The organism is Prosthecobacter sp., from assembly GCF_044232965.1.
Lineage (GTDB): Bacteria > Verrucomicrobiota > Verrucomicrobiia > Verrucomicrobiales > Verrucomicrobiaceae > Prosthecobacter.
Window position 1 is genome coordinate 1 of sequence record NZ_JBIIKX010000048.1, and the last position, 48,003, is coordinate 48,003.

43 protein-coding genes are annotated in these 48,003 nt (G+C 60.3%); 29 read left to right on the forward strand and 14 right to left on the reverse strand.

What is annotated here, in order from left to right:
• Positions 1–28 precede the first annotated feature (28 nt).
• Positions 29–613, forward strand: a complete 585-nt coding sequence (locus ACILSI_RS17960) for a formylglycine-generating enzyme family protein (RefSeq protein ID WP_395723284.1) — start codon at positions 29–31, stop codon at positions 611–613.
• Positions 614–732: 119 nt separating this feature from the next.
• Positions 733–1,128: a hypothetical protein gene (locus tag ACILSI_RS17965; RefSeq protein WP_395723285.1), complete on the forward strand. Its 396-nt coding sequence runs from the start codon at positions 733–735 to the stop codon at positions 1,126–1,128.
• A gap of 287 nt (positions 1,129–1,415) precedes the next feature.
• Here ACILSI_RS17965 and ACILSI_RS17970 read toward each other — a convergent pair whose 3' ends face one another.
• A complete protein-coding gene (locus tag ACILSI_RS17970) occupies positions 1,416–2,129 on the reverse strand; it encodes a hypothetical protein (protein WP_395723286.1) in 714 nt (237 codons plus the stop codon).
• A 103-nt stretch (positions 2,130–2,232) separates the two neighbouring features.
• Here ACILSI_RS17970 and ACILSI_RS17975 point away from each other — a divergent pair, with 103 nt between their 5' ends.
• From ACILSI_RS17975 to ACILSI_RS18000, 6 genes are all read left to right on the forward strand, one after another.
• A complete protein-coding gene (locus ACILSI_RS17975; RefSeq protein WP_395723287.1) occupies positions 2,233–3,009 on the forward strand; it encodes an SDR family oxidoreductase in 777 nt (258 codons plus the stop codon).
• Between the two features lie 68 nt (positions 3,010–3,077).
• A complete protein-coding gene (locus ACILSI_RS17980) occupies positions 3,078–3,782 on the forward strand; it encodes a FadR/GntR family transcriptional regulator (RefSeq protein ID WP_395723288.1) in 705 nt (234 codons plus the stop codon).
• Positions 3,783–3,784: 2 nt separating this feature from the next.
• On the forward strand, positions 3,785–7,120 hold the full coding sequence (locus tag ACILSI_RS17985) for a DUF1553 domain-containing protein (RefSeq protein ID WP_395723289.1): 3,336 nt from the start codon (positions 3,785–3,787) through the stop codon (positions 7,118–7,120).
• A gap of 9 nt (positions 7,121–7,129) precedes the next feature.
• Positions 7,130–8,581 carry a DUF1501 domain-containing protein gene (locus ACILSI_RS17990; protein WP_395723290.1) on the forward strand — a complete coding sequence of 484 codons (1,452 nt, stop codon included), beginning with the start codon at positions 7,130–7,132 and terminating at the stop codon, positions 8,579–8,581.
• A gap of 110 nt (positions 8,582–8,691) precedes the next feature.
• On the forward strand, positions 8,692–8,937 hold the full coding sequence (gene rpsP, locus ACILSI_RS17995) for a 30S ribosomal protein S16 (protein WP_395723291.1): 246 nt from the start codon (positions 8,692–8,694) through the stop codon (positions 8,935–8,937).
• Positions 8,938–8,943: 6 nt separating this feature from the next.
• A complete protein-coding gene (locus ACILSI_RS18000; RefSeq protein ID WP_395723292.1) occupies positions 8,944–9,246 on the forward strand; it encodes a KH domain-containing protein in 303 nt (100 codons plus the stop codon).
• 6 nt (positions 9,247–9,252) lie between these two features.
• Here ACILSI_RS18000 and crcB read toward each other — a convergent pair whose 3' ends face one another.
• From crcB to ACILSI_RS18015, 3 genes are read right to left on the reverse strand one after another with little or no spacing between them, the layout of a single operon-like run.
• Entirely contained in the window at positions 9,253–9,630 is a 378-nt protein-coding gene (gene crcB, locus ACILSI_RS18005) for a fluoride efflux transporter CrcB (protein WP_395723293.1), read from the reverse strand.
• Positions 9,631–9,634: 4 nt separating this feature from the next.
• Positions 9,635–10,210: a hypothetical protein gene (locus tag ACILSI_RS18010; protein ID WP_395723294.1), complete on the reverse strand. Its 576-nt coding sequence runs from the start codon at positions 10,208–10,210 to the stop codon at positions 9,635–9,637.
• A complete protein-coding gene (locus tag ACILSI_RS18015) occupies positions 10,204–11,475 on the reverse strand; it encodes an AI-2E family transporter (RefSeq protein ID WP_395723295.1) in 1,272 nt (423 codons plus the stop codon). Before ACILSI_RS18015 ends, ACILSI_RS18010 begins: the two co-directional genes overlap by 7 nt.
• 100 nt (positions 11,476–11,575) lie before the next feature.
• On the opposite strand from ACILSI_RS18015, the gene ACILSI_RS18020 reads away from it, so the two are divergent.
• The 3 genes from ACILSI_RS18020 to ACILSI_RS18030 all read left to right on the forward strand — a co-directional run bounded on the left by ACILSI_RS18020 (position 11,576) and on the right by ACILSI_RS18030 (position 14,304).
• On the forward strand, positions 11,576–12,025 hold the full coding sequence (locus tag ACILSI_RS18020) for a pyridoxamine 5'-phosphate oxidase family protein (RefSeq protein WP_395723296.1): 450 nt from the start codon (positions 11,576–11,578) through the stop codon (positions 12,023–12,025).
• A 357-nt stretch (positions 12,026–12,382) separates the two neighbouring features.
• Positions 12,383–13,849 (forward strand): PhoH family protein, encoded by a 1,467-nt coding sequence (locus ACILSI_RS18025; RefSeq protein WP_395723297.1) that lies wholly within the window; start codon positions 12,383–12,385, stop codon positions 13,847–13,849.
• A gap of 152 nt (positions 13,850–14,001) precedes the next feature.
• On the forward strand, positions 14,002–14,304 hold the full coding sequence (locus tag ACILSI_RS18030; RefSeq protein ID WP_395723298.1) for a hypothetical protein: 303 nt from the start codon (positions 14,002–14,004) through the stop codon (positions 14,302–14,304).
• Positions 14,305–14,388: 84 nt separating this feature from the next.
• Here ACILSI_RS18030 and ACILSI_RS18035 read toward each other — a convergent pair whose 3' ends face one another.
• Positions 14,389–15,186 carry a thymidylate synthase gene (locus tag ACILSI_RS18035; RefSeq protein WP_395723325.1) on the reverse strand — a complete coding sequence of 266 codons (798 nt, stop codon included), beginning with the start codon at positions 15,184–15,186 and terminating at the stop codon, positions 14,389–14,391.
• Positions 15,187–15,264: 78 nt separating this feature from the next.
• On the opposite strand from ACILSI_RS18035, the gene ACILSI_RS18040 reads away from it, so the two are divergent.
• From ACILSI_RS18040 to ACILSI_RS18065, 6 genes are all read left to right on the forward strand, one after another.
• Entirely contained in the window at positions 15,265–15,669 is a 405-nt protein-coding gene (locus tag ACILSI_RS18040) for a peptide chain release factor family protein (RefSeq protein ID WP_395723299.1), read from the forward strand.
• Between the two features lie 60 nt (positions 15,670–15,729).
• On the forward strand, positions 15,730–16,839 hold the full coding sequence (locus tag ACILSI_RS18045; RefSeq protein WP_395723300.1) for a galactitol-1-phosphate 5-dehydrogenase: 1,110 nt from the start codon (positions 15,730–15,732) through the stop codon (positions 16,837–16,839).
• 121 nt (positions 16,840–16,960) lie between these two features.
• The gene (gene lspA / locus ACILSI_RS18050) at positions 16,961–17,491 is read left to right on the forward strand and encodes a signal peptidase II (protein ID WP_395723301.1); all 531 of its coding nucleotides are present in this window, start codon (positions 16,961–16,963) and stop codon (positions 17,489–17,491) included.
• A 540-nt stretch (positions 17,492–18,031) separates the two neighbouring features.
• Positions 18,032–18,721, forward strand: coding sequence for a peptidoglycan endopeptidase (locus ACILSI_RS18055; protein ID WP_395723302.1), 690 nt, complete (start codon positions 18,032–18,034; stop codon positions 18,719–18,721).
• Between the two features lie 103 nt (positions 18,722–18,824).
• The gene (locus ACILSI_RS18060; protein WP_395723303.1) at positions 18,825–19,016 is read left to right on the forward strand and encodes a hypothetical protein; all 192 of its coding nucleotides are present in this window, start codon (positions 18,825–18,827) and stop codon (positions 19,014–19,016) included.
• A 69-nt stretch (positions 19,017–19,085) separates the two neighbouring features.
• Positions 19,086–20,039, forward strand: coding sequence for a bifunctional riboflavin kinase/FAD synthetase (locus ACILSI_RS18065; protein WP_395723304.1), 954 nt, complete (start codon positions 19,086–19,088; stop codon positions 20,037–20,039).
• Here the strand turns inward: ACILSI_RS18065 and ACILSI_RS18070 are convergent.
• Complete coding sequence (locus ACILSI_RS18070) at positions 19,993–21,426, reverse strand: Gfo/Idh/MocA family protein (RefSeq protein WP_395723305.1); 1,434 nt, start codon at positions 21,424–21,426, stop codon at positions 19,993–19,995. The two genes, ACILSI_RS18065 and ACILSI_RS18070, sit on opposite strands and share 47 nt — an antisense overlap.
• 187 nt (positions 21,427–21,613) lie before the next feature.
• On the opposite strand from ACILSI_RS18070, the gene ACILSI_RS18075 reads away from it, so the two are divergent.
• The gene (locus ACILSI_RS18075; protein ID WP_395723306.1) at positions 21,614–24,013 is read left to right on the forward strand and encodes a VWA domain-containing protein; all 2,400 of its coding nucleotides are present in this window, start codon (positions 21,614–21,616) and stop codon (positions 24,011–24,013) included.
• A 25-nt stretch (positions 24,014–24,038) separates the two neighbouring features.
• On the forward strand, positions 24,039–25,442 hold the full coding sequence (locus tag ACILSI_RS18080) for a hypothetical protein (RefSeq protein WP_395723307.1): 1,404 nt from the start codon (positions 24,039–24,041) through the stop codon (positions 25,440–25,442).
• Between the two features lie 80 nt (positions 25,443–25,522).
• Here the strand turns inward: ACILSI_RS18080 and ACILSI_RS18085 are convergent, their stop codons facing one another.
• Together ACILSI_RS18085 and rpsO are read right to left on the reverse strand one after the other, a co-directional pair.
• Positions 25,523–27,676 carry a polyribonucleotide nucleotidyltransferase gene (locus ACILSI_RS18085; protein WP_395723308.1) on the reverse strand — a complete coding sequence of 718 codons (2,154 nt, stop codon included), beginning with the start codon at positions 27,674–27,676 and terminating at the stop codon, positions 25,523–25,525.
• 234 nt (positions 27,677–27,910) lie between these two features.
• Complete coding sequence (gene rpsO, locus ACILSI_RS18090; RefSeq protein WP_395723309.1) at positions 27,911–28,171, reverse strand: 30S ribosomal protein S15; 261 nt, start codon at positions 28,169–28,171, stop codon at positions 27,911–27,913.
• A 189-nt stretch (positions 28,172–28,360) separates the two neighbouring features.
• On the opposite strand from rpsO, the gene leuB reads away from it, so the two are divergent.
• Positions 28,361–29,467: a 3-isopropylmalate dehydrogenase gene (gene leuB / locus ACILSI_RS18095; protein WP_395723310.1), complete on the forward strand. Its 1,107-nt coding sequence runs from the start codon at positions 28,361–28,363 to the stop codon at positions 29,465–29,467.
• 8 nt (positions 29,468–29,475) lie between these two features.
• Here the strand turns inward: leuB and ACILSI_RS18100 are convergent, their stop codons facing one another.
• Positions 29,476–30,432, reverse strand: coding sequence for a D-2-hydroxyacid dehydrogenase (locus ACILSI_RS18100; protein WP_395723311.1), 957 nt, complete (start codon positions 30,430–30,432; stop codon positions 29,476–29,478).
• Between the two features lie 75 nt (positions 30,433–30,507).
• On the opposite strand from ACILSI_RS18100, the gene ACILSI_RS18105 reads away from it, so the two are divergent.
• From ACILSI_RS18105 to ACILSI_RS18135, 7 genes are all read left to right on the forward strand, one after another.
• Positions 30,508–31,305, forward strand: coding sequence for a ThuA domain-containing protein (locus ACILSI_RS18105; protein WP_395723312.1), 798 nt, complete (start codon positions 30,508–30,510; stop codon positions 31,303–31,305).
• 127 nt (positions 31,306–31,432) lie between these two features.
• Positions 31,433–32,233, forward strand: a complete 801-nt coding sequence (locus ACILSI_RS18110) for an FkbM family methyltransferase (RefSeq protein WP_395723313.1) — start codon at positions 31,433–31,435, stop codon at positions 32,231–32,233.
• A 26-nt stretch (positions 32,234–32,259) separates the two neighbouring features.
• Positions 32,260–33,198 (forward strand): tRNA (adenosine(37)-N6)-dimethylallyltransferase MiaA, encoded by a 939-nt coding sequence (gene miaA / locus ACILSI_RS18115; protein ID WP_395723314.1) that lies wholly within the window; start codon positions 32,260–32,262, stop codon positions 33,196–33,198.
• On the forward strand, positions 33,153–34,253 hold the full coding sequence (gene aroB / locus ACILSI_RS18120; RefSeq protein ID WP_395723315.1) for a 3-dehydroquinate synthase: 1,101 nt from the start codon (positions 33,153–33,155) through the stop codon (positions 34,251–34,253). Before miaA ends, aroB begins: the two co-directional genes overlap by 46 nt.
• Positions 34,254–34,286: 33 nt before the next feature.
• Positions 34,287–36,116 carry a VWA domain-containing protein gene (locus ACILSI_RS18125; protein WP_395723316.1) on the forward strand — a complete coding sequence of 610 codons (1,830 nt, stop codon included), beginning with the start codon at positions 34,287–34,289 and terminating at the stop codon, positions 36,114–36,116.
• Between the two features lie 186 nt (positions 36,117–36,302).
• Positions 36,303–40,268 carry a chromosome segregation protein SMC gene (gene smc, locus ACILSI_RS18130; protein WP_395723317.1) on the forward strand — a complete coding sequence of 1,322 codons (3,966 nt, stop codon included), beginning with the start codon at positions 36,303–36,305 and terminating at the stop codon, positions 40,266–40,268.
• A gap of 89 nt (positions 40,269–40,357) precedes the next feature.
• On the forward strand, positions 40,358–41,782 hold the full coding sequence (locus tag ACILSI_RS18135; protein ID WP_395723318.1) for a hypothetical protein: 1,425 nt from the start codon (positions 40,358–40,360) through the stop codon (positions 41,780–41,782).
• A 332-nt stretch (positions 41,783–42,114) separates the two neighbouring features.
• Here the strand turns inward: ACILSI_RS18135 and prmC are convergent, their stop codons facing one another.
• The 5 genes from prmC to ACILSI_RS18160 all read right to left on the reverse strand — a co-directional run bounded on the left by prmC (position 42,115) and on the right by ACILSI_RS18160 (position 46,990).
• Entirely contained in the window at positions 42,115–43,014 is a 900-nt protein-coding gene (gene prmC, locus ACILSI_RS18140) for a peptide chain release factor N(5)-glutamine methyltransferase (RefSeq protein ID WP_395723319.1), read from the reverse strand.
• A 61-nt stretch (positions 43,015–43,075) separates the two neighbouring features.
• The gene (locus ACILSI_RS18145; protein ID WP_395723320.1) at positions 43,076–43,666 is read right to left on the reverse strand and encodes a 5-formyltetrahydrofolate cyclo-ligase; all 591 of its coding nucleotides are present in this window, start codon (positions 43,664–43,666) and stop codon (positions 43,076–43,078) included.
• A gap of 41 nt (positions 43,667–43,707) precedes the next feature.
• Positions 43,708–44,946: a dihydrolipoamide acetyltransferase family protein gene (locus tag ACILSI_RS18150; RefSeq protein ID WP_395723321.1), complete on the reverse strand. Its 1,239-nt coding sequence runs from the start codon at positions 44,944–44,946 to the stop codon at positions 43,708–43,710.
• A gap of 35 nt (positions 44,947–44,981) precedes the next feature.
• Positions 44,982–45,947, reverse strand: a complete 966-nt coding sequence (locus ACILSI_RS18155) for an alpha-ketoacid dehydrogenase subunit beta (protein WP_395723322.1) — start codon at positions 45,945–45,947, stop codon at positions 44,982–44,984.
• A complete protein-coding gene (locus ACILSI_RS18160) occupies positions 45,944–46,990 on the reverse strand; it encodes a thiamine pyrophosphate-dependent dehydrogenase E1 component subunit alpha (RefSeq protein ID WP_395723323.1) in 1,047 nt (348 codons plus the stop codon). Before ACILSI_RS18160 ends, ACILSI_RS18155 begins: the two co-directional genes overlap by 4 nt.
• Positions 46,991–47,216: 226 nt before the next feature.
• On the opposite strand from ACILSI_RS18160, the gene ACILSI_RS18165 reads away from it, so the two are divergent.
• Entirely contained in the window at positions 47,217–47,783 is a 567-nt protein-coding gene (locus ACILSI_RS18165) for a hypothetical protein (protein ID WP_395723324.1), read from the forward strand.
• 49 nt (positions 47,784–47,832) lie between these two features.
• Positions 47,833–48,003: NAD-dependent epimerase/dehydratase family protein (locus tag ACILSI_RS18170; protein WP_395723326.1), on the forward strand; the 171-nt coding region annotated here is incomplete at its 3' end.

Here is a 48,003-nt window from a genome sequence, read left to right on the forward strand (position 1 = left end):
ATGAAGGCACACAAACGCCTCGCTTTGCGTGCCGACAAAACCGCCTCATCCTTTGCGGGGTTCATCACTTTCGCCGCCCTCCTGGATAGAACTCACCTCGCTTGATTTGCAAAGACACCGCCTAGTCAAAGGTGCAAGTTTGCCCGTGGAAACTGTGAGCTGGGAAGATGCGCAGGCTTTCTTGGCCAAGCTCAACGAGAAGCAAATCTTGCCGAAGGGTTGGAAGTTTGCCCTGCCAACTGAAGCTCAGTGGGAATATGGTTGCAGATCCGGGGAGCGAGGATCGTATTGCGGCGGTAGATTGGATGACGTGGGCTGGTATTTTGACAATAGCGGCCACAGTATCCATGAGGTGCGCCAGAAAAAGCCTAATGCCAGTGGCTTGTTTGACATGCACGGCAATGTCGAAGAATGGTGCGCTGACTGGTATGACATAGAGCTGAAAGGGGGAGCAGACCCCGCAGGCCCGTCATCAGGCGAGTATCGCGTGTCTCGCGGCGGTTCGTATGGCAGCCTTCCCGATTTTTGCCGCGCAGCCAGTCGAGACGACGATCTTCCTGACACCCAAAACCACTACCGAGGCTTTCGCATCGCCCTTATACCATCAAGTTGAACGCGCTAATATAGTCGTGAAACGGGGCGCAACTTGGCACAAGTCATGACGACGCCGACATCCCGGAGGCGTTTCCCGCACTCACCACGCGTCTCTCGCGTCGCAGGCTGAATGCCTGTTTGCACCTCGGCATCGCCGAACCGCCCATCCAGGCCAAGGAAGGCAGCCAGGTCGGGCCCAACTTGAAGACCATCGGCAGTCAAAAGGACCGGAAATACCTCCTCGAATCCTTGCTCAATCCCATCGCCCAGATCGCCCCCGGCTATGGACTCGTCTCCATCGCCTTGAAGGACGGCAAAAGCATCTCCGGCGCTCTCGACAAAGAGGATGCCAAACAAATCACCGTGCGGCTGCCGGACGGCAAAACCCAAAGCATCCCCCGCGCTCAAATCGCCACCGCCACCCCGCCCATCAGCGTCATGCCACCCATGCTCGGCATCCTCACCAAACCGCAGATTCGCGATGTCGTGGCCTACCTCGCCAGTTTGAAGGCGAAGACGAGCACGAAGAAGTAGTCGTCTTCCCGAATGATCCCGAAGGGATCAAAGAAGGTAGCCGGGGGCAAGTTCGCGCAGCGAACGCCGCCCCCGGACCACACGCCCAACGTCTCCCGCTCAAGGCCGCATCCCGGCAGGGATGCAAGAGGCACGCATCCGTTCTTCGCTCCCTTCTCGCATACCTCCGGCATGCGAGCTTGAACTCGGCATCGCCTCGATTTCAATCCAGGGGTCGTTGACCCCTGGCTACCTTCTTTGATCCATTCGGGATCGAATCACCATGCTCAAAATGTGATGAAAAGTGCTCACATCGCCCCTGGCGGTGCTTCCTGATCCGGCACGATGATGGTCGCCGTTGGAACCGTTCCTTTGCCCAAACGTCCGCTGTAGAGATCAATCGTGCGTTTGGCGATGATGTCGATCACCGCCGGTTGCAGCGTGCGGGCGGCGACGTTGGAGACGGCCACTCCGGCCCACATGATGGGGGATTTGAAGCGCAGCACCTGCCAGTAGGGCAGCAGGCGTTTGTACCATTTGTTCGCGGTCTGCATCTTCTCATGCGTGGCGATCTTGTGCGTCATCTCCCACGTCTTGATCGCCGTGCTAGCGCTCACATCGACGAGACGGCCGATGGAGCGCGTTTGCAGAAAGTCCGCCACATCCATCGCCGCGAGATGCACGGCGCGTGAGAACTGGCTGAGGCCCGGTGCGAGCAGCGCCTCCTGCTTGCCGGGATGGTAGATCGCCGCGATCTCGCGCACGAGTTTCGGCACCTCGTCCACCAGCGGCGGCAGCCACTCGGGATTGAGACTTTTTTGCCAGCGCAGCCGGTTTTTGCACTCCTCCACGGCCTTCCGCGCTTGTTCATCGGCCACGCCGCAGTCAGGAAACACATAGCTGGACACCGCATGGCGCGCGGCACGCAGATCTGCGGCAAAACGCAGCGCCTTCCACAGCACAAGCGTCGCCGCGCCGACGAGGACACCGGCGAGGAAGACCATGATGTGGCTCCAGGGCATACGAACACGGGAGAGCACTGCGCGTGCAGTGTCAAGATGCCGAAAGTGTCGGGAGAGGCGGCTTGCAGCGCGGGAATGACACGCCATAGATGCGACTCTAACCATGTCCTCCATCTTCGAACTCTTCTCCCTCCAAGGCAAAACGGCTGTCGTGATCGGCGGCACCGGTGAACTCTGCGGTGCCATCGCCGAAGGCTATGCCTCCGCCGGCGCGGAAGTCGTGCTCGTTGGTCGGGATCAGACGAAGGCTGACAAGCGCCTCGAAACCATCCAGGCCGCCGGCGGCCAGGCCTACTTCGTCTCTGCCGACGCCAGCCGCAAAGCCGACCTGCAAATCCTGCTCGACCAGGTGCTGGAGCGCTCCGGCGGCTGCCATATCCTCGTCAATGGCGCCGGAGTGAACTCCGCCACGCCGTTCCTCGACATCGCCGAGGATGAATACGACCGGATCATGAACATCAACACCAAGGGCGTGTTTCTGGCCTGCCAGGTGTTTGGAAAACACTTCGTGGAGGAGAAAATCCCCGCCTCCATCATCAATCTCGGCTCCATGTCCGGCCTGCTGCCGCTAAGCCGCGTGTTCACCTACTCGATGAGCAAGGGTGCCGTTCACAATCTCAGCAAGAACCTCGCCCGCGAGTGGGCGCCGCTCGGCATCCGCGTGAACACACTCGTCCCCGGCTTCTTCCCGGCCGAGCAGAACAAGAAGGTGCTCACGCCCGACCGCGTCGCGAAAATCATGGGCCACACGCCGATGAACCGCTTTGGCGAGGCCAAGGAACTCATCGCCGCTGCGCTGCTGCTTGCTGGAGCCGGCGGTTCGTTCGTCACTGGCCATGAGATGGTCGTGGACGGCGGGTATTCGTCGATGACGATCTGAGGTTTGAGCCCGAGCGATAGAATCGCGAAAACGCCCGCGTTTAATCCAGTGGTAAGACCTCTAACCACATGGCCTTTTCATCCATCAAACCCCAGCGCGGCCTCGTCGAGGAGGTGTGCGCGCGTATCGCTTCGGAAATCCGCGATGAGATCAGCGGCAGCGATGGCTGGCTGCCGCCGGAGCGCGATCTGGCGCTCAAGCTCGGCGTGAGCCGCCCCGTGGTGCGTGAGGCGACGAAGCGGCTGGAACTGCAAGGCCTGCTCGAAGTGAAGCACGGCGTCGGCACCAAGGTGGTGGACAAGCTGCACAAGCCACTCAACGGCTCGCTGGCACTGCTGATTCCTGATGACAAGGAGCGGCTGCGGCAGCTCATCCAGGTGCGCTTCATGCTGGAGCCGGAGAACGCACGGCTCGCGGCGGAGAACGCCAGCGCGGCGCAGATTCGCAAACTGCGCACCGCATTGAAGCAGCTTGAGGACGCGGTTGATTTTGAAACGGCCGTGGTGGCTGACATGACCTTTCACCGCGAGCTGGCGGCGGCCTCGGGCAATCAAATCGTCACGCTGCTGCTGCATTCGCTTTCTGAATTGATCCAAACGAGCCTCAGTCGTGGCTACAGCCGAACTTCGACCACAAACGCCGTGCGCCAGCATGCCGCCGTGCTTGACGCCATTGAGAAACGTGATCCCACCGCCGCCGCGAAAGCCATGCGCGAGCACTTGATCACCGCCGAAGCCGACCTGGCACTGCCAAAGCCGAAAAAATCCCACTGAGCATGAAATCCCTTCTCCCCTTCTCCTTGCTGATCGCGAGCACCAGCTTGCTGGCGGCTAAATCTGATGCAGCAAAGCTGTTTCATGAGCAGGTGGCGCCGATCCTGGTGAAAAACTGCGTCGAGTGCCACAACGACGTGACAACGAAAGGCGGGCTGAACATGGAGACACTCGAAACAACGCTGAAAGGCGGTGATGAAGGTCCGGCCATCGTTCCGGGCAAGGCGTCGGAGTCGCTGCTCTACATGATGATCGTGCCGGAGTCGCCCGGCGACAAAGCCGAGATGCCGAAGAAGAAGCCTGCGCTCTCGTCTGCGGAGGCTGATTTGATCAAGCGCTGGATCGACATGGGAGCGGCATGGCCGCAAGAAATCGTGCTGAAGGAGAAACCAAAAGGCGATGTGACGCACTGGTCTTTTCTGCCGTTGAAACCCACCAAGCACGCCTCCATGGATGCTTTCATCACCGAGAAGCTGAAGGAGAAAGGACTGGCAATGAATCCGCCAGCCGATGCGCGGACGTTCATCCGCCGTGCGAGCTTTGATTTGATCGGACTGCCACCGACGCCCGAAGAAGTCGCGGCTTTCGAGAAAGAGTTCATCCAGGATCAAGCATCCAGCATCAAGCATCTGATCGACCGCCTGCTCGCTTCACCGAGATATGGCGAACGCTGGGCTCGGCACTGGCTGGATGTGGTGCGCTTTGCGGAGAGCCACGGGTTTGAAATGAACCGCTTGCGGCCCAATGCGTGGCCGTATCGCGATTACGTCATCCGTTCGCTCAATGCGGACAAGCCGTATGACCAGTTCGTGCGGGAGCAGATCGCCGGAGATCAACTCGGCGCGGATGAGGGCACGGGATTCCTCGTGGCGGGTGCCTGGGATCAGGTGAAGGGCCAGGACCCGGCGCTGCGGGCCAATCAACGGGCGGATGAGATGCATGACCTCGTGAGCACGACGGGCAGCACCTTCCTGGGGCTCACGGTGGGCTGTGCGCGCTGCCATGATCACAAGTTCGATCCAGTGAGCCAGGTCGATTACTACCGCATGCGTGGCATTTTCGAAGGAGTGCAGCATGCGGAGCGCGAACTGCGCCCAGCGGATACGGAAAAGAACCAAAAGAAGGCCGAAAACATGCGACAAGAAATCGCGGCGATTGATGCGACGCTGTCACGCTTCCAACCTAAGGCGCAGCTCACGAAGCGTGTGCTGGTGGATGATGATCTGCCGCCACCGACGAAGCCGGAGGCGATTGGCTGTGTGCAGATCGAGCAACCAGCGAATGGAAAGCCTATTGATTACTCGCCAGGCACGGAAGCCGGCCAGTTATCTGATCTGGGCGACTCAACTCGGCTGCCAAACCTCGGTGAGAGCTACCGCTACTGGAGCGCAAAGACCGACGAGGCGGGCAAAGACTTCTTCTCGTGGAATCCGCGTGTGAGTGGCAAGCAGCGCCTCTGGTTGTCCTGGGGCGCATGGACGACGCATGCGAAGGATGCGCGCTACATTCTCGATATCGACGGCGATGCGAACACGAAGAACGACCAGAAGGAGATCGCCTCGGTGGATCAGAGCAAGTTTGCAGACGGCAGCGGAGCGATTCCAGAGCAGAGACGCTGGAGCGGCTTCAAATACGCCGGCACGCACGCGCTGACGCAGGATTCCATTCTCATCCTGCGCAGCGGCAAGCTTGGCGGTCCGACGGTGGCAGACGCGGTGCTGTTTGAAGAAGCGGCGGATGCTCAACCTGCTTCCCAGCCGCATCTGCGTGCGCCGGTGACGCATCTGGCGAATCATGAGAGCTTTGATGCCGTGAAGGCGAAGTTTGTGCGCTTCACGATCAACTCGACGAACGGCGGCCAGCCCTGCATTGATGAGCTGGAGGTCTTTGCAGGCGGCAAGAATGTCGCGCTGGCGAAGAACGGAGCCAAGGTGACGGCCTCGGATGTTTTTGCTGATGGTGCGAATTCGATTCACCAGATCGCGCATGCGAATGACGGCCTGTATGGCAACGCGAAGAGCTGGATCGCGAAGGGGGCCAAGGGCTGGCTGCAAATCGAGCTGCCGCGTGAGGAGACTCTCAGCAGCGTGGTTTGGAGCCGGGATCGGACCGAAAAGGGCAAGGCGTATCAAGATCGCATTCCCACGAATTATCTGGTCGAGGTCTCGCTGGATGGAAAAGCCTGGAAGGCCGTGGCGTCATCAGCAGATCGACTGGCGTCGGATTATCGGGAGCGGATTCGCGATGTTCCAACGCTGAGCGGCGTCACAGGCGAAAATGCCGACGAAGTGAAGAAGCAAAGCGAGCGACGAGCGGTGCTGCAACGCGAGTTGAAGGAACTGACGAGCTTCCCGATGGCCTATCTCGGCAAGTTTGAGCGACCGGGACCAACCTTCCGCCTGCATCGCGGTGATCCGATGTCGCCGAAGGAAGAGATCGCGCCGGGTGGGTTGTCGCAGTTCGGCGCGAAGCTAGATCTGGCCAAAGACACGCCGGAATCGGAGCGACGCATGGCTTTGGCGAAGTGGCTAACCGATTCGAAGAATCCGCTCACGGCTCGTGTGATGATGAACCGCCTGTGGCATTACCATTTCGGCACGGGCATCGTCGATACGCCCAGTGATCTAGGCTTCAACGGCGGCAAGCCGTCGCATCCTGAGCTACTGGACTGGCTGGCGGCGGAATTCATGAAGCGAGGCTGGAGTTTGAAGGGAATGCATCGCCTGATCATGAACTCGGCGGCGTATCGACAGTCGAGCACCGCGAATGACGCAGGTTTGAAGGCGGATTCCGGCTCGCGGCTGCTGTGGCGATTCCCAACGCGCCGCATTGAGGCGGAGCCGCTGCGGGACACGATCCTCGCTGTGAGCGGTGTGCTCGATCTGACGATGGGAGGGCCGGGATTCGATCTGTTCGAGCCAAATGACAACTACGTGAAGGTGTACCAGTCGAAGCAGGAGTTCGGGGCCGACACGTTCCGACGCATGATTTATCAGAGCAAGCCGCGGGTGCAGCTCGATGACACGTTTGGCGCCTTCGACGTTCCAGATGCGGGTCAGATCGCCCCACGGCGCACGTCGAGCACGACGCCGCTGCAGGCGCTGAATTTCCTGAACAGCACCTTTGCGATGCAGCAGGCCGGTTTGTTTGCCGCACGGCTTGAAAAGGAAGCTGGCAAGGCGGCGGAGGCACAGGTGAAGCGTGCGTTTCAACTGGCCTACCAGCGTGATCCGCGTGCGGATGAGCTGAGCGCGTCCACGCAGCTGATTTCCGAGCACGGGCTGGCGATGTTTTGCCGAGCGCTGCTCAACACGAGCGAGTTCATGACCCTTTACTGATTTCCAGCCATGAAAAATCATCTTCTCTCACGTCGCACCTTCCTGAATCAAAGTGTCAGCGGGCTGGGCAGCATCGCATTGACGTCGCTGCTGGCTCAGAAGGGCCTGCTAGCGAATGACCCGATCCGACCGCTGATCGATCCGTCACGCCCGTATGCGCCGAGGCCGCCACATTTTGAGCCGAGAGCGAAGAACGTGCTCATGATCTTCTGCTCGGGCGCGATCAGCCATGTGGACACGTTTGATTACAAGCCGGAGCTGGTGAAACGCCACGGCATGCCGCTGCCAGGCGCGGCGGACTTGATCACCTTCCAAGGAGCGCAGGGGAATCTGGTAAAGCCGCTGTGGGAGTTCAAGCCGCGCGGACAAAGCGGGAAGATGATCAGCGATCTGGTGCCAAAGATCGCGGAGTTCGCGGACGACATGTGCTTCATCCACTCGATGACGGCGAAGTCGAACACGCACGGCCCGGCGGAGAACCAGATGAGTACGGGCTACATCCTCGACGGCTTCCCCGGCATCGGCTCGTGGGTGACGTATGCGCTGGGCTCGGAGTGCGATGACATGCCGGCCTTTGTGGCGATTCCTGATCCGCGTGGCGTGCCGCAGATCGGCTCCCGGCACTGGAACTCGGCCTTTTTGCCGGCGGTGTTTCAAGGCACAGCCTTCAACGCGAGCAAGCCGATCCCGAATCTGCTGAGACCAACCAGCGTGAGTGAATCGGCGGATCGTGGCACGCGTGATTTGGTGAACCTGCTCAATCGCCGACAAGCGGAGGAGCATCCAGCGGACAGCGACCTGGCGGCGCGGATTTCGTCGTATGAACTGGCGGCGCGGATGCAGATCGCGGCCTCCGAGGTCGGCAATATGGCGGGCGAGAGCAAAGCGACGCTGGATCTCTATGGCGTGAACGACAGCAACGAGAACAAGGCCGGTTTTGCGAAAAACTGCCTGCTGGCGCGGCGCTTGATCGAGCGCGGCGTGCGCTTTGTGCAGCTTTTCAACGGCTCGTACGCGATGGGCGAGGGCGTGGGCAACTGGGACGGGCACAAGACGATCGAGAAGCAGTATTCCGTGCATGGGCCGATCCTCGACCAGCCGGTGGCGGGCTTGCTGAAGGATCTGAAGGCCCGTGGGCTGCTCCAGGACACGCTGGTGGCCTTTGTGACCGAGTTTGGCCGCATGCCGACCTTTCAGAAGGGCGCGAACGGCCGGGATCACAATCCGAAGGGCTTCACGGTCTGGCTGGCCGGTGCCGGGGTGAAAAAGGCCTTCAGCTACGGTGCCACCGACGAATTTGGCTACCAGGCGGCGGAGCGGGTGAGCACGATCTACGACCTGCATGCCACGATCCTGCATCTGCTTGGCATCGACCACGAGCGGCTGAGCTACTACAACAACGGCATCGAACGGCGGCTCACGGACGTGCATGGGCATGTGATCAAAGATGTGCTGGCGTGATCCCCGGAGCATGCAGCTCGGAGAAAGAGGGGGAAAAAGCGGTTGATTTCCCTTTCGGAGTCTCCACTATGCGCCTCCCCAAAACCTGACCCTATCCCCGTACCCGCATCATGGCCGTAGTTATCCGTCTCCGTAAAGAAGGTGCCAAGCACCGCCCCATTTTCCGTATCGTCGCGGCTGACAAGCGCTTCCCCAAGGAAGGCCGTTTCCTTGAGATTCTCGGCACCTACGATCCTCAAAAGGGACTCAAAGGAGCGACCGTGAAGCTCGATCGCGTGAATGCCTGGATCTCCCAAGGTGCCAAGCCCTCCGAAACGGTGGCCAGCATCATCAAGAGCGCCGCACTCTCGGCCTAAACCGACATGGACGCGTCGGAAGCCCTCCGCGAGTTCCTTTCGTATGTGGTGGCGAATCTGATCGACCACCCGCAGCAGGCGACCATCGCCATCGGCACCAATGTGAATGGCGCGGTCACTTACCGCGTGCAACTGGCGCAGGAAGACGTGCGCCATGTGATCGGCAAGAATGGCATGACCATCAGCGCGATCCGCTCCCTGCTGAACACAGCGGCGGCAAAGCATGGGATCAAGATTTCCCTCAAAGTGGGATCGGCCCGCGAAGAAGACGCGGAAGCCGCCGCTAGCGCCCCGGAAATCGAGGCGTGAATTGGATCACACACATTTGCTGCCCGCCCACCAGCCCAGAGCGGCGGCGGTTACACCTACGACGATGCTGCCAAAGGCATTGAGCAGCGCGAGCCAGGAATGCTGGTTCACCAGCAGCAGCCAGGAATCGTTCGAGAGCGTGGAAAAGGTGGTGTAGCCACCGAGGAAGCCGGTGGCGGCAAACAACCACGGGCCGCTGCTTTTCTCCTTCATGGCTGGCAGGGCAAAAAGGAAGCCGAGCACAAAGCTGCCGAGGATGTTCGCAGCCAAGACTCCCCACGGAAGCACTGCCTTGGGCAGCAAACGCGACACGCCGATGACCGTGAGGTAGCGCAGCACTGAGCCGAGGCCGCCACCGAGGAAAACTAGAAGCACATTGCGCATGAAATCAAGAAGCCGGTGCGGCATCCTGGGACGGATGACGATGTTCTTCCACTTCAGTCCTGGTGATTCCAAGGGAGGCGGGGACAACTTCCATCCCTGGAAACCTAGGCTGAATTTCTCTTTTCAAAGCCTGGATGAACTCTTCGCTCATTTCCCCGGTCATGCCGTCATCTGTGACCAGCCGACGACGGACGTGCCAGCCACTTTTCAGCACCAATTCAACCTGGTAGCAGCCTCGTTTCAAGCGCACTCCGATCCGTGCCACCTGAGGCCAGGAGAAATAGGACGGGCCAAAACGGATGCCGTTCTCGCCGATAATGAGCTTGCGTGAATAGCCGGTAATGAAAGAGAAAAACCAGGTGGTGCCCCAGTAAAACAACAGACAGCCGAGCAGCGAAAGAACTGCGGCCAGCCGCATGCTGCTCTCTGATACCACATCCTCTTGAAACAGCCGGAGCAGCACCCGCACCAATAGCACGCCGGCAGCGCAGGACATCATGAAGCCAAGGGCGCCGTGAAACGGCTTGTAGGTGAAGTGACCGACGTGAATGACACCCGGATGACGGCTGCTCGTCAGCATGACACACGCTCCTCCTTTCTAGCACCACCGATCGTCTGCGGCGCGATGCGGGCGCGCCAGATGTAACGCTGAAACAGCACCTTCACCGAGGCGGTGAGCGGCACGGCGAGGATGGCACCGAGCAAACCGCCCAGCAGCAGCGCCCAGACCAGCACGGAGGCGATCACGGTCAGCGGATGCAGGCCCACAGCTTCGCCGACGATGCGCGGGGTGATGAAAAGGGCGTCAATCTGCTGCACGAGGGCAAACACCCCCGTCACCACGAGCGGCATGACCCACCAGGGATCTCCCGGGATCAAGGCGCTGCCTCCCTGCACCGCCGCGATGACCACCGCCGGGATCCAGCACAGAGCGATGCCTAGATATGGGATGATGCCTGCCACGCAGAGCGCCAGGCCAATGAGCAGGCCAAAATCCAGCCCGACCACGACCAGACCGATGCCGGTGGCGATGCCATTGATGACGCTGACGAAAAGCTGGCCGCGGAAGAAGGCCACGAGGTAGGTGTTGATCTCGTTCAGGCAGCTCACCACCTCGTCTTTAAAAGCAGAAGCACGCAGCGGCAGGTAATCCGACCACTGCTCCTGGATCTTGGCGCTCTCGATCAGGAAATAGTAGAGATAGAGCGGCACAATGATGAAGGAGAGCAGGAAGCCGAAGACGCCGAGGAAGCCACCCACGCTCGAGCGAACGAAGGCCCACGCCATGCCTGGCAGCTTGGGCAGCGTCGTCTTCACCCAGTCGCCACTCAAAAATGCCTGCAAATCAAAGTCGAAATCGTCAGCGCCTGTCTTGGCATTGGCAGCGGGTGCCACAGGCGTGACGACGGATTCGGCAGCCGCCGCGTGGACCGGAAGCGTGATGCCGTAGTCTTTTTCGATCTTGGCCGAGAAGTCGAGCACCGCCTGCCGCGCCTTCGTGTAGTAAACCGGCACACGCTCGGCGAGGTGCCGTGTGGGATCATCCAGCTTCACCACCACCCACCAGCCTAGGCCACCTATTGCCAGGGTGAACACGGCAAAAGCCAGCAGCACGGAACGCTGGCGGTTCAGGCCACGTCGCTCCAGCCATTCCACGCCGGGTTCCAGCAGGTAGGCCAGCACTCCAGCCACAGCGAAGGGCACGAGGATCGGCTGCAAAAAGGCGATCACCTGGGTTAGCAGATAGATCAAACCGATTGCCAGTGCGCCGATAGCGGTGATCGACAGGGCGGTCACAGCAGTCCACAGCGCGTTGCGCTGAAAGGCGGTGGGCAGATTTTTCATCGGGAGGGGAAAGCCGCGCATCGTAGCGGCTTGCGTCGGTTTGTGAACTCCAAAGATGCAGGCAAATTAGACTCACTCATCTCACCGCGTATGATTCACCATGCCACCGCCTCCTCAGCCCCAGCCTGTTGATCCCGCCGAACTCCCGCAGCTCGCTCAGGCCACGATGAAAGCCGCGAAGTTCCCCATGCTCGCCACCGTGGATGGCGACCAGCCGCGCCTGCGACCCGTTTCGCCGGTGCGCACCGATGGCTTCACCGTCTATGTCGCCAATCTGCGCCGCTACGGCAAGACCCGCGAACTGGAGGCCAATCCCAAGGCCGAGCTCTGCTACACCGACGACGATCATCATCAGGTGCGCATCACCGCGAAGGCCGAGATCGTCACGGAGCGGACGCTGCTGGAGGAGATCTGGGATACCAGCCCGCTGCTGCGCGCCTACCTTCGCAGTCTCGACAATCCCGAGCTGATCATCTACCGCTTCGTCCCGAACCGCGTGCGCTACATGCGTGAGTGGGCGCTGGAGTATTTTGAGGTGCCGTTGGGGTAGGCAGGGAGACCAAGGGATCACAGAAAACTCAAACCGCAGGCACAGACCCGCTGCCCAGGAGCCTGACCCAACCCTCGAATGTCCGGCCATTGTGAATAAACTCACGCATTGTGAATAATTTCTTGCCAGCTTCTCGACGGTCTGACACTCTCCGGCACTTACCGTGATTCATACAAAAAATCACATTCAGGGATCGGCAGGCTTGGCACTCCCCTTGCGCCAAAGAAAAACCGTCCCTCCTGATCAAACGCCAGGACCAACCCCCAACACAGAACCACCATGGACCGCGACGACCATCCTGCATCCCTAACCCCTTCGCTCATTTCCACCCGTCCTTCTGATCCTGGTCCCTCTTCTGTGAATCCTTCCTCCCCCGCCCCCTCCCGCCGCCGCCGCCAAGCCACTCCCGTGGGCACCAAGACCTTTGTGCTGGACACCAATGTGCTGCTGCACGACCCGGCCTGCATCCACCGCTTTGCCGAGCACCACATCTGCATCCCGGTGGACGTGCTCAGCGAGCTGGACCGCTTTAAAAACGAGATGACGGAGCGCGGTGCGAACGCCCGCGAGGTGCACCGGGCGCTGATGAAGATCTTCTCCACCAAGGGTGCCTCGGTAACCAGCGGCGTGCCCACCGATGGCGGCGGCAGCATCCGTGTGGCGGTCTATGATCCTGTGGAGGCGCGCAAGCACGCCAGCGTGCAGGGGTTTGAACGCATTTTCCACGACCTGGACAAGGCGGATCACCGCATCCTCGCCTGCACGCTCTGGCTGAGCGAGCAGGTGTCTCCGCCGGTCATCCTCGTGAGCAAGGACCTCAACATGCAGCTCAAGGCGCGCGCCGTGGGCATCGAGTGCGAGGATTACCTGCACGACAAGGTGGAGCCGCGCGAGGTGGCGAACTTTGACATCGCCCGTGTCGAGATCAGCCCGCATGAGCTGCAGCGTTTCGCCAGCAGCGGCCGGCTCTCCGTGCCAGAGAACCGCACCGCCGGGATGGTGGTGAATGATTACGCGCTGCTTTCCGCCGGTGAAAAAGCCACCATGCCCGCGAAGCTGAGCACGCAGGGGGAGTTTGTGCGCCTGCACCACACGCCGGAATCCATCAAGGTCGGCCAGGGCCGGGCCATCAAGCCGATGAACCTCGGCCAGGCCTGCCTGCTCGACGCGCTGCTCGATCCTGAAATCAGCCTCGTCACCTGCTACGGCCAGGCGGGCACAGGCAAGACGCTGCTCGCGGTCGCCGCTGGATTGCAGCAAGTCTTTGGCCGCACCTACCACGGCCTCACCGTCAGCCGTCCCATCGTGGCGATGGGGCAGACGGTCGGCTTCCTGCCAGGATCACTTCAGGAAAAAATGCGCCCTTGGTTGCAGCCGGTGTATGACGCGCTGGATCTCCTCATGCGCCCCATCGAAGGCGTGCAGCAGGGCCCGGCACGGAAAAAGAACCGCTTCATGCCCGAACCGCAGCAGATCACCGCGCCCGCCGCGCCATACGACCCGCTCATCCAGCAGGGCGTCATCGAGATCGAGGCGCTGTGCTACATCCGCGGCCGCAGCATCCCGGACCGCTTCTTCGTGCTGGATGAAGCCCAGCAGCTCACGCCGCTGGAGGCCAAGACCATCGTCACCCGCATGTCGCGTGGCTCCAAGCTCGTGCTCGTCGGCGATCCGGCGCAGATCGACAATCCGTATGTGGACAGCCGCAGCAACGGCCTTGTTTACACCCGCCAGCGCATGCGCGGCCAGCCCTTTGCCGCCCATGTGCCGCTCGTCAAAGGCGAGCGCAGCGCCCTGGCCGAGGCCGCCGCAAGGCTGCTGTGAGCGGGCTTTTGGCCGTCAGAATCCTCCCGTTTAAAATTTGCCCGATCTTTTTTGAAACTGCGTGGGAACATTCGCGTTAAAGCACGCACACGCAGGCTTGGAACCCCAACCCCCCGCGTTCCGCAAACACAAACCAGTATCAACCACAGACTATGAAATCGATCACCTCGATCCTCGCCATCCTCGCCCTCGCCGCCACCATCAACGCCGCCGAAGGCGACGCCAAGAAGCCGGAAGCCGGCAAGAAGAAGGCTCCGCCAAGCCCAGAGCAGATGATGAAGACGCTCGACAAGGACGCCAACGGCTCCATCTCCAAAGAAGAGTTTCTCGCCTCCCCTGGCGCCAAGAAAGACGCCGCCAAGGCTGAAGAGCGCTTCGGCAAGATGGACAAGAACAAGGACGGCTCCCTTTCCAAGGAAGAAATCACCCCGAAGCCCAAGAAAGACGCGAAGTAATCTCGCCGCTTTGACTTGAAGTCACCCACGCCGCACCCGCCTTTGGCGAGTGCGGCTTTTTTGTGCCCGCGGCCGGCGGGGCCATCACACGGCGATCTCAGCCTTGATGGCCGGATGCGGATCGTAGCCTTCCAAGGTAAAATCCTCGAAGCGGAAGGCGTCGATCTCTTTAACGGCGGGGTTAAGCTTCATCACGGGCAAGGCACGCGGCTCACGCGTGAGCTGAAGTTTCGCCTGATCGAGGTGATTCGAGTAGAGATGCAGATCACCGAAGGTGTGGACAAATTCGCCAGGCTGGAGATCGCAAACCTGCGCAGCCATCAGCACCAGCAGCGCGTAGCTGGCGATGTTGAACGGCACGCCAAGAAAAAGATCAGCGCTGCGCTGGTAGAGCTGACAGCTCAATTTGCCGCGATCGACAAAGAACTGAAAAAGGCAGTGGCAGGGGGGCAACGCCATCTTGTCGATGTGCGGCACGTTCCAGGCGCTGACGATGTGCCTACGGCTGTAGGGGTTTGTTTTGAGGCCATGAATGAGCTTGGCAATCTGATCCACAGGCTCCGCGCCCGGCGCTCCCTGCCAGCGACGCCATTGCGCGCCATAGACCGGGCCGAGATCACCGTTTTCATCGGCCCATTCGTCCCAGATGGTCACTTTGTTCTCGCGCAGATAACCGACATTCGTGTCGCCCTTCAAAAACCACAGCAACTCATGGATGATCGAGCGCAGGTGCAGTTTTTTCGTGGTGACGAGGGGAAAGGTGGTGCTGAGGTCGTAGCGGCTCTGCTCGCCGAAAATCGAGTAAGCTCCTGTGCCGGTGCGGTCCTCACGGTAGCTCCCGTGTTCGAGCACTTTGCGCAGCAGTCGGTGGTATTCTTCCATCGCCCAGTCATAGCGGGGCATGCGGCGGATGCAAACGCGGTGGTTGCAGCCACGCTCCCCTGCCCCGATGCTCCGCCCATGGCCGATCTGCCTGAAGACAACGCCCTGCGCACCCGCATGCAGAAACTCCGCCTTCGTGAGGAGGATCTGGAGGAGTCGTTCATTCGCGGTTCGGGCGCGGGCGGGCAGAAGATCAACAAAACCAGTTCCACTGTCGTGCTGCGGCACATTCCCAGCGGCATTGAGGTGCGCTGCCAGCGCGAGCGCTCCCAATCGCAGAACCGTCTGATCGCCCGCCAGGAGCTCTGCGAGCGCCTGGAGACTGCCTTTCAAACCGCCCAGCTCGAGATCCAAAACGAGCGCGAAAAAGTCCGCCGTCAGACCCGTGCGCGCCCACGCGGCCTGAAGCGCCGCTTCGTCGCCGGGAAGCGTCACCGCGCCGGAATCAAAGAAGGACGCGGCAAGGTGGGTGGCGACGAGTAGGCCGAACGCGCGTGATCATTCCTTGCCTCCGGGCGCACTCGCGGCATGATCCGCGCTCCCATGAAAGCGCTCGTCCTCACCGCACCCTCCGAGTTTAATTACGACCTCAACTTCCCCGAGCCCACAGCGGGCAAGAACGAAGTCCTGGTCAAAGTGCAGGCCTGCGGCATCTGCGGTAGTGACATTCACGGCATGGACGGCCGCAGCGGCCGCCGCCAGATGCCCATCGTGATGGGGCACGAGGCTGCGGGCGAAATCATCGGCCTAGGCGAAGGTGTGACCGGCTGGAACCTCGGCGATCGCGTGACCTTTGACTCCACCGAATACTGCGGCGAGTGCGACGAGTGCAAGGAGGGCTTCGTGAACCTCTGCCCGAACCGCCGAGTGCTGGGCGTTTCCCCTGGCGAATACCGCCGCCACGGCTGCTTTGCCGAAAAGATCGCGCTACCGACCCGCATCCTGTATCGCATCCCGGAAGCGCTCTCATATGAGAAGGCGGCCTTCGCGGAGCCTGTGTCGATCGCGCTGCATGCGGTCAATCTGGCCGACGGCATCGAAGTCGGCGAGGCGTTTGCCCCCGCCGAAGATCACTGCCATGAAGGCGGCTGCGACTGCGAACCTGAAGCCAAAGGCGGCGTCGCCGTCGTCGTGGGAGCCGGTTTGATCGGCCTGCTCGTCATCCAGGCGCTCAAGGCACGCGGTTGGGAAAAGGTCATCGCCGTCGATTTGGACGACAAACGCCTCGAACTGGCCCGCAAGCTCGGTGCGGAGGAGGTTTTCAACGCCAAACAGGAAGGTCTGGCCATGCACATCCGCCAGATCTGCGGTGGTGATGGCGCGGATGCCAGCTTTGAAGTCGTGGGCGCTGCCGCACCACTCGATCTCGCGATCCGCAGCGTGCGCAAAGGCGGCCAGGTCGTTCTCATCGGCAATCTCCAGCCCAACACCCCCTTCCCGCTCCAGGAAGTCGTCACCCGTCAGCTCACCATCAAAGGTTCCTGCTCCTGCGCAGGCGAATACCCCGAGGCCATCCGCCGCATTCAAGATGGCAGCATCCAGGTCGAGCCGCTCCTCAGCGCTGTGGCCCCGCTGGCTGAAGGAGCCGACTGGTTCAAGCGCCTTTACGATAACAAAGAAGGTCTGCTCAAGGTGGTGCTGCAACCGGCCTAGGCGTGTGCCGAGCCAATGACGAATGACGAATGACGAATGACGAATGCGCCTCTGATTCGATTCGTTCCCCTTTCCGGTCTTCCATTCGTCATTCTGAATTCGTCGTTCGTCATTTCCTCTCATGATCCGTCTCTTCCTCCTGCTCTCGCTGCCGCTCTACATCCTCGACCAGCTCACCAAGAGCTGGATCGTGGCCAACTTCCGGCTCTATGAAACCGAGCAGGAAGTCATTCCTGGCGTCTTCTGGCTGCATCATGCCGCGAACACGGGCGTGGCCTTCGGCATGTTCAACGGCACCGAGTACGCGAACTACGCCTTCACCGCCGTCTCCCTGGCCGCACTCACGTTCATCTATGTGATGCATCAGAAAGGGCTTTTCCCCGGCAAGCTGAGTCGCCTCGCCGTGGCGCTGCTGGTCTCCGGCGTCTTCGGAAACCTGACGGACCGCCTGTTCCGCACACATGAGGGCGGTCATCTTTTCGCCGGCACCTTTCTCGACGGCTATGTCGTCGATTTCTTGAAGTTCGACTTCGGCTTCCCGCCCTTCCACCCCTGGCCGTCGTTCAACGTGGCCGACTCCTGCGTCGTCTGCGCGGCGATCCTGCTGGCGGTGGCATCGTTCGTCGAAGATCCCAAGTCCAAACAGGCTTGAGGCACCCAATTCCGGGCCAACGGCCCGGATTTTGATCACCGGGAAGACTGATCCCGACTTTCCCACCGCTCAAGCAGCGGTTTAACACTCCCTTTGCCCATCTCGGGAAAAATCATGCCCAGATGGCAAGGCTCCAGTCGACGGAGCAGGCCAGGGGAATTCACCTCCCCTTCCCTGCCCCTCATAGGCGAGGCGGAGCACTCATCGAATGCGATTCTCAAATGACGCCGGAGGCATACAGAAATTAGAAAATGAGGAAAGCCGCCTTTTCTATTATTATCACACTTTTGATCGAAACGAGGCCATTAAGTCTGTTTTTCGCGTCCCCGAATAGGCATCTCGAGTCAAAAAATCAAAATTTGGTGAGCGGTGGTCATTTTTGACCAAAACATAACTCATTGATAAACAATAGTTTAACAAAATTACTTGTTGCTGTTTTTATCATATTTACAAATAAATGAGTTATTTCTGAAACGGTTGTTGCAATGATTCTAGCTTTTGCTATAAAAACTAGCAGAAACAAAAACCACTTACGCAGCCATGGAAACGATCATCCGCCTCGCACTTGCCGCCAGCCTCCTCGTCGCCTCCATCGCGAACGCTCAGAACGGTTACTCTGCCGCCGGTTACTACGCTGCCCCCCAGGCCCAAGCTGCTTACGCTCAGCAGCAGGCCGCCAACGCCCAAGCCTGGGCCGCCTACCACGCCCAGCAGGCCAACGCTCAGGCCTGGGCCAACTATTACGCCCAGCAGCAGGCTGCCGCCCAGCGCGCCGCAGCTCAACGCGCTGCCGCCACCCGCCCTGCCGTCGGTGGCAATTCTCAGATCCGCTTCGACGGCCGCTTCGCCTCCGTCGGCCAGACCGCTCCTCAGGCCCTCCAGTTCGCCGTTTACGCCGCCAACACCCTCCAGAACAAGCCTTATGTGCTCGGTGGCGGCCATCGCAACATTGAGGACAGCGCTTATGACTGCTCCAGCAGCACTTCTTATGTCCTGATCAAGGCAGGATTGCTGAACCGCTGCCTGTCCAGCAAGGAGTTCGCCAACTACGGCCAGGCTGGCGAGGGCCGCTTCATCACCATCTGGGTGAAGCCTGGCGAGCATGTTTTCATGACTGTCTGCGGTCTTCGCATGGACACCTCCGGCCAGGTCACTGGCGAAGGCCCACGCTGGCGCACCAAGGGCCGCAGCTATGCTGGTTTCAGCCCTCGTCATCCTGTCGGCATGTGATTCTCATTTTCGCGACTCGATTCTCACACTCGTAAACCAAAGTTCATTCAAATCTGAAACTCACCGCCTAAATCACCTCGAAACTCTCAAATCTACGAATCATATGAAAACAAACACCACCTACTCCACTGCAAAAAACGAAGAAATCACCCTCGGCTGGTCCTCGATGCCTGCTTACGGCGAAGTGATGAACACCCTGATCGGCAGCTCCCACACCGACGTCGCCAGCACCCTGAAAGCCGAAAAGAAGACCATCCTCGCCTCCTTCTGGAGCACACTGAGCAACCTGAAGTAATCAAACCGGCTTGGAGCGGCCTTCGTCTTGCGGTCCGCAGGCACCCCGGCTAAATCTCCCGCCCCAAGCATGCAGGTTCTCCGCTCCATTGAGGCTCTTTCCACCCTTCCCGGCCCGCTGGCGCTCGCGGTCGGCGTTTTCGACGGACTGCACCTCGGCCACCAGGAGGTGATCCGCGCCGCCCAGGAGCATGCGACCCAACACCACGGCACCGCCGTTGTCGTCACCTTCGATCCGCACCCCGCGCAGGTGCTGCGTCCCGGCACAGCGCCGAAACTCCTCTGCGGCCCGCGTCATCAGCAGCTCATCCTGTCCCAACTCGGCATCCCCTGCCTGCTGGCCTGCCCTTTCACGGCTGAGACCGCCAAAACCCCCGCGCGTGACTTCATCGGACGGTTGGTGGCAGCCGCCAGGCCCTTGGGCTGCATTTCCGTCGGCTACACCTGGAGTTTCGGCCACCAGCGTGAAGGAAACATCCACCTGCTGATGGAACTGGGCCAGCAGCACGATTTTGCCGTCTATGGAGTCCCGCCGCTGAAAATCGACGGCGATGTTGTCAGTAGCACTCTCATCCGCGAGGCGGTTTCCAAAGGTGATTTCGCCAAAGCGGCGCAATTTCTTGGCCGCGAGCACTCCGTCTTTGGAACGGTGGTTGAAGGCCAGCACCTCGGCCGCCAGCTTGGCTTTCCCACGGCCAATGTCGCCGTCGAAAACGAACAACTGCCGCCGCTGGGCGTGTACTCCGTGCAGGCACGGATCGGCACCGAATGGCTGCCTGCCGTCGCCAATCTTGGACGCAGGCCCACCGTCGCTGAAAACGCCGATCCGACGCTCGAAATCCACTTTCCCAACTGGAGCGGCGATCTGTACGGCCAGGATCTCGAAGTGCGCTTCACGCGACTTCTGCGCCCGGAAATGAAGTTCAACGGCCTGGAAGAACTCAAGGCCCAGATTCAGCGAGACATCGACATGGCACTCACACCGCCTGCGGCACCTCATAGCCCGCGCGATACTCACGCGTGAGCAACGCGAGAGCTTCAGGAGTCGCCGTTTCACCAATGAAGGTTTCCTTCGCGGCATCGAGCTCCAGCATTGGGCCCATCTTGATGTCGAGTGTGGCGGCATCGAGCTCGTTTTTGACGAGATGCTCGTGGAAATCGGCGATCACGTCGTTCCAAGGCTGGAAATCCTTCACGGCTGCCTCGGCCTGCTCGCGGTTGTATTTCTGACCGAGGCGATAAGACAGATTGCCCAGATGGCACCACGCGCTGGAGTAATGAATGGCTTCGATCTCGGCCTTCAGCTCCGCTTGTTTGCGGCTGCGGATGGCGGCGATGAAATTGGCCGCGTGCGTCTTGCCTCCGTCGCCTTTGAAGGTGTGCAGTTTCTTGCCTTCGGCGTCATAGGCCGTGCCACCGCCACGACTGCCCGTGTAGTAACCGCCTTCACACTCGATGATCAGGAAAGCGCCCGTGCGACGGCGCAGATAAACATCTGGTGCCTTGATGCCCTTCTGGCGCGGCAGATTGTGGAAATCGACGATCACCGGGATGTCGCCCGTGTCCATGTAGGCGAAGTGCGTGTTCGGCGTCTCGCCCGCGTCATCCCAAGCGAAACGACCGCCACCGGCGATGACACGCTTCGGCAGCGTGACTTTGTCGCGGAAGACGACGTTGCGCAGATCGTCCAGGATGTGCGGCCCCCAGTTGCCCATTTCGCCGTTGCCAGTGTTCCAGTCCCAATGCCAGTCGTAGTGGAACTTTTGGCGGAAGATCGGCTCATCCTTCGCCGGGCCAAGCCACAGGTCGTAGTTCACCGTGGATGGCGGTGCCAGCGGCTCCGCCTGCTTGCCGATGGTCGCACGCATGCTGTAATGATTGCAGCGCACATACTTGATCTTGCCGATCGTGCCCGCATCGAGGAATCCTTTGATCTCATCCTGCAGCGGATCACTGCGCTGCTGCGTGCCGCCTTGCACGATGCGGTTGTACTTCCGCGCCGCTTCCACCAGCTTGCGGCCTTCCCAGATGTTGTGGGAGACCGGCTTCTCCACATACACATCCTTCCCAGCTTGCAGCGCCCAAATGGATGCCAGTACATGCCAGTGGTTGCCCGTGGAGACGATGACGGCGTCGATGTCCTTGTCCTCCATCACCTTGCGCAGATCCTGCGTCGTCTTCGCCTGCGGATACACCTTCTTGGCCTTGTCCAAGGCCGCCGTGTCAGGATCGCACAGATACGCGATCTCCACACCCGGCACTTTCGCCATGCGGCTCGCATTCCCCATCCCCTGCCCGCCCAGGCCGATGGAGGCGATGCGAATCTTTTCATTCGCGCCTAAAACGCGGCTGGCGGAAAGAGCGGTGAAGGCAAGAGCGGACTGAGTGATGAAGGAACGACGTGAGGTCATGGTGGTGAAATGTTGGTACAGACGGTTCTGCCAGAACAGCACGCCAATGGCAAGGTTTTCGACGACAAACTCACCCGGCAATCGCCAAGCCGTTTCGCGGCCAAAAAGCCTGCATTTTGAACAAGACTTTGAGGCTCTTTTCTGACAGCATCCTTGCGTCAGGTTCAACCAACGAGGGAATCAGCTTATGAAACGTATTCTTACCAGTGTGTTGACAGGATGGGTGATGCTCATCGGAACCACGGCGACTGTCGCCCAGCAGACAGCAGCCCCTTCAAAGGCGATCATCGTCTTTGACGCCTCAGGAAGCATGTACGGCCAAGTGCCCGGCGGTGTGAAGATCGACATCGCAAAAAAAGCCGTCAGCGACATTGTCGGCACGGCTGATCCTTCGATGGAACTCGGCCTGATGGCCTACGGCCATCGCAAAAAAGGCGACTGCGAGGACATCGAACTGCTGGTGCCACCGCAGGCTGGCAGTTCTGCGGCCATCTTGAAAGCCGTGGCCGCACTGGAACCCAAAGGCAAGACGCCTCTCACCGCCGCCGTCATCCAAGCGGCCAAGTATTTGAAGTTTGAGGAGGCCAAGGCCTCTGTGATCCTGGTCAGCGACGGCGTGGAGACCTGCGACAAAGATCCCTGCATGGCGGCGGAAGAACTGGAGCGCCTCGGCATTGATTTCACCTGCCACGTCATCGGTTTCGACCTCAAGCCAGGGGAATCCTCGGGGCTGGAGTGCCTGGCAAAAAAAACCGGCGGGATGTATCTCGCGGCGAAGGATGCCGCGTCCCTCAAATCTTCGCTGGAAGTGGCGATGAAGCAGGTGGCGAAGCCGGTGACAACGCTGGTCGTAGAAGCCAAGAAATCCTCCGGTGGCGAGCTCATCACTGGCGTCTCTTTTGAGGTGTTCGGCGAGGGTGCGGACGAAAAAGCCCTCTTCAACGGCACTGGAGGCCGCTGGAGCGTTGAACTGCCGAAAGCAGGCAAATACACGATCAGCGCGAAGTTGAACGGCAAGGTTCTCGAGCTCGACGCGAGCCTGAAGGAAGGCGAAACCGTCACCAAGGAGGTGGTTTTCTCCGAAACAGGCCTGAAGGCTGTCGCCTATGACAAAGAAGGCGGCACAGCCTTTGAGAAAGATGTGTCGTGGGATCTTTACGGCCCGGCCGACGCCGAGGGCAATCGGGTGAAGTTCGGTTACAGCTACGAGGCCAAACCTTTCCTCAAAGTCGCCGCCGGCACCTACCTGCTCAAAGCCGTGCGCGGCAATGCCAGCGCCAGTGTGGACGTGGTGGTCAAAGAAGGCCCGCCGCAGGAAGTCAAAGTCATCCTCGGCAGCGGCAATCTCAAACTCAGCGCCATCAGTGCGGAAGGTCAGCCGCCCATCACCAAAGACCTTGCCTGGGACATTTACACGCCGCCAGACGCCGAAGGTCAGCGCAAAAAACTTGGCTACAGCTACGACGCCCAGCCTAAACTCACCCTGCCATCCGGTCCATGCCTCGTGACCGTCGCTTACGGCAACGCCAAGGGGCAGATGGAAGTCGAGGTGAAGGCTGGAGAGACCCAGGACATCGTGGTGCTCATTGGCAGCGGCAAACTCAAGCTTGCCGTCGTCATGGAGGAAGGCGGCACACCCGTTGCCAAGGATGTGGCCTGGGATGTCTTTGGCGAGGCCGACGCTGAGGGCAATCGCCTAAAAGCGGCCTACAGTTACGACGCGCAGCCAACGCTGAGCCTTCCGGCGGGCAAGTTCCTCGTCCAAGCCGTTGTTGGCAATGCCAAGGGCACTGCAACGGTCGAGATCAAGGCCGGGGCCACCCTTGAAAAGACCATCATCTTGGGTGCTGGCCGCGTGAAACTCTCCGCTCTCGCGACTGAGGGAGCTGAACCGATCTCCAAGGATCTCGCCTGGGACATCTTCGGTGCTGCTGACGCTGAAGGCACCCATCCCAAGGCCGGGTACAGTTACGAAGCGCAACCCACGTTGAGCCTTCCTGCTGGAAAATACCTCGCCCAAGTGGCCTGGGGCAATGCCACAGTTAAACAAGAAATCGAGGTCGCTGCTGGCAAGCTCAAGGAAATCGCGGTCATTATGAATGCCGGCACAATCGCGGCGACGGCGGTGATGGCCGAGGGAGCCGATCCTGCGCCCGATGGTCTCTCCTGGGATGTCTTTGGCGAACCCAATGCGGAGGGTGAACGACCCAAGGTGGCTTACAGCTACGATTCACAGCCTAAATTCCGTCTCATCGCGGGCAAATACCTCGTCACCGTCACGCGTGGCGGTGTGGTGGCCAGGAACGAAGTTGAAGTCATCGGCGGCAAGATGATCCCCAAGGCCGTCAATTTGAACGCAGGCACGCTCAAGCTCAGTTCCAGCACTCCAGGCGGCTGGGACATCTACGGCCCGCAGGATGCCGAGGGAAACCGCAAGAAGCTCAGCTACTCCTACGATCAAAATTTCAAAATCGCCCTGCCCGCTGGCAAAGCGCTGGTCGTTCGCAGTGAAGGCCAGAAAATAGCCGAGCAAGAGGTCGAGATCAAAGCCAACACCTTGAGCGAGCTCACGCTGGACGCAAAATAAGCCATCAACAGCCGCCTTCACGCTTATGAACGCCATCTTGCGCAGCAAACTCCTGCGGAACATGCTTGTCGTCATGACCGGTCTCCTTGCATGCGCAATGCTGGAAACGCCGGGCATCGCACAGACCACTTACTGGGAGATCGAACCGGTCAAGGATCCGCGCGTTGCGTCCGGCACATTCTCCACCATCGGTGGCAGAACCACGCCTGCGGGTGTTCACTTCAAATTGATGAACAACCAGCTCAACGCGCCGGTGGTGATCACCTTGACCGCGCAGGATAAAACGAAGCCGCTGCGCATCCGTGCTTTCAAGGACAGCGGCGAGTTGTTTGTCAAAGACACTGATGCCAGCGGCATTGCCACCCAGAGCTTCCGCACCGGAGAAGACATCAAGTTTGCGGTCACGGGTGACAAAGGGGCCGCCTACCAGCTCTCCGTCTGGCGCGGGCCGCAGATCATCCTGCCTCCGCCTAGCCCTGTGCAACCGATGTCGGACATCTCTCCACCACATGAGATCACCACAGCCGCACCTGAGAAGGCTGGCGGTGGCTCCATGACGACCGTGTTGCTGACAGGCATTTTCGTCGTGCTCATGGTGATCGCCGTGCTGATGTTCCGGGGACAGCAGATGAAAGACCGGGTGCCACTGATCCTGCTGCCATTCCTCCTGGTTCTCACCCCTGCTTACCCACAGGAGGAAAACATCGACATCCGCCCCCGGCCCGTCGCAGACGCGGACCAGGATGCGCGCCACGCCGAGCAGATCCAGGGGCACATCGACAAGTTCAAAGAGATCACGGAAGCTATTAAAACCATCACCGAAGGCAAAATCGACTTCAACAGTCCCATCGACATCAAAAGCCTTGAGGAGAAAGGCTTCAAGGGAGCGAATGTGGACATCGCCAGCCTGTTACAGACCACGCTGAACCTGCTGGAAGCCTTTGAGATCATTGATCCGCGCGAAAAGTTTCTCCAGCCGGATTATTCGCCACCCGGCCTGCCCATTCTGCCCTCCCGTGCGTCGGGAGACGGCAGCATTTCACCCGAGGCCTATGGAGCCTTCCGCGATTTGCAGGGCAAAATCAACAAGGCCAAGACCCATCTCGAAGGCAACTACGTTGTGCTCAAGCAGACCGAGCTTAAAACCAAACGACTGGAGGAACTGGCGGACTCCGCCGGTGGGTTCAGCGCCATCGCCGGCCTCTACTGGGCCAAGTCCAAGGCCGACCCAAATGACCCGATGAACAAATCCAAGGCCGGCTTTTACGAAAAGTATGACGGAGGTCAGGAAAGCGGCCTCAAGTTTCTCAACGACACGCTCAAGGAGATGGCGGAGTTCGAACTCAAACGCTACGGCGACCGCAACTGGTATCTCTATTTCGGACTGCCCTACTACAACTTCATGGTGGCCCGCTATGTGAGGAAATGAGGCATGAATTCGGCGACAGCACAAAAAAGGGGCCGCATGACGCGGCCCCTTCGTGGTTTGGATGAAGTGGCAGGTGAGGCTTAGCCCACGTCTTCGGCAGGCGCGGCTTCGCCAGCGGCGGCAGCAGCGTCCTTTTCCTTCATCGCGGCCTTGCGGCTCATCTTGATGCGGCCTTTGTCGTCGATGCCGACGCACTTGGCGGTGACGATGTCGCCGGTCTTGACGACGTCTTCGGTGCGGTTGACGCGGAAGTCGGCGAGTTCGCTGATGTGGATCAGACCGTCTTTCTTGCCGCCGAGGTTCATGAAGGCGCCGAAGTTCGTCGTGCTGACGACCTTGCCGGTGTACGTCTTGCCGACTTCGATTTCCTGGGAGGTGCCGCTGATCATTTCGATCGCGCGTTCGATGCCTTCCTTGCGGTTGGAATAAACGTACACGGTGCCGTCGTCCTCAATGCTGATTTCAGCGCCGGACTCGGCCTGGATGGCCTTGATGTTCTTGCCGCCAGGACCGATGAGTTCACCGATCTTGTCAGGGTTGATTTTGATGATCTCGATGCGCGGGGCATACTTGCTCAGCGGCTTGATTTCGCTGATGGCGGCGTGCATGGCCGAGAGAATCGTCGTGCGGGCGCTCTTGGCCTTGATCACGGCTTCTTCAAGGATGCTCAAAGGGATGCCGGGGAGCTTGAGATCGAGCTGGTAGCCAGTCACACCTTCGCTGGTACCGCAAAGCTTGAAGTCCATGTCGCCGAAGTGGTCTTCGCTGCCCAGGATGTCGATCATCGTGAGGTAGCGGGACATCTTGTCGCTGGAGTCGAACTCGGAGACGAGACCGACGCTGATGCCAGCCACAGGGCGGATCAGCGGCACGCCTGCGTCCATGAGCGCCATGACGCCGGAGCACACGGAGGCCATCGAGGTGGAGCCGTTGGACTCCATGACCTCGCTGCTCACGCGCATGGCGTAAGGGAAGACTTCCTTCGCTGGAATGACGGGAGCGATGGAACGCTCAGCAAGGGCGCCGTGACCGATTTCGCGACGATTCTGACCGCCGAAGCGGCCGGTTTCACCGACGGAGAACGGAGGGAAGTTGTAGTGCAGAATGAAGCGCTTCGACTCTGGGCCACCCGCGTAGGTGTCCATTTCCTGGGCTTCATCGGCGGGAGCGAGCGTCGCGATGGCGAGCGCCTGCGTTTCGCCACGCGAGAAGATGGCGGAACCATGCGTGCGGGGAAGCACGGAGGCTTCGCCGTAGAGCGTGCGCAGATCGTCGAGACCACGGCCGTCGCAGCGGTTCTTCTTGTCGAGAATGCTGATGCGGAAGGCTTTCTTCTGGAGGTAGTCGAAGGCTTGGCTGATTTCGAAGTTGGTGGCGGCAGGGAAGGCGGCCTTGATGGCGGTTTCCACTTCGTCCTTCAAAGCGCCGACGGCCTTGCCGCGAGCAACCTTGGAAGGCTGGTAGAGAGCGCCTTCGATGCGGTCGCCCGCGATCTGGTAGGCGATTTCGAGCAGCTCATCTTTGACGAGCATGAGAGGAACTTCGCGCTTGGTTTTGCCAGCGAGCTTGGCCAGTTCGACCTGGGCGGCGACGATCTTGGTGACTTCGCTTTGAGCGTAGTGCAGCGCTTTGACGAATTCTGCTTCTGGCAGTTCGTTGGCGGCACCTTCAATCATGATCACGTCCGTGGCATTGCCGACATAGACGAGGTCAAGGTCGCTATCGAGACGCTGCGACTGGGTTGGATTGGCAACGAACTCGCCATTAAGGCGGCCGACGCGCACAGCGCCCACTGGGCCTGCAAACGGAATGTCGGAAACGCAAAGAGCGGCGGACGCGCCGTTGATCGCGAGGATGTCAGGATCGTTTTCGCCATCCGCGCTGAGGAGCAGGGCGACGATCTGAGTGTCGTAATAGTAGCCTTTCGGGAACAACGGACGCAATGGCCGATCCGTCATGCGGCAGGTGAGGATTTCCTTCTCGGTCGGGCGGCCTTCGCGCTTAAAGTAGCCACCGGGGAAGCGGCCTGCGGCGGATGCTTTTTCCTTGTACTCAACGCTGAGGGGGAAGAAGTCTTGGCCGTCCTTCACTTTCGTGGCGGAGACGGCGGTGACGATGACGATGGTGTCGCCGAGACGAACGGTGACGGCTCCATCAGCAAGTTTGGCAAACTTGCCGGTTTCGATTTCAATGGTGCCCTGTCCGAGGGCGGCGGTTACTTTGTGTATGGCCATAGGTTGGCGTGTGTGTGTTGGTTTGTGTGTTAGGGGAAAGGGAGGATTAGCCGCGAAAGGCTGAGAGCTGAGAGACGTGCTCTGGTGATCCGAGTGAGCCGGGCAGATGCGGATACGCCAAAGTTCATGGACGATCATGCGTCCTGAAAGTGACTCTCTGCTCTTGGCCCTTTGCTCTAAGCTAGAAACACGAAGGGCGATGCACTTGGCATCACCCTTCGGTAAATTGGGAGGTTAGCGACGCAGACCGAGGCTCTTGAGGAGGGTCTGATAACGCTCGTTGGCGGTCAGCTTGAGATAGTCGAGCAGTTTGCGACGACGTGCGACCATTTGGAGAAGGCCGCGACGTGTGGAGTGATCTTTTTGATGCGCGGCAAGGTGCTGCGTGAGGTCATTGATCCGCTTCGTCAGGAGAGCCACCTGGACGTCGGCGCTGCCGGTATCCTTGTCGTGGATCTTGAAAGAAGTGGAATCGATGGTGGTGGCTTCGCTCATGGTGGGATTGAATGGCCGGACAACTTGTCAGGCGGTGTGTGTTTCTGGGATGTGGGGCCGCGAAGGAACCATAGAAGCCTTTTTTGGCAAGGGGAAGTTTTGGCCTTTGTGAACAAGTTTTTGCTCTCTGCGGCCCCAATCCCGGCGCTTGCCACACCCCCGATCCTCATCCATAAACTCGCCCCTTTTATGTCACGCTCTTTCAAACTCGCAGTCCTCCCCGGAGACGGCATCGGCCCTGAAGTCATGGCCGAGGCGCTCAAAGTCCTCGACGCCGTCGCCGCCCGTTCCAGCCTCACCTTCGAATACAACCACCAGCTCGTCGGCGGTGCCGCCATCGACGCCGTGGGCAAGGCCCTCCCCGCTGAAACCGTCGCCGCCTGTGAAGCCAGCGACGCCATCTTGTTCGGCTCCGTCGGCGGTCCGAAGTGGGAAAAACTCCCGCCGAACGAGCAGCCCGAACGCGGCGCTCTCCTCCCCCTGCGCAAACATTTCGGCCTCTTCGCCAACCTGCGCCCCGGCATCTGCCACCCTGCCCTCACTTCCTCGTCCCCCATCCGCCCGGACCTCGTCGAAGGCGGCTTCGACGTGCTCTGCGTGCGTGAACTCACCGGCGGCATGTACTTCGGCCAGCCGAAGAGCCGCACCACGCTGCCCGATGGCGACATCGAGGTCATCGACACCATGGTGTACAAAAAGAGCGAGATCGTCCGCATCGCCCACGTCGCCTTCAAGGCCGCGCAACTCCGTCGCAAGCACGTCACCAGCGTGGACAAGGCCAACGTCCTTACCAACTCCGTCCTCTGGCGCGAAACGATGGTCGAAGTCGCCAAGGAATACCCCGACGTGACCCTCGCGCATCTCTACGTCGATAACGCCGCCATGCAGCTCATCAAAGCCCCGCGCAGCTTCGACGTGCTCGTCACCGAAAACCTCTTCGGCGACATTCTCAGCGACGAAATGGCCATGATCTGCGGCTCCCTCGGCATGCTCGCCAGCGCCAGCCTCGGCAAACCGAAAGGCGACGGCCTCTACTTCGGCCTCTTCGAACCGAGCGGCGGCACCGCCCCCGACATCGCCGGCATGGGCATCGCCAACCCCATCGCCCAGATCCTCTCCGTCGCCCTCCTGCTGCGTTTCTCCCTCGGCCTCGAAAAAGAAGCCCTCCAGATCGATACCGCCGTCAAAAAAGTCATCGACGCCGGCCTCCGCACCGGAGACATCTTCAGCGGTGCCCCCGGCACGAAGAAGGTGAACACCAAAGAAATCGGCGACGCGATCATCGCGGCGCTCTGATCCTCCTACTACCCGTTTACCACATTCACCGGCTTACCCGCCAAGAACGCTTTCAAGTTCGCGGCGGTGATGTCGATGAGGCGGGAGCGTGATTCGCGGCTGGCCCAGGCGACGTGCGGGGTGATGAGGCAGTTTTTCGCATTGAGCAGTGGATTGTCCGCTTTCGCAGGCTCAACCGACAGCACATCGAGTCCGGCTCCAGCGATGCGGCCTTCGTCCAATGCCTTCGCCAATGCGGCCTCATCCACGAGCGGACCACGGCCGGTGTTGATCAAAAATGCTTCACGTTTCATCAAACCGAGCGTGCGCTCGCCGATCAGATGCTTCGTGGCATCGGTCAGCGGGCAGTGCAGGCTGATCACGTCCGACTGGCGGAAAATGTCGTCGATCTCGGCAGCTTGGACCCCTGCGGGCGACGGTTCCTTCCAGGTGCGCTTCGATGCGAGCACCTTCATGCCAAAGGCCACACCGATGCGCGCCACGGCGCTGCCGATTTCACCATAACCGATGATTCCAAGCGTGCGTCCGGCCAATTCGATGATCGGATGATCCCAGTAGCAAAAATCCGGGCACTTCACCCAGCCGCCTTGCTCCACGCTTTTCGCCGCATGACCGACGTGGTTCGTCAGCTCCAACATCAGCGCGATCACATGCTGCGCCACCGCTGGTGTGCTGTAACCCGGCACATTCGTCACGACGATACCGCGTTCCTTCGCTGCCACGACATCGACGATGTTGAAGCCCGTCGCCGTGACACCGATGTATTTCAAATCTGGCAGCGCGGCGATGATTTCACGCGTCAACGGTGCCTTGTTGGTGATCACGATCTCCGCACCGGCACAACGAGCCACGGTTTGATCCAGCAGCGTACGCGGATGCACCTCGCAGGAGGCGATGGCTTCGAGCGGCTGCCAGGACAGGTCGCCAGGGTTTGCGGTATGGGCGTCGAGAAGAACGATTTTCATGAGAGGGCGGCATGCTTAGCCGAAAAAACAGAATTTTGGGAGAAAAAGTCATCACCTGACGATAATGCTGCCGCCATGCGCCCAACCTTGCTCTTCCTTCTCTCCCTCATCTGCCTGTTTGCCTCCGGCGTCTTCGCCGAAGACGTGAAACCGCTCAAAGTCCTCATGGTCTGCGGCGGCTGCTGCCATGATTACGAAAACCAGAAGCTGATCCTCAGCGAGGGCATCAGCGCGCGGGCGAATGTCGAGTTCACCATCGTGCATGAAGAAGCACGCGTGAAGGATGACCGCACGCATCAGATCAGCATCTACAAGGAAGCAGGCTGGGCGAAAAAGTATGACGTGGTCGTTCACAACGAATGCTTCGGCGCGGTGACGGACGTGGCGTTTGTCGATGGCATCGCCAAGGCGCACTTTGACGGCGTGCCCGCCGTGATGCTGCACTGCTCCACGCACAGCTACCGCACGGCCAAGACCGACGAGTGGCGTAAATGCCTGGGCCAGACCTCGATGAGCCACGAAAAGAACCGCGATCTCAAAGTGCGCAACGTGGCCCAGGAGCATCCGATCATGAAGGCTTTTCCCAAAGAGTGGCTCAACCCGAAGGACGAACTCTACAAGAACGAAAAGCTCTGGGAGAACTTCGTGCCACTGGCCACCGCCTTTGGTGAGGACACGAAGAAAGACCACCACGTCATCTGGACGAACCAGTACGGCAACGGCCGCGTCTTCGGCACCACACTTGGGCACGGCAATGCCACCATGCAGGACCCGGTGTACCTTGATCTCATCACTCGTGGCCTGCTCTGGGCCTGCGGCAAGCTCGACGAGAACGGAAAGCCGCTGCCAGGCTACGAAGCGAAGCAGAAGTAGGCCGCTTTCCAAAACAAGCCGGGGCGAGGACTAAATGTGGCTTGGAAATCGCGTCTCAAGTCTGATCGTGGTCGGAAAGACCGCATTGCCCAGGCATGGTTTCTGACCCATCATGGCTGCCACTCTGATGCGATCACAACTCAAGCGCCTGATGATTCATCTTCTCGCCCCGGCGGGAGCTTTTCCGTCCGCCATGACAGACAAGGGCACGCTGCGCTCCTTCATCAGCACGCTGCACCCGATACACCAGAACAAAGGTTTGATTCGTCTGGGGCCGCCTGGGGACGGTGGGTACTTGGTTCCCGATGATCTGGCAGGTATTGAGGCCCTGTTCTCGCCGGGGGTCGGAAATGTATCCGGCTTTGAAAAAGACTGCGCGGATCGGGGAATGAAAGTCCACATGGCCGACAACACCGTCGAGATCAGCGCCGCGTTGGATCGTCGCTGTCAATTCACGAAGAAACACATCGGGGCGGTGTCGAGCGCGGAGTTCATCTCCATGGATGACTGGGTGGATGCGGCGGCGTTGAAGCCAAACAGCGATTTGATGCTCCAGATGGACATCGAAGGCTATGAGTACGAGGCGTTTTTGAGCATGTCGAAGGGGCTCATGAGCCGGCTGAGGATCATCACCGTGGAGTTTCACCGGCTCGACCAGATGTGGAACTTCCCGTTCTTTCTCCTGGCCTCGAAGGCGTTTGAAAAACTGTTGCAGACCCACACCTGCGTTCACATCCACCCAAACAACACCTTCCCGCCCTTAAACAAAGGCGGGCTGGAAATCCCGCCCGTGGCTGAGTTCACCTTTCTGCGCAAGGACCGGGTGGTGAACCCTTCGCCTGCGACGGCCTTTCCACATCCTTTGGATCAGGACAGTTGCTTCAAGCCGCATTACCCGCTGCCAGCGTGCTGGTACAGCGGTGAATAGGCTGCAAGTTCACAAGAAAGCAGGACATGCTTCCTCCCAGCACCATCCTCATTGTTGGACCTACCGCCTCCGGCAAATCTGCGCTGGCAGCGGCTCTCGCGGAGCAGATCGGCGGGGAGATAGTCAATGCGGACGCCTTCCAGCTCTATGCAGGCATGGACATCCTCACGGCCAAACCCTCCGCAGCCGAGATGGCACGCGTGCCGCACCATCTTTACGGCGTGCTGCCGCTCAATGAATCCTGTGATGCTCAGCGCTATCACGCGCTCGCCATGCCGGTGATCACAGACATCGCAGCGCGTGGCCGAATTCCCATCGTCGTCGGGGGCTCGGGGCTTTACATCAAGGCGCTGACGCACGGCCTCTCTCCCCTACCCGCCGCTTCTCCCAGGCTGCGAGAGCATTTCAAGCAGCTCAGTCCTGGCGAGAAAATCGTCTGGCTGATCCAGCGCGATCCCGAGGCCGCCACCACCGTGAATCTGCGCAATCCGCGTTACGTTGAGCGAGCGCTGGAGATCTGCCTACTCACCGGCCGCCCACAGTCGGGCCTGCGACGTTCCTTTGCAGAAAAAGAACCGCAAGTAAACGGCGTCATTCTCGACTGGAACCGCGAAACACTCTACACCCGCATCAACCAGCGCACCGTGGCCATGTTCGAGGCCGGATTGATCGCCGAGGTCGCCGCGCTTGGCGAATTATCACCCACCGCTGAAAAAGCCATCGGCATCCGTGAAGTGCGCGAGCATCTGGCAGGACACGTGTCATTTGCAGAAACCGTCGCCGCTATCCAGCAGGCCACTCGGCATTACGCGAAGCGCCAGATCACCTGGTTTCGCCGGGAACGCTGCTTCCAAACGATTTGCCTCGATTCCGTTCCGACGACAGAGTACGCGCTGACACGCATCCTCAAACTCTTTCCATGCCCCCGCCCGTCCAGCCAGTCCGTCCCGTCTTCGTCAACCTAGGCCCCCGCAGCTACCTCGTGCAGGTGGGGCGCGACCTGTTGAAGACGCTCGGTGAGGAAGTAAACAAGAAGCTGCCGGACCGCGTGAAGTGCGCCGTCGTCACGGACTCGAATGTCGGCCCTCTTTACGCTGAGACCGTGCTTCAGAGCCTGCGTACCGTCGGCAAGGAGCCGAATCTCATCACCGTGCCTGCGGGTGAGTCGTCCAAATCGCTGACCTGGAGTCAATCCGTGCTCAGCGAGATGGTGCGCTTCGGCTTGGACCGCAAAAGCTTCGTCGTCGCCCTCGGCGGCGGTGTCATCGGCGATCTCGCCGGTTTCTGCGCCTCGATTTATCAACGCGGCATTCCCTACGTTCAGGTGCCCACCACCGTGCTGTCACAAGTCGATAGCTCCGTCGGTGGCAAAACCGGCGTGAACCTGCCTGACGCCAAAAACATGGTCGGTGTCTTCCACCAGCCCGTGCATGTCATCGCCGATCTCGACACGCTCAGCTCACTCCCGACACGCGAATGGAACGAAGGTTTTGCTGAAATCATCAAGCACGCCTGCATCCGCGATGCCTCCATGTTCAAGGCCATCGAGGACATCGCCGCAGGCAAAGGTGACATCGTCGGCCTCATCCGCCGCAACATCGCCATCAAGGCGGTCATCGTCGAAGCCGATGAGTACGAAACCATCGGCACGCGAGCGCTGCTCAATTTTGGTCACACTTTGGGCCACGCCATTGAAGCCGCAGCCGGTTACGGCAGACTACTGCACGGCGAGGCCATCAGTCTGGGCCTGCGTGCCGCTGCGTGGCTCTCCGCTCAAATCTCCGACCTCACCAGCGAGGACTACGAACGCATCGTGACGCTGCTCAAGCTCTGCGACCTGCCCGTGAAACTTCCCGATGACCTCGACAACGAGGAGATCATGCGCATCGCCCGCATGGATAAAAAATTCGAGAACGGCAAGATCCGCTTCGTCCTCCTGCGCAAGATCGGCGACGCCTACGTCAGCAAGGACGTGATGGAAGGCCATCTTAAGCAGGCGCTCGACGAGCTGCGGAAGTGATCAACTTGAAACCTGAAACTTGAACCTGAGCGGATGCGCTTCCTGTCTCCCGCCAACTTCCACCTCCTCTGGCTTGCGCTGATCCCGCTGGCGCTTTGGTTGTTCCGTCGGCAGGCGAAGCGGGTGCCGGTTTCGACGCTGCTTTTCTTTAAATCGCTCGCGCGTGAGCATCAGGAATCCGCGTGGCTGCGGCGCATCAAAAAATGGCTCTCACTGCTGCTCACGCTGCTGGTGCTGATCTTCGCCATCCTCGCGCTTGCCCGTCCGAGCAGCAACCTCTCTGCCGATTCACCCGGCGCGGTCGTCATCGTCATCGATCACTCCGCCTCAATGGCCGCGAAGGATGCTCAAGGCCGCACGCGGCTTGATGAAGCCAAACGGATGGTGAAGGACCGCATCCGCTCGCTGCCGGATCAAGTCGTGCTTTCGCTCATCTCCTTCGATGCGCGGCCCCATGTGTTGCTCTCCCGCAGCCGCAACCGCCGTGAGTGCCTGCGCTTGCTCGATGAACTGAAACCCGTGCCCGTCGAGGGCAAGACCGAGGCCGCCTTGAATGTCGCAAAGCGTCTCGCTGACCTCGAATCACGCTCGCGTATCTGGCTGGTGGCTGATTCGACTATTGCGGATGCTTCGGTCGATTCGATTCCCGTCGCATTGACCGAGCCGCTCAACATCGGCATCACGGGTTTTCAAATTCGCCATAGCCCGCTCGCACGAGATCGCTACGAGGCTTTTGTTAAAGTCAGCGCGGCTGCCAGCAACCCGGCAAAGACCACCTCCACGCTCGAAATCACCCTCGCGGGGCGCATTGCTCAACTGCGCGAGCTTGAACTCGCACCCGGCGAGTCCAGCGCGCTGATCCTGCCGCTCGAAGGACTGCGCGGCCAGCGTCTGGAGATGCGCCTGAAGACCGCAGGCGATTGTTTCGGCTGGGATAACGGACTGGCCGCGCCGCTGCCCAAAACAAAACCGCTCTCCGTCGCCTGGTTCGCTGAAAAGCCCGATCCCTTCACCGAACTCGCGCTTTCATCGCTCATCGAAGCCGGTCGCATCGAAATGAAGAAGGGCGATCCCGCCTCATGGCCGCCCAAGGAGCCGCCGGATGTCTATGTCTTCGAAAACTGGCTGCCGAAAGAGTGGCCTGCGAATCGTCCCGTGATCGCGCTCACGCCCTTGACCAGTTCCGGCCCACTGCGCACACGCGTCATGCGCGGCGTGCCGCATGACAGTGTGCGTGCCGTGCAACCGGATCATCCCGTGCTCTTCCGCGCCAGCAGCAACCGTATCGCCGTCACACAAACAACGGTGCTTGATCTGCCCGCGTCGTTGGAGCCTTTGTGGATCGCAGGCACGGAGCCTGTGCTCGCCGCCGGTGAGTTCAACGGCCAGCGACTCGTCGTCACAGCCTTTTCACCCGCCCAGTCAGAGCAACTCGCGTTGCTGCCCTCCTTCCCGCTTATTCTCGGCAACGCGCTCTACTGGTGCGCCGAAAACAGCGACGCTCTCGCGGACATGCGCACGCTGCATACCGGCGAGATGCTGAACGCCAGCAGCCTTGTGCAATGGCATGCCTGGGACGGCGACACCTTCATCGAAATCTCCGATGATCCCGCGAATGGCTTGCTGGCGCTTCAACGCATCGGCACCTGGGAAACCGATGACCGCAGCGGTGCCTGCGCCTTGATCTCCGACGCTGAAACCAACCTTCCGAAGCTCGCCAACGACGTTGCCGTCTCCACCCAGCCCGCCGCCCCGATCATCTCCTCCTCCGCCTTCAGCACCTGGCCAAAGCGTCTGATCTGGCTCGCGCTCGCCTTGCTGCTGTTGGAGAGCTTTCTATTTCATCGCAAAGCGGTGTATTGAAACTTGTTCACAGCCGCTGCGTTTATTCACAGCTTTTGGGAGCTGAAAAATCCCACATCTTGTTACGGCTATCTTAACAAAGCCCAAGATAGGGTAAAAAAACGGGTTCAACCTTGCGGGGATGCCGTGTGGAATGGTTCAATCCACCTCAGCACTCATTTTCCGCAGCCTTTACCCTCTCCAGCCATGTACCTCAAGAGCCTCACCCTTCACGGCTTCAAGTCCTTCGCGGACAAGACCCACTTTGAATTCCACAAAGGCGTCACCGGCATTGTCGGCCCGAACGGCTGCGGCAAGTCAAACGTGGTCGATGCCATCCGCTGGGTGCTCGGTGAAACGTCTGCCAAAGCGCTGCGCGGCGATGAAATGGCCGATGTCATCTTTAATGGCACGGACAAACGCAAGCCCGTGGGACTTGCCGAAGTCACGCTGACCATGGCCGACTGCGAGCAGTCGTTGAACGTTGATTTCAACGAGGTCGCCCTGACCCGCCGCGTATTCCGCGATGGCCGCAGCGAATACCGCCTCAACAACACGGTCTGCCGCCTCAAGGACATCCACGATCTCATCGCAGGCACCGGCATTGGCCGCGCCGCTTACTCGATCATGGCGCAGGGCCAGATCGACATGCTTCTCAGCTCGAAGCCCGAAGATCGACGCACCGTCTTTGAAGAAGCCGCTGGCATCACCAAGTTCAAATCCCAGAAGCGGGAAGCGCTGCGCAAACTGGAATACACCGAAGCCAATCTGCTTCGCGTGGCCGACATCGTCGCCGAAGTGAAGCGCCAGATGGGCACCTTGCAGCGTCAGGCCGCCAAGGCACGTCGTTACCAGACTCTACTCGAAGACACCCGCCTGCTCGACACTCATCTCGCGCACAAGCAATACACCGAATTCAGCGGCGAGAAGTCCGAGGCCGAAACGCAGGTGCGCGTGATGGCGAACCAGATCGAGGAATTGCAGCGCAAACTGCAAACCGTCGAAACCGAAGCCGCGCAAACACGCGAGGCCTACCACTCGCTCGAATCGCAGATCAGCCAGGCACGCCAGCAGGCCCAGGAACTCCGCTCGCAGATGCAGAGCGCCGAAGGCCGCATCGGTTTCAACAAAGAGCGCAGCGAGGAACTCGAAGGACGCATCCGCCAAAACGAGGAGCAGATTGCCGCGAACGAAGAACTGCTCGATCAGGCCCGCCGCGATCTCGCGAATGCCGACGAGCAGCTTCTCGCCATCACCGACAACATTCAGACGCGCCAACTCGCGATGAACGAGCACGCAGGCGTGCATCAAAGCATCCTGCCGGAGCGCAACCGCCTCGAAAGCGACCGCCGCGCCATCCGTGAATCGATTCGCCAGTTCGAAGGCCAAATGGCCGCCAGCGAAGCCCGTGCGCAGTCATTGAGCAATCAAATCTCCGCCGACCGTCAGCGTCACGAGTCGCTTGCGCATGATCGTCAAACCGCCGCGCAGGCCCGCGAGTCCAGCCAGATCGAATACGACGAGCTTCAGCGCAACATCCAGGAACTCGAAGAGACGCGCAACCAACTCGACGAGAAGGCCAAGGACTGCGCCCGCGAGATCATCGAACGTCGCCGTCAGCGCGACGCGATGAACAACGAACTCAACGACCTCCAGCGCAACCTCACGCAGCGCAAGTCACGCCTCGAAATCCTCGAGCAACTGCTGCAAAAAGGCGAAGGCCTCTCCTCCGGCACGCAGAGCGTGCTCAGCGGCCTCGACAATCCGGAAGTCTATTCCACCGGCGTGCGCGGCCTGCTCGCCTCCAGCATCGAAGTCGATCCCGATTTCATCCCCGCCATCGAAGCCGCGCTCAAAGATCATCTGCAAGCCGTGCTGCTTACCGAGAGCGAACTCGCCGCACAGATCATCGACCGCCTCACCGATCACAAGATGGGCCGCGCATCGCTCGTGCCGCATGATTTCTGCAATCTGCGCAACGCCGCGGATCGCGAGCTTATGCCCGCTGGTGCCATCGCCTGGGCCACCGACAAGGTGCGCGTCAAAACCGGCGTGCAGAGCCTCATCGACCACTTGCTGCACAACGTCGTCATCGTCGATGACTTGCACACGGCGCTGCGCTTGAAGCGTGAGATGCCGCACCTTGCCATCGCCACGATGCGCGGTGAGTTCATCTCCACCGACGGCATCATCAACGGCGGTGCCAGCAAGGAGGAAGGCTCTTCCACGCTCCGCCGCGAGGCCGAGGTCCGCCAGCTCCGCACCGAGGTCGAGGCGCTTGAACTTCAGTTCATGGAGAAGGAAGACGCCGTGAAAACCGTCAGCGTCCAGCTTGAGGACATGCAGCGCGAGGAAGTTTCCCTCCGCGAGCAGAGCCAGCGCGCGCGTGAAGGCTTCTCCCAGTTCCAAGGCAAGATCAGCGTCGTCCAGCGCGCGCTGCAACAGGCCACCGCGAAGCTCGAAAGCGTCGAGTGGGACCAGAATCAGATCCAGGAGCGCATCGGCGGCTCCGAAGGCCAGATCCAGCAGCTCCGCGAGGCTGCGGCCATCGCGCAGGAGCAGCTTGAGTCCTCCCGCGTGCGAGAAGGCGAGCTTGAGCTCGAAATGGAGTCCTTCCTCCGTCGCGAACTCGAATCCAGCGAGCGTCTCAACGAACTGCGCACTGCGCTCGCCCTCGAACAAAGCGCGCTGCATTCCATCGAGCGCCAGAAGGCTCCGCTCGGCGTGCGTTTGCAGGAACTTCAGGCCGGCATGAATCGCTTTGCCGAGGAGATCAACACCTGGCGTGTACGCATCCAGCAGAGCGACGCTGAAAACGCCCGCTTTCAGGAGCAGGTCGAATCGCAACGTGGAGCCATCGCCGCCATCGAAGAACACTTGCAGTCCAAGACCGAGGAGCGCGCCGGATTGTTCGAGCAGGTCAGCCAGCTCGAAACCCAGCTCACGCAGCTTCGTCAAAGCTACAACGGTCTCAACGAGTCCCGCAATCGTGCTGAAGTCGCCCTGACGCGCGTCGATCTCCGCCTCGAAAACCTCATCAATCAGGTTCAAGAGCGTTACAGCTTCCACATCGACGCCTTCGAGCCAGATTACCACGTCCTCATGGTCACCATTGAGGAGCAGAAGAAGAACCGCAGCCGTGGGAAGAAGGCGGCGGCGAATACTGCTGAGAACAACGATTCCACCGAAACTTCTGCGGAAGCTGAAGCGGCCTCAGAAGCGCCTGACAACGCCGAGGAACCGCAAGAGCGCGTGATTCCAGCTGTCTCCAATCGTGATGACGAGGTGGACATCGACGATGTCGTCATCCCCGGCCAGGAAGCCGAGCCGGACTGGGCTTTCGTCATGGAGGTCGTCTATGAGCTGCGGCAGAAGCTCGAAGGCATCGGACCCGTCAATCTCGACGCCATCCAGGAGTTCGAAGAACTCGAAGAGCGTCACAACTTTCTCGACACCCAGCACAACGACCTCGTCAAATCCAAGGACGAGCTGCTCCAGGTCATCGCCAAGATCAACGAGACCACGAAGACCATGTTCGTCGAGACGTTCACGCAGGTGCGCGGCTACTTCCACGACAACTTCCGCGAGCTGTTTGGCGCTCAGGCCAAGGCCGACCTCATGCTCGTGGATGAAGGCGATCCACTCGAGTCCGGCATCGAAATCATCGCCAAGCCGCCGGGCAAGAAGCTGCAAACCATCAGCCTCCTCTCCGGTGGCGAGCGCAGCATGACCGCCGTGGCGCTGCTGTTCTCGATCTACCAGGTCAAGCCCAGCCCGTTCTGCGTGCTGGATGAGTTGGACGCTCCGCTCGACGAAACCAACATCGGCCGCTTCCTCAAGATGCTCGACAAGTTCATCGACAACTCGCAGTTCATCATCGTCACCCACAACAAGCGCACCATGAGCCGCGCCGATGTGATCTACGGCGTCACCATGCAGGAATTCGGCATCAGCAAGCCAGTCGGCGTGCGCATGACCACCGAAGACACCCGCACCATGGACAAGACCGTGCAGGAACTCGCCCTCGAAGCCCCCAACCAGCCCAAACGCCGGAAAAAGGCTGATGACGGCTCCGATCAGCCCGATCTCGTCCACGAGGATCTCGATCAGGAGCAGGAACGCCTGACCGCGATTGAGGAGCAGGAAGAGCAGTCACCGGCGGTGTTGGTGTAGGAGGCGGAGCCTCGTCAAAGAGGTCAAGTTGATCAAGGGTGGCGATCCTTGACCGCTTGACGCCTTGACCGTTGACGCTCCTGTCCGGCATGACCTTTTCCATCGAGTCCTTCCAGTTTCATGTGCTGCCGATGCACACGCGGTTTCCGTTCAAGTACGGCATCGCCAGCATGAGCGCCTTGCCGCATCTGTTTGTGACGGTGAATTTGGTGGTCGATGGCAAGGCGGTGGCCGGACTCGCGAGCGAAGGGCTGCCGCCGAAGTGGTTCACGAAGAACCCGGACACGCTGTTCGAGGTCGATCTGGCCGAGATGATCGCGGTGATTCAGAATGCCTCGCGCATCGCGCGGCTGGCAGCGGAGAAGGCGACGGGATTTTTTGCCTGGTGGCAGAACTTGTATGCAGAACAAACGAACTGGGCTCAAGTCAAAGCAGTCCCGCCGCTGCTGGCGAATCTGGGCGTGAGCTTGATCGAACGCGCCGTGCTCGACGGTCTGTGCAAGGCGCTGGGACAGCCGCTGCATGCGGTGTTGCAGTCGGATGTGCTCGGCATTGACCTCGGTGCCGTGCGTGAGGAACTGCGCGGCATGGGCGTGAGCGATGTCATCGCACCCCAACCACTCTCACGCCTATTTGCACGACACACGGTCGGACTTGGAGACCCGCTCACGGCGGCGGATGGTGCCTTGAATGACGGGCTGCCTTACACGCTGGAGGAAAACATCTGCGCCTACGGCCTGCGCTACTTCAAAATCAAAGTCTGCGGCAAACCGGAGAGTGATTTGCCGCGTCTGCGCGAGATCACGCGCATCCTCACCGCAAACTGCCCCGATGGCTTTCATGCGACGCTGGATGGCAACGAACAGTTCTACGACCTGGCGAGCTTCCGCGACTTCTACGCGACATTGAGTGCAGACGCCGCGCTCGCGCCCTTGTTCCGCAGCCTACTGCTCATTGAGCAGCCGCTGCATCGCTCCAAGGCGCTAAACGAGGCTGTAGGAGACAGTTTGGGCATGATCATTGATGAAAGCGACGGCTCCCTAGCCGACCTGCCACTCGCGCTCGATCTCGGCTATCGCGGCACGAGCCACAAGAACTGCAAAGGCATCGTCAAAGGCCTCGCCAACGCCGCCCTGCTCAAAAAACGCGCCGCCAGCATCCCCGGCGGCCCGATTCTCAGTGGTGAAGACCTTGCCAACGCCGGACCGGTGGCCCTGCTCCAAGACTTGAGCGTCATGGCCCTGCTCGGCATCACCCATGTCGAACGAAACGGCCACCACTACTTCCGTGGCCTCAGCATGCACTCCTCCGTCACGCAAAACGCGGTGATCGACAAGCACGCTGGCCTGTATCATCGCCACACCGAAGGTTTTGCGACACTGAGCATCGAAAACGGCCAACTCGATTTGCAGACTGTGAACGCCGCTCCGTTTGGCTGCGGCATCACTCTCGATGTGACGCAGTTCGAGCCGTTGAATGAATGGATCAAGCGCGGAGGGATGGGGGTGCTGTGAAACGGATCGACCTCATAAACAATACGGCACCAATGGTCGGGATATGCTGCATCTACTTCACCTGTCCGGTCAGGTAGGCCACGCCACAACCTCCGAACGACAGGCTCATTAGAACGAAGAGAATGCCGAAGAACCACAAGCAGCCCATCATGGCTGCGTGGGACATAGCACCGTTGCGGGACTCAGCTTGTTTGCTGCGTGCTGCGTCCAAACACCCAAGGGCAATGAGGCCAAAGATGACAAATCCAACGAATCCGATGGCTGCGAAAGCTCTGCCAAGTTCAGGCCCCATAGTTTTCCACACTAACGACAAGCCGCATTTTGTGCAATCCTCAATTAACCGAAGGTGACTGGTCATTCCATTCATCGTCCTGAATCACGCTCAGCTTCGCAACTTGAACAGGAGCTATGGCAAAAACAAAACGGTGGATGCCTGGGAGGTCCGGGGCGGTGGTGGCGTTGAGGTAGCCGAGTTCCGTACAGCGGGTGGCGACGAGTGCGCCTTGGTCGTGGCCGACTTCGAGGGCGATGAGGGCGTTGGGATTGAGATGTGGCAGGACGTCGTTAAGGAAGCGTTCGACGATGCGGAGGCCGTCGGGACCGCCGTCGAGGGCGAGGACGGGGTCGCGTTTGACCTCGGGGCTGAGCGTCTGGATTTCGGCGGTGGGGATGTAGGGTAGGTTGGCGACGATGAGGTCGAAGGTGCCGGTGATTTTTTCGAAGAGGTCGCTGCGCAAGAGCTTGATGTTGGCGCTGAGGCGCGAGGCGTTGAGGCGGGCGAGGTCGAGGGCGTCCTCGCTGATGTCGGCGAGGATGATTTCGCTCAAGGGCCAGGCTTTGGCGAGGCTGAGGCCGATGCAGCCGGAGCCGGTGGCCATGTCGAGCAAACGCGCCGGAGGTGTGGCAAACTTTTTGAGGATGAGCTCGACGAGGGTTTCGGTCTCAGGGCGCGGGATGAGGGCGCGGTGGTCGCTGACGAACTCGTGACCGCAGAATTCGACGGTGCCCAGGAGATGCTGAAGCGGCTCCCCTTCCCCACGACGGCGCAGGAGATCGCGAAGGGTGGTCAACTGGCCCTCGGGGACGGTTTCGTTGAAGCGAAGGTAGAGATCGAGCCGACGACAACCAAGGACGTGGGCGAGGAGGTGCTCCATGTTGAGCCGGGCTTCCTCGATCTTGCGCTTCTCCAGGTAGGCGGTGCCGGAGCTTACGATTTCGAGAATGGACTTCATGGAAAATTAAAATGACGAATGCCGAATGGCAGAAACCTGCGGTTTAAACCACTCATCCGCACTAATGAGGCGCTGGTGCTTGGATCAAGCCGGATTCGGTGATGATTTGATGCACGCGCTGGTCGTGAGGTTCGACAGGGATGTGGTCGATGATCTGGCAATCATAGGCAATGGCGAGACGATTGGCGCGGCAATGCGGATGGGCGAGAAGGCGGTCGTAGTAGCCGCCGCCGCGACCGAGGCGCGCACCGTCACGAGTGAATGCGAGGCCGGGGACGAGGATGAGGTCGAGCGCGGCGATTTCGACGGGCGGGCAGTGCGGTTTGGGTTCCCAGACGTTCATCTGGCCGCGCTGGAGATCATCAAGCGACTGAATGTGGCGAGGTTGCAGTTCAGAGGCTTCGATTTGGAAGAAGCATGGGCGATGTCCTTGATCCCACAACACAGGAAGCAGGTGCGGGAGGAGGTCTGGCTCGTTTTTGAGGCCGCCAAAGAGGGCGATGACCTTGTGTGGCGCGGTTTCGGCAAGCTGACGCATGCCGCTACGAAGGATGTGCTGGGCGATGCGGGCACCGGCTTGCTGGCGTGTGGATTCGTCGATGGCACGGAGATGCTCGCGCATGTGCTGGCGGAGCGTGGGTTTGTCGTGCATGCGAAATCGTTGAAGCGGACAGGAGTGTCCGCGCTCCCTTTTCAAAGCAACTCGGGCTTCTGGAGAAGCTCGGCGATGCGCTTCAGCAAGCGGCCGGCTCCACCACCGTCGAGGACGCGGTGGTCGAAGCTGAGGGTGAGCTCGGCCTCGGTGACGGGAATGAATTGCTTCACCTCCTCGCTCCAATGCGGCACCTTGCTGCCAGCGCCGAGTCCGAGGACGAGATTTTGCTCAGGCAAAGGAATCGGAGTGGCCCAAACGATGCCAAAGGTGCCGAAGTTCGTGACGGTGGCGATGCCGGGACGGTTGACATCGTTGGGCAGGCGGCGGGCGCGGGCCTGCTCGACGAGCTTGTTGTAAGTGGGCACCAGTTTGACGAGCGGGGTCTTTTCGACCTCACGCAGCGTCGGCACCATGACGCCGTCTTCGACCTCGACGGCGAAGCCGATGTCGATGGCACGCGGATGGACGATGCGGTTGCCGATGAGACGACCAGCGACGGCGGTGTTTTCGGCGAGCGCTAAGGCGAGGGCACGGATGACGTAAAGCGCGGGGCCGGGCTTGGGATCGGTCTTTTTGCGATGCGCGAGCATGGCATCGAGCATGATGGGACTGCCGACGGTGGCCAGGGGCCGCGCCCAACTGCGGCGCATGCTGTCGGCAACGGCGATGCGCATCGGCGAGGCCGGAGTCATGCGGTGCTGCTCCAGAGCGCGGAGAAATGCCTCGAAATCCTCGACGGTGACACGACCGCCTGCGCCGGTGCCAGGAACGCCGGAGAGGTCGGCGGCATTGAGGCCGAGTTCGAGCATGCGAGCGCGCATGCGTGGGGAAATGTAGCTGGCCCCCGTGGCACCCGCAGGAACCGGAAGGCCGCCAGTGACGACGGGTTCAACGGTGGGCTGGCGGGTGGAGATGACGTCGTCGTCGCTGATTTTGAAATGAAGGTTCTCCACGACATCCGCCCCACTGGCGGTTTGCTGCGCAGATGATGATGGCTGCGGTGCGTCCGAAATACCGATCGACTGGGCCTCCTCCTCGGTGATTTCGAGCGTGCCGAGCGTGGAACCGACGGCGTAGCTGGTTTGCTGTACCGCGAGGATCTGGCTGACCTTGCCGCTGCAAGGCGCGGTGACGGCCATGGTGGCCTTGTTGGTCTCGACCTCAAAGATGTCGCTGCCCGCCACGACGGTGCCGCCGGCTTCGATCAAGATGCGAATGATGGTGGCTTCGGCGATGGACTCGCCGAGCTGGGGCATCAGGATGGGGATGGAGGGCATGGCTGGAGGCTAGATGCTCGATACTTGATGCTGGATTAATACCGCAGGAGACGGCGGAGGGCGGCGGCGATGGTGGCGACGGTGGGGCGGTGCGCCTTCCACAGATTCGGATGGTAAGGAATGGGCGTGTCCTTGGAGTTCAGGCGCATCGGCGGTGCGTCGAGCAGGTGAAATGCCTCGCTGGCGACGCGGGAGACGATTTCCGCCGTGACGCCACCCCATGGGAATGCCTCGCCGAGGGCGAGCAGACGACCGGTGCGGGCGACGGAGGCGAGGATGGTGTCGGTGTCCATCGGCTTCACGGAGCGAAGATCGACGACCTCGATTTGATAGCCGTCGAGCTGCAGTTCCTCAGCGGCGCGCAGGGCCTCATGCACCATGGCGCTGTAAGTGACGATGGTGGCATGGCGTCCGGGCCTGGCGATGCGCGCTTTGCCGATGGGTAGCTCACGGTCGCCGATTTGATCGGCCTTCAGATGGTAATAAAGGAACTTGTGCTCGCAGTAGATGACGGGGTCGTTGATGGCGACGCTGTCCAAAAGCATCCAGTAGGCGTCCTCAACGGTGGCAGGCGTGACAATGACGAGGCCGGGATAGTGCGCGTAGATCGCCTCCATCGACTGGCTGTGGAAGGGGCCGCTGCCAGCGGTGCCGCCGGAAGGCAGGCGGATGGTGATGGGACAAGGCGTGTTCGTGCGCCAGTAGAGCGTGGCTGCCTGGTTCACGATCTGATTGAAGCCGACGGATGAGAAATCCGCGAACTGCATCTCAACGATCGGCCGTGCGCCTTCCACGGCGGCACCGATGGCCATGCCGACCATCGCGTCCTCGCTGATGGGCGCGTCAAACACGCGGCCAGGGAACTCCTTGTCGAGATTCTTGGTGGCCTTGAAGGCTCCGCCGAACGTGCTGATGTCCTGGCCGTAAAGAAAAACGGCGGGGTCGTGGCGCAGGGCCTCATATTGCGCTTCCCGAATGGCCTCCAAATAAGTGATACTCATGCCTCGTGCTGTCCCTCCACTAAATCCGCGCTGGAGAGCGCCTGCCAGTTTTCTTTGAAGGGATCAGGCAGCGGTTCCTTGGACACTTTGGAGACGGCCTGATCGACTTTGCGGCGGGCCTCGGCGTACAGCTCCTTCACCTCGGCGGCGTCGAGCCAGCCTTCGTCCAAAGTCCGCTGCTCGGCGACGGCCAGACAGTCGCGTGCGCACTGCTCTTTCTTCGCTGTGTCGGGAATATACGAGGCGTCGTCGTGCTCGCCGTGTCCGGCTAGGCGCAACAGCTTGCCCACGATCATCTGCGGCCCGCCACCGGCACGCGCCCGCTGGGCGGCCTGCTGAAAGACTTCCAGGCAGGCACCGAGGTCCGTAGCATCGACCGACACCCCTTCGACCCCATAGCCTGCGGCTCGGTCCACCAGATTTTCACAGGCGTACTGCCGCGAATTGGGCGTGGAGTAGGCAAACTGATTGTTCGCCACGCTGATGATGATCGGCAGCTTTTCCACCGCCGCCATGTTCAGAGCCTCATGAAAAGCGCCCGTGGAAGTGCCGCCGTCGCCGATGCTGGTGGCTCCGATGGCATCGCCCAGCGTGCCAGCCAGCCGCCGGGCAAAGAGCGCCCCAGCCACCACAGACAGCATGCTGCCCAGATGGCTGATCATCGCCATCAGCCCTTCCTGCGGACGTCCGCGATGGATGTTGCCATCCCGTCCCCGCATCGGCCCGGTAATCGTGCCCAAATAGGTGCGTACCGCGTCGAGAATCGGCTCGCCATACGCGATGCGGCCCGCCTGGTCACGAATCAGCGGCCCGTAAATGTCTTTTCCCTTCTGAAGCTGAACGCCCAGCGCCGCGCTAAATGCCTCCTGGCCTTTGCCGATGTAAACGCCGCCCACGATGCGACCTCCGGCGCGATAAAGCGCGCCCAGTTTTTCCTCAAGCACCCGCGCCAGCACCATATGCTGGTAGGCACTCAGGAATCGGGGGCGGAAATCGGCCTCCAGGCCGGTTCCGCTGTGTTGGATCGTTTCAGCGAGTGACACGGAATGTAGTTGGTATCGTGCGCGGCAGATTCGTCAACAACGTCACCATAATCAATTCATTCGTTCAACAGGATTTTGCCATAGGTCATGGCATCTGATCCGCTAAGTTGAGGAGTCGTTTTTTGAGAAATGGAGTGCGCCAGACAAATTCTTTATGATAAATTGTTTGAAATTATCTTTATTCAGTCGAAATTTCATAAAGTAACCTGAATTTTTTAGAAATATTATGGAATCGCTTCTCGCCTCTGCCGCCACCGATCCTGCTTTCTCGGATTTCCAAGTCATGAGCTTTGGCAGCCTGCTGCTGCCTGACCATCCCATCCGTTTTGGCTTTCAGGTGGACATTGTGCCCTCCAACTGCCCCTCCAGCATCTTGTTCGGCCTCATCAGCCGCGATCCGGTGAACGGCGGGTGCGCCAAGACCACCGGCTTCGCCGTGCGGCTGGAACTGGACATGCGCGAGGTCTGGGACGCGCTGAATGGCAGCGGACTCGTCGGCTGGGTGGAGCATCCGCTCGGCCTTGCCGGTTTCACGGACGAGGAACCGCTCCTGCTCGGCTGGGAGATCGAATTTCACGGCCAGGCGCTCATCCCCAAGCTCGTCGTCGCCGACCAGCAGTGGCTCTACCCGGCCATCCAGTGCCCCAATCCCATCGTCATGGAGTCCATCGTCGGCTGGAAGGGCGAGTGGGAGGCCGACCCACGCGGCGTCTTCCTCCATCCTGCCCTCTGGCGTGAGCAGGTGCCCCTGACCTCGGCCACCGAGCCGCAGGCGCAATCCATCGCCGCCTGATCAAGCTCCGGCTTGAATCCCGCCGGTTTTCCCGTTACCGGCTGGGAGCATGAACAACACGGACAGTCGCATTCTCATCACCGGCGGAGCCGGATTCATCGGCAGCGCCCTCGTTTGGGAGCTGAACCGCCGTGGCTGCGAGAACATCGTCGTCTGCGACCGCCTCAGCACCGACGAGAAGTGGAAAAACCTCGTCCCGCTCAAATTCGCCGACTACATC

What these genes read in the sequence shown, in the direction of transcription:
- crcB (WP_395723293.1), bottom strand. Translation starts at nt 9,630, where the DNA reads ATGCGCAATGTGCTTCTAGTTTTCCTCGGTGGCGGCCTCGGCTCAGTG.
- ACILSI_RS17985 (WP_395723289.1), top strand. Translation starts at nt 3,785, where the DNA reads ATGAAATCCCTTCTCCCCTTCTCCTTGCTGATCGCGAGCACCAGCTTG.
- lspA (WP_395723301.1), top strand. Translation starts at nt 16,961, where the DNA reads ATGATCCGTCTCTTCCTCCTGCTCTCGCTGCCGCTCTACATCCTCGAC.
- ACILSI_RS18105 (WP_395723312.1), top strand. Translation starts at nt 30,508, where the DNA reads ATGCGCCCAACCTTGCTCTTCCTTCTCTCCCTCATCTGCCTGTTTGCC.
- ACILSI_RS18045 (WP_395723300.1), top strand. Translation starts at nt 15,730, where the DNA reads ATGAAAGCGCTCGTCCTCACCGCACCCTCCGAGTTTAATTACGACCTC.
- ACILSI_RS18125 (WP_395723316.1), top strand. Translation starts at nt 34,287, where the DNA reads ATGCGCTTCCTGTCTCCCGCCAACTTCCACCTCCTCTGGCTTGCGCTG.
- leuB (WP_395723310.1), top strand. Translation starts at nt 28,361, where the DNA reads ATGTCACGCTCTTTCAAACTCGCAGTCCTCCCCGGAGACGGCATCGGC.
- ACILSI_RS18060 (WP_395723303.1), top strand. Translation starts at nt 18,825, where the DNA reads ATGAAAACAAACACCACCTACTCCACTGCAAAAAACGAAGAAATCACC.
- ACILSI_RS18055 (WP_395723302.1), top strand. Translation starts at nt 18,032, where the DNA reads ATGGAAACGATCATCCGCCTCGCACTTGCCGCCAGCCTCCTCGTCGCC.
- smc (WP_395723317.1), top strand. Translation starts at nt 36,303, where the DNA reads ATGTACCTCAAGAGCCTCACCCTTCACGGCTTCAAGTCCTTCGCGGAC.
- ACILSI_RS18110 (WP_395723313.1), top strand. Translation starts at nt 31,433, where the DNA reads ATGCGATCACAACTCAAGCGCCTGATGATTCATCTTCTCGCCCCGGCG.
- ACILSI_RS17980 (WP_395723288.1), top strand. Translation starts at nt 3,078, where the DNA reads ATGGCCTTTTCATCCATCAAACCCCAGCGCGGCCTCGTCGAGGAGGTG.
- ACILSI_RS18010 (WP_395723294.1), bottom strand. Translation starts at nt 10,210, where the DNA reads ATGCTGACGAGCAGCCGTCATCCGGGTGTCATTCACGTCGGTCACTTC.
- aroB (WP_395723315.1), top strand. Translation starts at nt 33,153, where the DNA reads ATGCCCCCGCCCGTCCAGCCAGTCCGTCCCGTCTTCGTCAACCTAGGC.
- ACILSI_RS18150 (WP_395723321.1), bottom strand. Translation starts at nt 44,946, where the DNA reads ATGCCCTCCATCCCCATCCTGATGCCCCAGCTCGGCGAGTCCATCGCC.
- prmC (WP_395723319.1), bottom strand. Translation starts at nt 43,014, where the DNA reads ATGAAGTCCATTCTCGAAATCGTAAGCTCCGGCACCGCCTACCTGGAG.
- ACILSI_RS18070 (WP_395723305.1), bottom strand. Translation starts at nt 21,426, where the DNA reads ATGACCTCACGTCGTTCCTTCATCACTCAGTCCGCTCTTGCCTTCACC.
- ACILSI_RS18075 (WP_395723306.1), top strand. Translation starts at nt 21,614, where the DNA reads ATGAAACGTATTCTTACCAGTGTGTTGACAGGATGGGTGATGCTCATC.
- ACILSI_RS18135 (WP_395723318.1), top strand. Translation starts at nt 40,358, where the DNA reads ATGACCTTTTCCATCGAGTCCTTCCAGTTTCATGTGCTGCCGATGCAC.
- ACILSI_RS18035 (WP_395723325.1), bottom strand. Translation starts at nt 15,186, where the DNA reads ATGGAAGAATACCACCGACTGCTGCGCAAAGTGCTCGAACACGGGAGC.
- ACILSI_RS18145 (WP_395723320.1), bottom strand. Translation starts at nt 43,666, where the DNA reads ATGCACGACAAACCCACGCTCCGCCAGCACATGCGCGAGCATCTCCGT.
- ACILSI_RS18085 (WP_395723308.1), bottom strand. Translation starts at nt 27,676, where the DNA reads ATGGCCATACACAAAGTAACCGCCGCCCTCGGACAGGGCACCATTGAA.
- ACILSI_RS18040 (WP_395723299.1), top strand. Translation starts at nt 15,265, where the DNA reads ATGGCCGATCTGCCTGAAGACAACGCCCTGCGCACCCGCATGCAGAAA.
- ACILSI_RS18015 (WP_395723295.1), bottom strand. Translation starts at nt 11,475, where the DNA reads ATGAAAAATCTGCCCACCGCCTTTCAGCGCAACGCGCTGTGGACTGCT.
- ACILSI_RS18080 (WP_395723307.1), top strand. Translation starts at nt 24,039, where the DNA reads ATGAACGCCATCTTGCGCAGCAAACTCCTGCGGAACATGCTTGTCGTC.
- ACILSI_RS18030 (WP_395723298.1), top strand. Translation starts at nt 14,002, where the DNA reads ATGAAATCGATCACCTCGATCCTCGCCATCCTCGCCCTCGCCGCCACC.
- ACILSI_RS17970 (WP_395723286.1), bottom strand. Translation starts at nt 2,129, where the DNA reads ATGCCCTGGAGCCACATCATGGTCTTCCTCGCCGGTGTCCTCGTCGGC.
- ACILSI_RS18020 (WP_395723296.1), top strand. Translation starts at nt 11,576, where the DNA reads ATGCCACCGCCTCCTCAGCCCCAGCCTGTTGATCCCGCCGAACTCCCG.
- rpsO (WP_395723309.1), bottom strand. Translation starts at nt 28,171, where the DNA reads ATGAGCGAAGCCACCACCATCGATTCCACTTCTTTCAAGATCCACGAC.
- ACILSI_RS17990 (WP_395723290.1), top strand. Translation starts at nt 7,130, where the DNA reads ATGAAAAATCATCTTCTCTCACGTCGCACCTTCCTGAATCAAAGTGTC.
- ACILSI_RS18065 (WP_395723304.1), top strand. Translation starts at nt 19,086, where the DNA reads ATGCAGGTTCTCCGCTCCATTGAGGCTCTTTCCACCCTTCCCGGCCCG.
- ACILSI_RS18155 (WP_395723322.1), bottom strand. Translation starts at nt 45,947, where the DNA reads ATGAGTATCACTTATTTGGAGGCCATTCGGGAAGCGCAATATGAGGCC.
- ACILSI_RS17975 (WP_395723287.1), top strand. Translation starts at nt 2,233, where the DNA reads ATGTCCTCCATCTTCGAACTCTTCTCCCTCCAAGGCAAAACGGCTGTC.
- rpsP (WP_395723291.1), top strand. Translation starts at nt 8,692, where the DNA reads ATGGCCGTAGTTATCCGTCTCCGTAAAGAAGGTGCCAAGCACCGCCCC.
- ACILSI_RS18165 (WP_395723324.1), top strand. Translation starts at nt 47,217, where the DNA reads ATGGAATCGCTTCTCGCCTCTGCCGCCACCGATCCTGCTTTCTCGGAT.
- ACILSI_RS18100 (WP_395723311.1), bottom strand. Translation starts at nt 30,432, where the DNA reads ATGAAAATCGTTCTTCTCGACGCCCATACCGCAAACCCTGGCGACCTG.
- ACILSI_RS18000 (WP_395723292.1), top strand. Translation starts at nt 8,944, where the DNA reads ATGGACGCGTCGGAAGCCCTCCGCGAGTTCCTTTCGTATGTGGTGGCG.
- miaA (WP_395723314.1), top strand. Translation starts at nt 32,260, where the DNA reads ATGCTTCCTCCCAGCACCATCCTCATTGTTGGACCTACCGCCTCCGGC.